At 38.3% G+C, this 57,671-nt stretch carries 58 protein-coding genes, 2 pseudogenes and 1 riboswitch (2 of these 61 only partly in view); of the genes and pseudogenes, 16 read left to right on the top strand and 44 right to left on the bottom strand.

Translation table 11 applies throughout. From position 1 onward, the window contains the following. The 16 genes and pseudogenes from ADM90_RS13830 to ADM90_RS13765 form a co-directional block, all read right to left on the bottom strand. Positions 1–35 carry the start of a hypothetical protein gene (locus ADM90_RS13830; RefSeq protein WP_053995545.1) on the bottom strand. The gene continues 778 nt to the left of window position 1, outside the view, so only the first 35 of its 813 coding nucleotides appear in the window; it begins with the start codon at positions 33–35; its stop codon lies off the left edge, out of view. Between the two features lie 11 nt (positions 36–46). After that, positions 47–1,147, bottom strand: a complete 1,101-nt coding sequence (locus tag ADM90_RS13825) for a cysteine protease StiP family protein (protein WP_053995544.1) — start codon at positions 1,145–1,147, stop codon at positions 47–49. Then, complete coding sequence (locus ADM90_RS13820; protein ID WP_053995543.1) at positions 1,144–2,505, bottom strand: phosphoribosyltransferase family protein; 1,362 nt, start codon at positions 2,503–2,505, stop codon at positions 1,144–1,146. Before ADM90_RS13820 ends, ADM90_RS13825 begins: the two co-directional genes overlap by 4 nt. After that, on the bottom strand, positions 2,486–3,679 hold the full coding sequence (locus tag ADM90_RS13815; protein ID WP_053995542.1) for an HpcH/HpaI aldolase/citrate lyase family protein: 1,194 nt from the start codon (positions 3,677–3,679) through the stop codon (positions 2,486–2,488). Before ADM90_RS13815 ends, ADM90_RS13820 begins: the two co-directional genes overlap by 20 nt. Positions 3,680–3,854: 175 nt before the next feature. After that, a pseudogene (locus tag ADM90_RS13810) lies at positions 3,855–4,328 on the bottom strand (TerD family protein); the annotation flags it as partial. Position 4,329: 1 nt separating this feature from the next. Further along, positions 4,330–4,506 (bottom strand): TerD family protein (locus ADM90_RS25670; protein ID WP_235473539.1); only part of this gene is annotated, 177 nt, incomplete at its 3' end. 34 nt (positions 4,507–4,540) lie between these two features. Next, positions 4,541–5,122 carry a TerD family protein gene (locus tag ADM90_RS13805; protein WP_053995541.1) on the bottom strand — a complete coding sequence of 194 codons (582 nt, stop codon included), beginning with the start codon at positions 5,120–5,122 and terminating at the stop codon, positions 4,541–4,543. 27 nt (positions 5,123–5,149) lie between these two features. Continuing rightward, the gene (locus tag ADM90_RS13800; protein ID WP_053995540.1) at positions 5,150–5,767 is read right to left on the bottom strand and encodes a TerD family protein; all 618 of its coding nucleotides are present in this window, start codon (positions 5,765–5,767) and stop codon (positions 5,150–5,152) included. A gap of 240 nt (positions 5,768–6,007) precedes the next feature. Next, positions 6,008–6,172 carry a hypothetical protein gene (locus ADM90_RS24520; RefSeq protein WP_161804076.1) on the bottom strand — a complete coding sequence of 55 codons (165 nt, stop codon included), beginning with the start codon at positions 6,170–6,172 and terminating at the stop codon, positions 6,008–6,010. A gap of 276 nt (positions 6,173–6,448) precedes the next feature. Then, the gene (gene nikC / locus ADM90_RS13795) at positions 6,449–7,345 is read right to left on the bottom strand and encodes a nickel transporter permease (protein WP_053995539.1); all 897 of its coding nucleotides are present in this window, start codon (positions 7,343–7,345) and stop codon (positions 6,449–6,451) included. Between the two features lie 12 nt (positions 7,346–7,357). Continuing rightward, on the bottom strand, positions 7,358–8,362 hold the full coding sequence (locus ADM90_RS13790; RefSeq protein WP_053995538.1) for an ABC transporter permease: 1,005 nt from the start codon (positions 8,360–8,362) through the stop codon (positions 7,358–7,360). Positions 8,363–8,585: 223 nt separating this feature from the next. Beyond that, complete coding sequence (locus ADM90_RS13785) at positions 8,586–10,202, bottom strand: ABC transporter substrate-binding protein (protein ID WP_053995537.1); 1,617 nt, start codon at positions 10,200–10,202, stop codon at positions 8,586–8,588. A 31-nt stretch (positions 10,203–10,233) separates the two neighbouring features. Next, positions 10,234–11,214, bottom strand: coding sequence for an ABC transporter ATP-binding protein (locus ADM90_RS13780; protein WP_053995536.1), 981 nt, complete (start codon positions 11,212–11,214; stop codon positions 10,234–10,236). Further along, entirely contained in the window at positions 11,189–12,202 is a 1,014-nt protein-coding gene (locus ADM90_RS13775; RefSeq protein WP_053995535.1) for an ABC transporter ATP-binding protein, read from the bottom strand. Before ADM90_RS13775 ends, ADM90_RS13780 begins: the two co-directional genes overlap by 26 nt. 306 nt (positions 12,203–12,508) lie before the next feature. Continuing rightward, positions 12,509–14,233, bottom strand: a complete 1,725-nt coding sequence (locus tag ADM90_RS13770) for an ABC transporter ATP-binding protein (protein WP_200908560.1) — start codon at positions 14,231–14,233, stop codon at positions 12,509–12,511. A 185-nt stretch (positions 14,234–14,418) separates the two neighbouring features. Next, a pseudogene (locus tag ADM90_RS13765) lies at positions 14,419–14,811 on the bottom strand (DUF402 domain-containing protein); the annotation flags it as partial. 94 nt (positions 14,812–14,905) lie between these two features. Here ADM90_RS13765 and ADM90_RS13755 point away from each other — a divergent pair. Continuing rightward, a protein-coding gene (locus tag ADM90_RS13755; protein WP_152927953.1) for an IS3 family transposase occupies positions 14,906–16,047 on the top strand; the annotation gives its coding sequence in 2 pieces (ribosomal slippage) (positions 14,906–15,179 and positions 15,179–16,047; 1,143 coding nt in all). A gap of 33 nt (positions 16,048–16,080) precedes the next feature. Here ADM90_RS13755 and ADM90_RS24630 read toward each other — a convergent pair. The 3 genes from ADM90_RS24630 to mutY all read right to left on the bottom strand — a co-directional run bounded on the left by ADM90_RS24630 (position 16,081) and on the right by mutY (position 17,817). Further along, positions 16,081–16,245 carry a hypothetical protein gene (locus ADM90_RS24630; RefSeq protein ID WP_162531772.1) on the bottom strand — a complete coding sequence of 55 codons (165 nt, stop codon included), beginning with the start codon at positions 16,243–16,245 and terminating at the stop codon, positions 16,081–16,083. A 289-nt stretch (positions 16,246–16,534) separates the two neighbouring features. After that, the gene (locus ADM90_RS13750) at positions 16,535–16,714 is read right to left on the bottom strand and encodes a gamma-type small acid-soluble spore protein (protein WP_053995533.1); all 180 of its coding nucleotides are present in this window, start codon (positions 16,712–16,714) and stop codon (positions 16,535–16,537) included. Between the two features lie 59 nt (positions 16,715–16,773). After that, the gene (gene mutY / locus ADM90_RS13745) at positions 16,774–17,817 is read right to left on the bottom strand and encodes an A/G-specific adenine glycosylase (protein WP_053995532.1); all 1,044 of its coding nucleotides are present in this window, start codon (positions 17,815–17,817) and stop codon (positions 16,774–16,776) included. Between the two features lie 198 nt (positions 17,818–18,015). Between mutY and ADM90_RS13740 the strand changes: the two genes are divergently transcribed. After that, the gene (locus tag ADM90_RS13740) at positions 18,016–19,002 is read left to right on the top strand and encodes a metal-dependent hydrolase (RefSeq protein ID WP_053995531.1); all 987 of its coding nucleotides are present in this window, start codon (positions 18,016–18,018) and stop codon (positions 19,000–19,002) included. Between the two features lie 52 nt (positions 19,003–19,054). Here ADM90_RS13740 and ADM90_RS13735 read toward each other — a convergent pair whose 3' ends face one another. From ADM90_RS13735 to recX, 3 genes are read right to left on the bottom strand one after another with little or no spacing between them, the layout of a single operon-like run. Next, a complete protein-coding gene (locus ADM90_RS13735; RefSeq protein ID WP_053995530.1) occupies positions 19,055–19,324 on the bottom strand; it encodes a YfhJ family protein in 270 nt (89 codons plus the stop codon). Then, positions 19,325–19,654, bottom strand: a complete 330-nt coding sequence (locus tag ADM90_RS13730; protein WP_053995529.1) for a YfhH family protein — start codon at positions 19,652–19,654, stop codon at positions 19,325–19,327. Then, positions 19,651–20,454: a recombination regulator RecX gene (gene recX, locus ADM90_RS13725; RefSeq protein WP_053995528.1), complete on the bottom strand. Its 804-nt coding sequence runs from the start codon at positions 20,452–20,454 to the stop codon at positions 19,651–19,653. Before recX ends, ADM90_RS13730 begins: the two co-directional genes overlap by 4 nt. 153 nt (positions 20,455–20,607) lie before the next feature. Here recX and ADM90_RS13720 point away from each other — a divergent pair, with 153 nt between their 5' ends. Genes ADM90_RS13720 through rlmD form a run of 3 tightly spaced genes read left to right on the top strand, consistent with a single transcriptional unit; the run spans position 20,608 to position 23,808 of the window. Continuing rightward, positions 20,608–21,513 carry a TIGR01777 family oxidoreductase gene (locus ADM90_RS13720; RefSeq protein WP_053995527.1) on the top strand — a complete coding sequence of 302 codons (906 nt, stop codon included), beginning with the start codon at positions 20,608–20,610 and terminating at the stop codon, positions 21,511–21,513. A 56-nt stretch (positions 21,514–21,569) separates the two neighbouring features. Continuing rightward, on the top strand, positions 21,570–22,394 hold the full coding sequence (locus ADM90_RS13715) for a polysaccharide deacetylase family protein (protein ID WP_053995526.1): 825 nt from the start codon (positions 21,570–21,572) through the stop codon (positions 22,392–22,394). Between the two features lie 37 nt (positions 22,395–22,431). Beyond that, positions 22,432–23,808 carry a 23S rRNA (uracil(1939)-C(5))-methyltransferase RlmD gene (rlmD, locus tag ADM90_RS13710; protein ID WP_083448555.1) on the top strand — a complete coding sequence of 459 codons (1,377 nt, stop codon included), beginning with the start codon at positions 22,432–22,434 and terminating at the stop codon, positions 23,806–23,808. 715 nt (positions 23,809–24,523) lie between these two features. On the opposite strand, the gene ADM90_RS13705 is transcribed toward rlmD, so the two are convergent. The 3 genes from ADM90_RS13705 to ADM90_RS13695 form a co-directional block, all read right to left on the bottom strand. Next, positions 24,524–24,715, bottom strand: a complete 192-nt coding sequence (locus ADM90_RS13705) for a hypothetical protein (protein ID WP_053995525.1) — start codon at positions 24,713–24,715, stop codon at positions 24,524–24,526. 114 nt (positions 24,716–24,829) lie between these two features. Next, entirely contained in the window at positions 24,830–25,090 is a 261-nt protein-coding gene (locus tag ADM90_RS13700) for a hypothetical protein (RefSeq protein ID WP_083448554.1), read from the bottom strand. A 303-nt stretch (positions 25,091–25,393) separates the two neighbouring features. Further along, complete coding sequence (locus ADM90_RS13695; protein WP_053995524.1) at positions 25,394–26,569, bottom strand: MFS transporter; 1,176 nt, start codon at positions 26,567–26,569, stop codon at positions 25,394–25,396. 370 nt (positions 26,570–26,939) lie between these two features. On the opposite strand from ADM90_RS13695, the gene ADM90_RS13690 reads away from it, so the two are divergent. Then, positions 26,940–27,125, top strand: coding sequence for an SE1561 family protein (locus ADM90_RS13690; RefSeq protein ID WP_036123069.1), 186 nt, complete (start codon positions 26,940–26,942; stop codon positions 27,123–27,125). 43 nt (positions 27,126–27,168) lie between these two features. Here the strand turns inward: ADM90_RS13690 and ADM90_RS13685 are convergent, their stop codons facing one another. Further along, positions 27,169–27,972 carry a YwqG family protein gene (locus tag ADM90_RS13685; protein WP_053995523.1) on the bottom strand — a complete coding sequence of 268 codons (804 nt, stop codon included), beginning with the start codon at positions 27,970–27,972 and terminating at the stop codon, positions 27,169–27,171. A gap of 228 nt (positions 27,973–28,200) precedes the next feature. Here ADM90_RS13685 and ADM90_RS13680 point away from each other — a divergent pair, with 228 nt between their 5' ends. Further along, positions 28,201–29,739: a fumarate hydratase gene (locus ADM90_RS13680; RefSeq protein ID WP_053995522.1), complete on the top strand. Its 1,539-nt coding sequence runs from the start codon at positions 28,201–28,203 to the stop codon at positions 29,737–29,739. 264 nt (positions 29,740–30,003) lie between these two features. After that, the gene (locus ADM90_RS13675) at positions 30,004–31,908 is read left to right on the top strand and encodes a heavy metal translocating P-type ATPase (protein WP_053995521.1); all 1,905 of its coding nucleotides are present in this window, start codon (positions 30,004–30,006) and stop codon (positions 31,906–31,908) included. 46 nt (positions 31,909–31,954) lie between these two features. Here the strand turns inward: ADM90_RS13675 and ADM90_RS13670 are convergent, their stop codons facing one another. Both ADM90_RS13670 and ADM90_RS13665 read right to left on the bottom strand, forming a co-directional pair. Next, positions 31,955–32,872: a YihY/virulence factor BrkB family protein gene (locus tag ADM90_RS13670; protein ID WP_053995520.1), complete on the bottom strand. Its 918-nt coding sequence runs from the start codon at positions 32,870–32,872 to the stop codon at positions 31,955–31,957. 24 nt (positions 32,873–32,896) lie between these two features. Continuing rightward, positions 32,897–33,223, bottom strand: a complete 327-nt coding sequence (locus tag ADM90_RS13665) for a hypothetical protein (protein ID WP_053995519.1) — start codon at positions 33,221–33,223, stop codon at positions 32,897–32,899. 177 nt (positions 33,224–33,400) lie between these two features. On the opposite strand from ADM90_RS13665, the gene ADM90_RS13660 reads away from it, so the two are divergent. Continuing rightward, positions 33,401–33,622, top strand: a complete 222-nt coding sequence (locus ADM90_RS13660) for a DUF1128 domain-containing protein (protein ID WP_053995518.1) — start codon at positions 33,401–33,403, stop codon at positions 33,620–33,622. A 53-nt stretch (positions 33,623–33,675) separates the two neighbouring features. Here the strand turns inward: ADM90_RS13660 and motB are convergent, their stop codons facing one another. Beyond that, positions 33,676–34,440 carry a flagellar motor protein MotB gene (gene motB / locus ADM90_RS13655; protein ID WP_053995517.1) on the bottom strand — a complete coding sequence of 255 codons (765 nt, stop codon included), beginning with the start codon at positions 34,438–34,440 and terminating at the stop codon, positions 33,676–33,678. Positions 34,441–34,442: 2 nt separating this feature from the next. Next, positions 34,443–35,228 (bottom strand): flagellar motor stator protein MotA, encoded by a 786-nt coding sequence (gene motA, locus ADM90_RS13650; RefSeq protein ID WP_053995516.1) that lies wholly within the window; start codon positions 35,226–35,228, stop codon positions 34,443–34,445. A gap of 190 nt (positions 35,229–35,418) precedes the next feature. On the opposite strand from motA, the gene ADM90_RS13645 reads away from it, so the two are divergent. The 3 genes from ADM90_RS13645 (at position 35,419) to ADM90_RS13640 (ending at position 37,856) form a co-directional block, all read left to right on the top strand. Then, complete coding sequence (locus tag ADM90_RS13645) at positions 35,419–36,660, top strand: aminopeptidase (RefSeq protein WP_053995515.1); 1,242 nt, start codon at positions 35,419–35,421, stop codon at positions 36,658–36,660. Between the two features lie 139 nt (positions 36,661–36,799). Beyond that, complete coding sequence (locus ADM90_RS25365) at positions 36,800–36,934, top strand: hypothetical protein (RefSeq protein WP_268766634.1); 135 nt, start codon at positions 36,800–36,802, stop codon at positions 36,932–36,934. 352 nt (positions 36,935–37,286) lie between these two features. Beyond that, a complete protein-coding gene (locus ADM90_RS13640) occupies positions 37,287–37,856 on the top strand; it encodes a beta-class carbonic anhydrase (RefSeq protein ID WP_053995514.1) in 570 nt (189 codons plus the stop codon). A gap of 50 nt (positions 37,857–37,906) precedes the next feature. Here ADM90_RS13640 and ADM90_RS13635 read toward each other — a convergent pair whose 3' ends face one another. Then, positions 37,907–38,494, bottom strand: coding sequence for a GNAT family N-acetyltransferase (locus ADM90_RS13635; RefSeq protein ID WP_053995513.1), 588 nt, complete (start codon positions 38,492–38,494; stop codon positions 37,907–37,909). A 148-nt stretch (positions 38,495–38,642) separates the two neighbouring features. After that, entirely contained in the window at positions 38,643–39,467 is an 825-nt protein-coding gene (locus ADM90_RS13630) for a polyphosphate kinase 2 family protein (protein ID WP_053995512.1), read from the bottom strand. 189 nt (positions 39,468–39,656) lie between these two features. Between ADM90_RS13630 and ADM90_RS13625 the strand changes: the two genes are divergently transcribed. Further along, positions 39,657–40,370 carry a hypothetical protein gene (locus ADM90_RS13625; RefSeq protein ID WP_053995511.1) on the top strand — a complete coding sequence of 238 codons (714 nt, stop codon included), beginning with the start codon at positions 39,657–39,659 and terminating at the stop codon, positions 40,368–40,370. Positions 40,371–40,398: 28 nt separating this feature from the next. Here ADM90_RS13625 and map read toward each other — a convergent pair whose 3' ends face one another. After that, positions 40,399–41,154 (bottom strand): type I methionyl aminopeptidase, encoded by a 756-nt coding sequence (gene map, locus ADM90_RS13620; RefSeq protein WP_053995510.1) that lies wholly within the window; start codon positions 41,152–41,154, stop codon positions 40,399–40,401. 399 nt (positions 41,155–41,553) lie between these two features. Further along, positions 41,554–42,108, bottom strand: a complete 555-nt coding sequence (gene thiT / locus ADM90_RS13615; RefSeq protein ID WP_053995509.1) for an energy-coupled thiamine transporter ThiT — start codon at positions 42,106–42,108, stop codon at positions 41,554–41,556. Positions 42,109–42,232: 124 nt separating this feature from the next. Continuing rightward, positions 42,233–42,340: riboswitch (TPP riboswitch) on the bottom strand. A 127-nt stretch (positions 42,341–42,467) separates the two neighbouring features. Between thiT and ADM90_RS13610 the strand changes: the two genes are divergently transcribed. After that, a complete protein-coding gene (locus ADM90_RS13610; protein ID WP_053995508.1) occupies positions 42,468–42,788 on the top strand; it encodes a DUF4870 domain-containing protein in 321 nt (106 codons plus the stop codon). A 55-nt stretch (positions 42,789–42,843) separates the two neighbouring features. After that, entirely contained in the window at positions 42,844–42,966 is a 123-nt protein-coding gene (locus ADM90_RS25360) for a hypothetical protein (RefSeq protein WP_268766633.1), read from the top strand. A 37-nt stretch (positions 42,967–43,003) separates the two neighbouring features. Here ADM90_RS25360 and ADM90_RS13605 read toward each other — a convergent pair whose 3' ends face one another. The 9 genes from ADM90_RS13605 to ADM90_RS13565 all read right to left on the bottom strand — a co-directional run bounded on the left by ADM90_RS13605 (position 43,004) and on the right by ADM90_RS13565 (position 55,529). Beyond that, complete coding sequence (locus ADM90_RS13605) at positions 43,004–46,084, bottom strand: AAA family ATPase (protein ID WP_053995507.1); 3,081 nt, start codon at positions 46,082–46,084, stop codon at positions 43,004–43,006. Beyond that, complete coding sequence (locus tag ADM90_RS13600) at positions 46,081–47,238, bottom strand: exonuclease SbcCD subunit D (RefSeq protein WP_053995506.1); 1,158 nt, start codon at positions 47,236–47,238, stop codon at positions 46,081–46,083. The genes ADM90_RS13605 and ADM90_RS13600 overlap by 4 nt, the downstream gene beginning before the upstream one ends. A 213-nt stretch (positions 47,239–47,451) precedes the next feature. Beyond that, entirely contained in the window at positions 47,452–48,357 is a 906-nt protein-coding gene (locus ADM90_RS13595) for an SGNH/GDSL hydrolase family protein (RefSeq protein WP_053995505.1), read from the bottom strand. Positions 48,358–48,369: 12 nt separating this feature from the next. Continuing rightward, a complete protein-coding gene (locus ADM90_RS13590; RefSeq protein ID WP_053995504.1) occupies positions 48,370–49,599 on the bottom strand; it encodes an aminopeptidase in 1,230 nt (409 codons plus the stop codon). Position 49,600: 1 nt separating this feature from the next. Next, a complete protein-coding gene (locus ADM90_RS13585; RefSeq protein WP_053995503.1) occupies positions 49,601–50,749 on the bottom strand; it encodes a DEAD/DEAH box helicase in 1,149 nt (382 codons plus the stop codon). A gap of 207 nt (positions 50,750–50,956) precedes the next feature. Next, on the bottom strand, positions 50,957–51,661 hold the full coding sequence (gene cuyB, locus ADM90_RS13580) for a cysteate racemase (protein ID WP_053995502.1): 705 nt from the start codon (positions 51,659–51,661) through the stop codon (positions 50,957–50,959). After that, positions 51,658–52,893 carry a carboxylate--amine ligase gene (locus ADM90_RS13575; protein WP_053995501.1) on the bottom strand — a complete coding sequence of 412 codons (1,236 nt, stop codon included), beginning with the start codon at positions 52,891–52,893 and terminating at the stop codon, positions 51,658–51,660. Before ADM90_RS13575 ends, cuyB begins: the two co-directional genes overlap by 4 nt. Positions 52,894–52,969: 76 nt before the next feature. Next, complete coding sequence (locus tag ADM90_RS13570; protein ID WP_053995500.1) at positions 52,970–53,959, bottom strand: C39 family peptidase; 990 nt, start codon at positions 53,957–53,959, stop codon at positions 52,970–52,972. A 73-nt stretch (positions 53,960–54,032) separates the two neighbouring features. Then, positions 54,033–55,529, bottom strand: coding sequence for a class I adenylate-forming enzyme family protein (locus ADM90_RS13565; protein WP_083448553.1), 1,497 nt, complete (start codon positions 55,527–55,529; stop codon positions 54,033–54,035). A 228-nt stretch (positions 55,530–55,757) separates the two neighbouring features. Here ADM90_RS13565 and ADM90_RS13560 point away from each other — a divergent pair, with 228 nt between their 5' ends. Beyond that, the gene (locus ADM90_RS13560; RefSeq protein ID WP_053995499.1) at positions 55,758–56,348 is read left to right on the top strand and encodes a metallophosphoesterase family protein; all 591 of its coding nucleotides are present in this window, start codon (positions 55,758–55,760) and stop codon (positions 56,346–56,348) included. Between the two features lie 53 nt (positions 56,349–56,401). Here the strand turns inward: ADM90_RS13560 and ADM90_RS13555 are convergent, their stop codons facing one another. Continuing rightward, positions 56,402–57,671, bottom strand: partial view of a methyl-accepting chemotaxis protein gene (locus ADM90_RS13555; protein ID WP_053995498.1) — the 3' portion only. 482 nt of this gene lie beyond the right edge of the window; the window shows 1,270 of its 1,752 coding nt (coding positions 483–1,752); its start codon lies beyond the right edge, outside the window; its stop codon occupies positions 56,402–56,404.

Raw genomic sequence — 57,671 nt, 5'->3', positions numbered from 1 at the left:
AGTGTTCGATCTAAATCTGATGTAAATAGTATCATTATTAACTCCTCTATAATTCTTTAATTAAGCCACAACACGCATAGGACATATTTGTATATTCTTCTATAGTGATATTTTTTTCTTGTGCTAATAACAAAATATGTTCCAGTTCAGCTGTATGCTGCGGATTAATTAAGATTTTCCAAGGTATTCGTCGCAGTAAAACTCTTGTCGTTTCCCCAACACCAGGCTTAATAAAGTGAATATGATCAATCCCAAAATCTTGTTGAATCCGTTCAACTGATTTCATGCCTTCCCATGTGATGGGCAAAGATGCTTGTATTTGAAGCTGCTCTATAATTTTTTGTTGTACTGTCTCAAAGCAGGCTACAATACGCTCTATATACAGATTGGAAACATCGACAGCCTTTAACTCTCGATAATATTTTGCACCATGAAAATCATCCTTATCCATAAACCGCAAATTCAGCACAGTTCTGCTGACCAAGCCAGATACAGTAGAATTTAAACAAGCAGATGGAATTAAAAAATCCTCACGTGTCCCGTAGATGGAGGCACAATGTCCAGGGTCTGCCAATACAGCTAAATCAGCATCTAGTTGTGTGTTATACTGTGCATTAAACTTTTGACATGATTGTCGTAATTCATTTGTAATAGCACCTTTACCTGTCCAGCCATCAATAAACTGAAGACAGCCTAAAGGGTGTTTTGTCACTATATAACGAATAGCTGTTTCATCAAAACCACGACCACGCAAAATCGAGATGGAATAATGAGGTATTTGCACCTGATAACGCTTTTCAATATAGCGTTTTATTAAAATGCCAATCGGTGTACCTGCTCTTGCTAAACTCACAAGAATTAAATTTTCTAATCCCCTCCTTTTCACAATTTGCTCTGCCACTACACCAACAGCTAGCGCTATTCTTTCTGCGGAAGCATCTAACGCTTTATAAAAAAGATTCATATAAGCTTCTGATGGTTGCCCTTCCACTGGTAGCATTTCAGAATAATGTGTACCTGCTTGGATCAGCTGCTCTCTTTTGTCATTCTCTAGCTCAAGTAACATATAACCAATATCACGCAATAAAAAGATAACATCCTCTGGTGCATAGCTGCCCATTTGATCTGGCTGTAAAGTCGATATCATTGCGCTACCTCCCATTCATGCATACAAATGACATAGATATTTGCATTACTAATAGATTGTAATGCCTCTACCGCTTGCGCCACCACTTTCTTATTTGCTATACGTTCCACCATCAAGAAAAGTTCCGAATAGGGCCGACTTTGAACATTGTATAAATAATTGGTAACGCCATTGTTCTCTAGGCTATCAAAGGCCAGTTTTTCTGTAATTGTATAACCCTTCTCATCTGTACAATAAATAGGACTGCGAGTCGTTGATTGAACATAAACGTCACTTCCTAAGTAAGAGGCAATTTGCATAGGCACATACATAAATTCACCTGTTCCCACAACAAGTGCTGGTCCATCCGTTCGCAAGCTTGTTAATTGCCTGCCAACTGCCTGTAAAGCTTCTTTCTGTTTAAAATGCTGTGCTGATGTCAGCATAAATCTTCCTGTCGCTGTTAGATAGGGTTGCTTATTCACAAGACCATTTTCAGCAATAGAACGATAAGGTTTCTGTTCCATGGATTGTTGAATCGGTAGTATTGTTATCTCTTGCGCATCCTGTACGGCTATTTCGGGTTGACTGCTTGTTAAAGATGGTGTGCCCTGGCAGTTAAAATGCCCACATATAATGGCTAGAAAATCAATCGTAATGCCCCAATCTTGCTCTAATTGCTGAAAAACAATTTGTTGCTGCTCAGATCGCCAGTCTAAAATAGCTAGCACAGCATAATGCTTCACCGAAGGAAATTTCTTGCGTAGTGTATCAATAATATTAATAACTGTATTGCCAGTCGTTAGCTCATCATCAATTAGCACAATACGCTGTGCCTGCATGAAAGCTTCAGACTGCTCCGTATAAATTCGATGACTTGTCGCATGTGAATGCTCTTCCTCGAAGGTCACAAAGGGCTCAAAGTCAGGCAGTACCTCACGTGTTGTATGAATATACATCGCATTTGATTGGAATGTATTAAATACAGCGTGTCCTAATGCAGTTGCTGTTTCAGCAAAGCCAATAAATAATGTAGTCTCATCAAGCTTTAAATAGCCATCCATCGCATTTTGTACATTTTCCAACTCTGTTCCTTCTTTGAGAGCCCTAACAATAGCTGGTGTAGCATCCACATCCTGACCAGTAAGATGCTGATGATACATAATGGCTAAAAGACTGCCAGTTAATAACGGTACTTGCGGGCGAACCGCTAAATGCTTACCCAGAACAGTGCTGACAAATAAAAATTGTCTCTTTTTATTGATGCGGGCTGCCATTTTAAATAAATCTACTAAGTCAAAATGATAAGGATTATGGGTAATATCAATATCAATTGTATAATTTGGCAAAATCCCAAGCTTACTCATTGGTTGTTGCATACATACTACCACCTATTTCAGAATTTAATAATAGTGAGGCAAAATCAACAGATTCGTTATAAACACCATAAATATGTGCCTGTTTTAAAATTCGCTTTGCCCATCTCATATGCGGTTTAAATTCATTCATTTTATTCGCATATTGACTCTTCATTACACCTTTTTGACCATTATTGTTTTCGACAATACTGAGGGCATCTAAATATTCCTCATATGAAATCGCATATAGTGCATGGACAACACGAATATGGCTAGGATGAATAATCGTCTTCCCCATAATGCCATTTTGTTTATCCATTAACACTTCCTTTATTAAGCCATCCAAGCAATCGTCTAATAATGCTTGTCGAGTATTGAGCGCCCCTTTTTCACTAAATGGTGTCACTCTTAATGCAGGCTTTAAAACACGCGGATGACTAAAATACTCCCACACAGGTCCAGAGATAATAAAGCCATCCTCTTCACGCCCTAAAATATTTACAATATCAGCAATGCAATCTCGAATCACACTAATATCATAAATGGTTGAATCCATTCTTCGTCGAATACCATAGATCCCACAAAAATCAGTTGCACCTATACGTACATTTAAAACACGCGTCTGGTACTGCTGCAAAATGGCTTTAATCGCTAATAATGCTTCCATACGAGATTCCTTATATAAGATCTCACGACTTTCTAAAATTGGCATACCGTACAAAGTAACATTATGTTCTAAAATCGTTTGCTCCAGCAACTCAAAATAACGAGCTCCCTCTGTTGCTGTAAATTTTGGAAAGACATAGCCTGTTAGGATTTCTTGTTTTTTTCCTAATATCGTTGTTAAATACCTTAATTGTTCAGCATGACGTACACGTATAAAAATTAATGGTAAATTTTGTGGTAGTAACTGCTTATTACTATACAGTGTATATAATTCACTGATATCGCCAATTAGCTTTGCCTCACAAGCTTGTAATTCTGCATCTCCTACAGCGTCCTCTAAATCAATGACAAGTGAAGTCAGCTCTCGATACTTTTGAGATTGGATTAAGCTCACAATATTCGGCATGGAAGCAGGCATATACAGGGTTGCTCCTAAGGCATATGCCAAAATATCAGCTGTTTCCCATTTCGTAAATGGTTGTGGCTTCTTATAAAAATTTGTTTCTTTATCTGCTGCAAAATGTTGCATTGAACCCTCTCCCCAGTAATTGTCTACCTTCTCTGAAAAAAGCACTGTATCAGTCTGTTTCTTACAGACCAATACAGTGCCTTGTTTACACTGCTGTTTTCTTATTTATTTTGTGTACAACAAATGTCAATAAGAATACAGCAATTAAAATCATAAAAACTATGTCATGTAATAGTTATTGCAGGCCATATGCACTAACTAACGCTGCTAAGCCACCTTGATAGCCTGAGCCTACTGCGGCAAATTTCCACTCGCCATTATGACGATACAGCTCACAAAATACAACAGCTGTTTCAATACTAAAATCCTCGCCTAAATCATAGCGCAATACCTCTGTCCCTGACTCTTCATTTGTCAAACGAACATAAGCATTTAGCACTTGTCCAAAGTTTTGATGACGTCCCTCTGCATCATAGATCGTAACCGTTACAACAATTTTTTCAATTTGAGGAGACACTTGCTTTAAGTTAACAAGAATTTTTTCATCGTCTCCATCCCCTTCTCCTGTACGGTTATCACCTGTGTGTACAACAGATTGGTCAACACTTGATAAATTATTGTAGAAAATAAAGTCTTGCTCGTTACGACATTTCCCTGTTGCATCTAGTAAGAATACAGAGGCATCAAGGTCAAAGTCTTGTCCACCATCNTTGCTCGTTACGACATTTCCCTGTTGCATCTAGTAAGAATACAGAGGCATCAAGGTCAAAGTCTTGTCCACCATCAAATTGCTTGACATCCCAGCCTAAGCCAATACCAACATTATTTAAGCCTGGGTCCTGCTTTGTTAGATCAATACGTTGCCCTTTACTTAATTGAATAGCCATTCAAAATCTCCCTTTCTTGTTCAAAGATGAAATTTTAGTTTACATTTAAGCCATAATCATTACAAAGAGCTGCTAGACCACCTTGGTAGCCAGCACCAATTGCATTAAATTTCCATTCCCCACTATGACGGTATAGCTCACCTACAACAATCGCTGTTTCAATACTAAAGTCCTCACCTAGGTCATAACGAATTAGTTCTTCGTTGGTAGTAGCATTCACAATACGAATATACGCGTTTGAAACCATACCAAAGTTTTGACTGCGTGTCTCAGCATCATGAATCGTTACAGTGAACGCTAGTCGTTGAACATGTGCAGGTACTTCTGGTAATGCGACTTTTACAACTTCATCATCGCCTTCACCTACACCTGTTAAGTTGTCACCTGAATGTTCTACTGAACCGTTGCCGCCTACTGTATTATTATAGAAAATAAAGTCATTTTGATCTGCTACTTTGCCTGTATCTGCAAGTAAAAATACAGAAGAGTCTAAATCGAAATCATGTCCGCCATCATATTTATTTGTGTCCCAACCTAAACCGACAATCACATTTGTTAATCCTGGATTTGTTTTTGTTAAATCTACCTTTTGACCTTTTTGTAATGAAATAGCCATTATCTTTATTCCTCCTAGTAATTTTATTTATTGATATCTTCGAACAACGTCGCCAAGCTTTACATCGTTTGTGCCTGTACCTACCGCCGCAAATTTCCATTCATTATTGTGACGGTAAAGCTCACCACAGATTAACGTCGTTAAGTTCGAATAATTATCCGTTAAATTATAGCGAATTAGCTCATTGCCAGTTCTGTCATCAAACACACGAATATATGCATTTTGAATCATACCGAAATGTTGATTACGACCCGCTGCATCATAAATATTTACAACAAACGCAAGCTTGTTATATTGCGCTGGCACAGACGATAGCTCAATTGTAATTACTTCATCATCACCATCGCCATCTCCTGTTAAATTATCTCCTGAATGTTGAACAGCGCCACAGTTACTTGTTAATTTTCCAAAATAGATCACATCATCGCCAGCTAAAACTTTATCATTCTGTAGCATTAATACAGAGGCATCACAATCAATATTTTTGCCGCTACCACTATTTCTATTAGAAAATAAACCACCCAAGAAGCCACCGCTTTTTTCTTGGCCTACAGGGTCCCAGCCTAGTCCAACCTTAATTCTATTTAATCCCGCATTCCCTTTTGTTAAATCGACACGCTGTCCTTTTTGTAAATTAATCCCCAATTTAAACCCTCCTAAATGATCTGTGATTAACTGAAAGATTATATGTACAGCAATAATCTACTATTGACACTCCCACAGCTAAAGCAATAGGATTCTTGAATGATTAAGCGTTCGCAGTCCATTTCTGTTTTGAACAACCTTCAAGATAGGGGTGTGCCATTCCCCCTCCCTATCCAGTGCATCTAATAGATAGGGCTATGCTACTATGACCATAGCATATAGTTTTCGTTTGAGGTGTTTTTACGTCCCCTGCTTGACGACACCTATCGTTTTACGCACAAAGCGATTCGTTTGTGCAACCATCCTCCGATAGCTTATTTCCAATGAACGAGACTGTTTTAGAAACTTTTCTTGTTTATGAGCTGAGGATAGCATAGATTGAAAACTTGCTATGGAAAAACCCATACCGTTTCCGCCCTCTTTTTCAGCTCATACCTAAAGGTGAGCTACACCCTTTCTCGTTAAAAAAATCTGTAATGTCGAATCTTTTTAATTTTCGAGCTGCTAAAAAGTTAATGGTTTTATCAACATTATATTAAGTCTAAAATAACATGACATAAAATTCAATAAATGGCTCCGAAAAGGTCTTTACTATTTTTTAAGAACGCTTCCGCCATAAAAACTGTTGCTTCTCAAGTCGTGAAAAAACCTTCTAACTGGTAGAAGGCTATTGTTGGTGTACTAACTTTTCATTTTTGGATCCAGTGCGTCACGTAGCCCATCACCCATTAGGTTAAAGCCTAGAACTGTCAGCATAATCGCCAGACCTGGAAAAATCATTGTCCACGGCGCATTTAATAAAAATTGTCGAGCATCCGCCAGCATTTTTCCCCACTCAGGTGCTGGTGCTTGAGCGCCTAATCCTAGAAAGCCAAGTGCTGCTGCTTCAATAATCGCTGTTGCAATAGCAAGTGTCCCCTGTACAATAATCGGTGTGATAGAATTCGGTAAAATATGTGAAAATAAAATCCTTGAATCACGCATACCAATAGCTTTAGCTGCTACAATGTATTCTTCTTCTTTCACGCTTAACACTTTAGAGCGAATTAGCCGCCCGAAGTTCGGTACGTTAATAATCGCTATCGCAATTAAGGCATTTTGCAATGATGGTCCTAGTACTGCCACTACTGCAATGGCTAATAAAATACTAGGAAAGGCCAGCATAATATCAAAGATACGTGAAATAATGGTATCAATCCATCTTCCATAATAACCTGCAATAATTCCAAGCAAACTACCTATAACAACAGATAAAATAACCGCAAAAAACCCTACCCACAGCGATATTCGCGCACCATGGATAACTCTGGAGAAAATATCTCGTCCAAAATCATCCGTACCAAACCAATGCTCCTTAGAGGGTGCCAATAAGCGTTTGGCTAAATCTTGCTCATTGATACCTTGGGGTGCAATTAGCGGGCCAAATATAGCAAGTAGGATAAAAAATATAACAATCCCTGCACCTAATAGAGAGATTTTGCTCTTTTTGAAGCTACGCCAGCCTTCTAGCCATGGGCCTGCCGCACGTTCACGACTTGGTGCAGTCTCTTTTTTTACATTCATCGCTCCAGTCATCATTGCAACTCCCTTCTATTTGTATTTAATACGCGGATCAATCACTGTATAGAGCAAGTCCACGATTAAGTTAATCATGATGAAAATAAATGCAACGACAAGAATACCTGACTGAATAACAGGATAATCCCTGAAGCCAATCGCGTCATAAATATAACGACCAATTCCTGGCCAACTAAAAATTGTCTCTGTTAAAATGGCTCCGCCTAGCAGCAGCCCTGTTTGTAAGCCAATAATTGTTAACACTGGGATGATTGCATTTTTCAGCGCGTGTTTATACACAACCACAAACATTTTTTGTCCCTTTGCGCGCGCTGTGCGAACATAATCAGAGCGCATCACTTCTAGCATAGACGACCTCGTAATCCTTGCGATAATCGCCATTGGAATCGTAGCAAGCGCTATTCCTGGCAAGACAAGTCTTTTTAATACTTCAAAAAATTGATCGAAGCGTCCCTGAATAAGGGTATCCAATAAATAAAAATGGGTGATCGAATTAATCGGATTTCGAACATCCTCTCGTCCAGAGGTTGGAAGCCAGCCAAGCTGATTACCAAATACCCACTGCTCCATTAAACCTAGCCAGAATACAGGTACTGATACACCAATTAAGGCAATAATCATCGCTGTATAGTCAAACCAAGAATTTTGGAACCATGCAGAAATAATACCCGCATTCACACCAACAATAATGGCAATAATCATCGCAAATAAGGCAAGTTCAGCCGTAGCAGCTAAATAAGGAAAAATTTCCTCTGCTACAGGCAATCTTGTTCGTAGGGATACGCCTAAATCTCCCTGAAAAACACCTGCTAAATAACTAAAATATTGTGTATACCAAGGCTTATCTAATCCTAAACTTGCGTTTAATGCCTCGACCGCCTCTTTTGTCGCCTGTTGTCCTAAAATTACTTGCGCTGGATTTCCAGGAATAGCACGTATCAACATAAAGACGATAAAAGTCATTCCAAGCAAAACTGGGATTAATTGTAGTAAACGTCTTCCCATATAGTGAAGCATAGTTGTCACCTCTCTATTATTTTCATAATATACTTTGAAGTCTTTACATACTGTTGAAAGGTTGAGCCTTCACCAAACGGTTTTTATGGTTAGATGATCGTTCTTTCATACAGAAAAATTGTATTTTCTTTACTCGAAAAGAATCTGCAAGCTTTCTACGGCTTACCCGCAGAAAAGCAAGCAGATTCTTTCCATTTCTCTCTAGTAAATTAGAAATTTAAAACTATTGTAAATCCACTTCTACTAAACGATCTGAGCCTTTAGGATGTGCACTGTAGTTAACTACTTTCGTGCTAGCACCTAAGATCGGTGTAGAGTGAGCGATTGGAACCCATGGTGCATCCTCAGAAATAATCTCTTGTGCTTGTTTATACAGCTCATTACGCTTGTCCTCGTCAATCTCAGTTTGAGCAGCTACTAAAATTTTGTGTAACTCTGGATTATCATAGAATGTATAGTTGTTTGAGCCAATATTATCTGCATCTAATAATGTGTATAGGAAGTTATCCGCATCTCCATTATCACCTGTCCAGCCAAGTAAGAATGCATCAGCCTCACCATTTTGTGCTTTTTCTAAATAAGTAGCCCATTCAAATGACACAATCTTAGACTTAATACCAACATCTTCTAAGTTCTTTTGAATTGCTTCTGCAATTTTTTGTCCATCTGGCATATATGGACGTGGTACAGGCATTGCCCATAGCTCGATTTCCTTACCATCATAGCCTGCCTCAGCAAGTAATGCTTTTGCTTTTTCTGGATCATACTCATAGCCTACAGTGTCTTCATTATAACCAGCAATTACTGGTGGCATTGGGTTTTTCGCAGGCTCTGCTAACCCTTCATAAAATGCATCTACAATTGTTTGTTTATCAATCGCATAGTTTACTGCTTGACGAACCTTTACATTATCGAATGGAGGGCGTGTTACTGTTAAACCAAGGTAACCAACGTTCATAGATGGACGTTCGATTAATTGTAAGTTTGCGTCTCCTTCAATTGTAGCTTTATCAGATGGATTGATACCATCCGCAACATCAATATTACCTGCTAATAATTCATTTAAACGTGCAGAGTTTTCTGGAATTGAACGGTAAATAACTTTATCTAATTTTGGTAAACCATCAATATGGTAATCTGGGTTTTTCTCAATTGTGATGGCATCATTACGAACCCAGCTCACAAACTTAAATGGACCTGTTCCTACAGGTTGTGTTGATAAACCTTCTTCATCTGCTTCAAATGCTGTTGGAGAAGCAATCGCAAATGGAGACATTGCAATATTTTTTAAGAATGGTGCTTGTGGTTGACTTAGCTTGAAGACAACTGTGTAATCTCCGTCAGCCGTTACCGATTCAATTACATGCTCACCGCTAACAGTAAATTGAGAGCTATAGTATGGGAATTTATCAGTGCTTGCTTTCCAGCGTTCAACATTTTTTACCACGGCTTCAGCATTGAAATCTGTGCCATCATGGAATTTTACACCTTCTTTTAATTTGAATGTATAAGTTAGTCCATCTTCTGATGGCTCCCATGATTCTGCTAAACCAGGATTAATTGTCATATCTTTTTGTCCAAAGCTTACTAATGTTTCATAGATATTACCTGTAATCGAGAAAGATTCGCCATCTGTTACAACCGCAGGGTCTAATGCTACAGAGTCTCCTCCACGCCCATAAACTAATGTCTTTTCTCCACCACTGCCAGCCGAATTGCCGCCAGATGCGTTATCTTTACTGCCTGAATCCTTATCATCTGAGCCACCACAAGCAGCTAAGATTGTAGAAAGAATAAGGAGTAGCATAACACCTAAAGTTAAAAACTTCTTTTTCTTCATTGAATTTCCCCCTATGATGTTTTTATATCATTTAATGTTGGGTTGCCTCATAAAGATGGCAAGCAACATAATGACCTGGTTTCACTTCTTGCATTTTTGGTACGACCTGTGAGCATTGTTCCTTTTTAAAAGGGCAACGCGGATGAAATGCACATCCACTTGGCGGATTTGATGCACTCGGAATGTCTCCAGAAATAATAATTTGCTCTCGCTCAAACGTAGGATCTGGAACAGGAACGGATGCTAAGAGTGCCTGTGTATATGGATGGAGCGGCTCAGCATACAAGTCCTCACTCGCTGTCAACTCTACTAATTTACCTAAATACATAACGCCCACACGATTACTAATATGGCGTACTACACCTAAATCATGGGAAATAAAAATATAGGTTAGCTTTAAATCTTTTTGGAGCTCTTGCAATAAATTCAATACTTGTGATTGGATAGATACATCTAGCGCAGATACTGGCTCGTCCGCAATAATTAAACGTGGATTAGTCATCAAAGCCCGGGCAATTCCAATACGCTGTCTTTGACCACCACTAAACTGATGCGGATAACGATTAATATGATATTCATTTAAGCCAACAATCTCCAGTAGCTCCAATACCTTTTGCTTACGCTCTTTTGCACTCCCCATTCCATGCACAATAAGAGGCTCCTCTAGTATTTTGCCAATGCTATGTCTTGGATTTAGAGAAGCGTAAGGGTCTTGGAAAATCATTTGAATATCTCTACGTGCCTTCCTCATCTCATCTTTAGATAATTCTGAAATTTGTTGCCCTGCAAATTCTACTTTACCTTCAGTTGGCTCTAGTAAGCGCATTAATAAACGACCTGTTGTTGATTTACCACACCCTGACTCACCAACAATTCCTAATGTTTCTCCTTCAAATACTTCAAAGGAAACATCATCTACTGCCTTTACATAGCCAACCTGCTTATTCAGAACACCTTTCCGAATCGGAAAATATTTTTTTAAGCCTTCAACTTTTAATAACACTTTCGACACGTTGCTCTACCCCCTGCTCCTCTAGTAAAAAACATCTTGATCTATGTTGCTCTGTTGCCTCAAATAAAGGAGGTGTTTCCTGTAAACAGCGTTCCATTGCATATTCACAGCGTGCCGCAAAACGACAACCGACTTTAATGCTCCCTGGCTTTGGGACAGTGCCAGGAATTGAATATAAACTGTCTTTTTTATGTCGCATATCAGGTACTGATTGGATAAGCCCCTGTGTATACGGATGCTTTGGATTAGAAAAAATCTCTTGTACAGGAGCCTCTTCTACAATTTGTCCAGCATACATCACAATCACCCGCTCACATGTTTCCGCTACAACACCTAGGTCATGTGTAATTAGCAGGACAGCTGTATTTAAACGTTTGTTCAAGTCCTTCATAAGCTGTAAAATTTGAGCTTGAATTGTGACATCCAGTGCAGTTGTAGGCTCGTCAGCAATTAACACTTGAGGATCACAAACAAGTGCCATCGCAATCATTACCCGTTGGCGCATCCCACCTGATAACTGGTGTGGGTAATCTTTTAATAATTCCTCAGCACGCGGTAGCCCTACTAGCTTCATAATTTCTACCGCTCTTGCAAGCGCTTCCTTTTTTGACCACTTTGGATTGTGAATTGAAATAGCTTCTTTCAACTGATCCCCAATTGTAAACAGTGGGTTTAGAGAAGTCATAGGTTCTTGGAAAATCATTGCGATATCTTTTCCACGTACTTTTTGCATTTGTTTATCCGTATATTTCGCTAAATTCTTTCCATCTAGTAAAATTTCCCCACCCGTTATTTTCCCTGGTGGCGATGGAATAAGTCCCATAATGGATAATGATGTAACACTTTTCCCACTTCCTGATTCCCCTACTATCCCTAATATTTCCCCTTCATGAACAGAAAATTCGATATTATCTACAGCAGGAATTTGGCCATTATCTGTGAAAAAGGTTGTTTCTAAACCTTTTATTTCTAGTAGCTTTTTCCTCATGTGCAATTTCCCACCCTACGTATATTTTGCTTAAATTATCTAATTTTATTAAAAGAATAACATAACTTTCGTTCAATTCCTTATTTTCAAATAATTCTAGCAAAAATATCTCACTCTTTCAATCACTAATATTCTGCAATTATCATAGATTTTCTCCATTTTTCGACTTTGATATTAATTACATCTTATAAAGCTATATTTTTTCTTAAATATCAAAAAAAAATGTCCTTCTATTTACAGATAAATGAAGGACATTTTTTCACACAATTTATATTTTTGATATTTTTTTTAGTTTTATGGTATTTTTCAATCTAAATGCTGCACCTGAAATAAATTATAATAGGTTCCTTGCTTGCCCATTAATTGTTCATGTGTACCGTTCTCGATCAATTGTCCATGGTCAATGACAAAAATTTTATCAGCATGTGTAATCGTTGATAGACGGTGTGCAATAATAATTGTTGTACGTTCATGGGCAAGAATATCCAATGATTCCTGAATCAATGCTTCACTTTCTAAGTCTAAAGCGGAAGTAGCCTCATCGAGAATTAAAATTGGTGGATTTTTCAAAAATACGCGAGCAATAGCAACGCGCTGCTTCTGACCTCCTGACAGCTTAACACCACGTTCTCCTACTTTCGTGTCATAGCCATTTGGCAGACTCATAATAAAGTCATGAGCATTTGCCGCTTTGGCAGCCGCTATGATCTCCTCATCTGTTGCATCTGGTTTGCCCATTAAAATATTTTCTTTTACTGAATCGCTAAAAAGAATGTTATCCTGTAGCACAATACCAATTTGTGCACGCAGTGAATGCAATGTTACATCGCATACATCATAGCCATCAATCGCTACTGTCCCACCTGTTGTATCGTAAAAGCGAGGAATTAGACTAATAATCGTGGACTTACCGCCACCGCTCATTCCAACAAAGGCAACCGTTTCCCCAGGGTTAATTGTGAAATCCATATTTTTTAAAATAGCCAAGCCATCTGCTTCATACTGGAAGGAAACATTTTGAAAGCGAACCTCTCCATTAACGCGAGGCAACTCCTGTGCATGCTCTTTATTTTTTACTTCATAGGGCTCATCTATTAAGTCAAACATTCGATCCATTGAGGCAATCGATTGCGTCAATGTAGTGGAGGAGCTAACAAGGCGGCGAAGTGGACCATATAAACGTTCAATATAAGCAATAAAAGCAACCATCGTACCAACTGAAAGCGGTCCATTAATCACCTGATAACCCGCATAGGCAATCACTAACAGAGGTGCAACATCTGTAATGGTATTGACAACTGCAAAGGATTTAGCATTCCATTTTGTTTGATCCAGTGCCTTCTCCAAAAATTCACCATTTGCTTCATCAAATAATTTTTGCTCACGCTTTTCCAATGTAAAGCTTTTAATAATGCTCATGCCTGCTACTCGTTCATGCAAATAGCTTTGTACTCCAGCAAGGGCCTGTGAGCGTTGACGTGTTAAAGACCTTAATTTACCAAAAAAGTATTTCACGCTTAATGCATAAAATGGAAACGCTATTAAAGCTACTAATGTAAGTTTCACATCCATAGTGAACATAATCGCAACGGCAATCACAATTGTTGCTAGGTCAAGCCAAACATTCATTAACCCTGTCATCACAAAGTTTTTTGTTTGCTCCACATCATTAATTACCCTTGAAATCACATCACCCGCACGCGTATTAGCATAATACCGTAGGCTAAGACGCTGTAAATGTGCATAAATTTCCTTACGAATATCAAACAGTACTTTATTACTGACATGCTGTGCAAAATATTGGCGATAATACTCAACTGGTGGACGAACAATAAAGAACACAATAATTGTGCCACCTAGCCAATAAAATAGCTCCTTTGTTTTTTCAGCATCTGTTAAACTATTCGCTGCAATAATATCGTCTAATACGATTTTAATCAGCAGCGGAATAAAGAGCGGAATCGCAAATTTTACGATCCCAATAATAATCGTTAAAACAATTTCCCATGTATATGGCTTAACAAAGCCCATATACCTTTTAATGCTTCCCAATATTTATCACTTCCTTAAAAAAGAAACGGGCATTCAATGATGAATACCCTAATAACGAATTATAGCAATATTTCGGTTAAATTACAGTTATGATGACTTTAGCGCGCACTATTTCCTAGCATCTTTAAAATAAAAACACCTATTAGTTGAACTAATAGGCGTTTTTAACAATCATCTGACTGCATATCGAGCTGGAACTTGTAGCGATTTGTCCAGACATCAATAAAGTCGGGTGCAAAGGGTCCTCTTTTTTGTTGAATCCAGCTGATTAACTTATCGACATTGCGCTTTAAAATTTTATCAATCACATCAGGATAGGACATTTCCTTGCGATGAAGTTCATACTCATCCTCATCTAACAGCGAATAGGACATATCAGGAAAAACTTTAATGTCTAAATCATAGTCGATATATTTAATGGCATTATTATCAAATACAAATGGTGAGCTTAGATTACAATAATAATACACACCGTCCTCACGCAGCATACAGATGATATTAAACCAATGTTCTGCATGGAAATAACAAATAGAAGGCTCTCTTGTTAGCCACGTACGACGGCACTGACCTAAAAAAATGAGACAAATAAAAACACCTTTCGTTGAAAAACGGGTATTGTACCTTATCAAATCAATGTGGAGGTGTTTTTCTATGGGGACAAGAGTGAGTTACCCAGTGGAAGTGAAAATGAAAGCAATTGAAATGAGATTAGCAGGCATTCCTGTAAAACAAGTACTAGAGGAGCTAAATATTCGTAACCATTCTCAGTTAAAAACATGGATGAAATGGTACAAGAACGGCGAATTACATCGTCTTGAACAGCCAGTAGGAAAACAATATACATTTGGCAAAGGGCCTGAATATGAAAGTGAAACCGCTAAGTTACAAGCAGAGAATCGTTATTTAAAGCAACAAATTGAAGTGTTAAAAAAGTACGCAGAGTTGGAGAGGAAGTGGTCCCAAAAGTTGTAGTAGAGCTAGTAGAGGAGTTAAAAGAAAGGATGCCGATTGGTGAAATCTGCCGTCATTTAGGTGTAGCTCGTTCGTCGTATTATCGCTGGAAGGTCAATGAAAATAAATTCACTCAAAAGGATCTTCGAGACCAACAAATTGGCGACTTGTGCAAGTTACACAAATTCAGATACGGCTATCGAAAAATCACAGAATTACTTACTGACATTAGTGAGAAAACGGTGCAACGTGTGATGCAAAAATACGGCTGGCAATGTCGTGTAAAGGTAAAGAAACGTAAACGTACGGGACAACCAGCTCACATTGTTCCTAACTTATTAGCACGTGATTTTACGGCATTAAAACCGCTAGAAAGGCTCGTAACAGATATTACTTACTTGCCTTTTGGACAATCTATGATGTACCTTTCAAGTATCTTAGACCTATTTAATGGCGAGGTTATTGCGTTTACAATTGGTTTTACACAAGATACCGACTTTGTCTTAGATACGCTAAATCAATTACCCGATCTACCAGAAGGCTGTATCCTGCATAGCGACCAGGGTTCTGTTTACACATCTTATGCATATCAGAAGGCAGTCAAAGAAAAAGGAATGACCATGAGCATGTCTCGTAAAGGCACGCCCGCTGATAATTCCCCAATTGAAACGTTTCACTCCTCGCTAAAGTCTGAAACGTTCTACCTCGATGATATTTATCGCACAACAAATGCGTGTGTCATAAATATTGTCGAAGAATACATTTACTATTATAACAATATTCGGATTAAAACGAAATTAAACAACCAGTCGCCGGTTCAATACCGTCAACTGGCTGTATAATAAGGTGTTTTCATACTGTCTCAAAAATAGTATTCAGTGCCGACCATCAGATTCTGTTACGAGTGTTCGCTCGTTCGCACCAATTATAATATTTTTTGTGCCTTTTAAAACCATTGTTTCTTGCCAAACACGGTGGATACGGCCATTGTGTTTATAACTATGTATTTGTATCGTTTCTCCTTCTACTGGTAATGCCATTTTGAAGCCCACCTTTTCGTCTATGCTACCTAAATCTAGCAGTCTCTAGTATATTATAGCAATGTGTACGCGAAAGGTGTAGTTAGAAAACCACAAATTTCACTACGCTATTAACAATTTATATAAATTTTCTCACATTACCAGCGAATTTCATAATAATATTCGCTCAATTGGTATTTACTGTTAACATAGTACAAACCTTCAGCAAATAGAAAGGAGCTGTCTTTGTCATCTTTTCGGATTTTAGACAGCTCCTTAGAGGTAAATGCGATTATGCAATTACAAAGTGTTATTCACCTAGGTCTTGGTTTGTTTTAGAGAAACGACCTGAAGCTGAAGCTTTCTTTTGCTCTGCTTTTGCATTTTGCTTTTGCACTTCATTTACGTCTGTTTCATAACCAAACTCTTCACTTTGACGTTGCATGTTTTTATTCGGCTGGAAATTTTGGTTGTTTTGCTTTTTCATCATTCATTCACCTCCACGCTAATTATTGTGTACAGAGGTGATGTCTTTTATGCTTATTATTTTTATTTAATTTGTTTTTTCATTTCTTCCCATACTTTTAGCATCGGAACAGGCATGGGCAGCAGCTCTATTTGCTCTTTTGTGAGCCAATCGCCCATTATAGTTGTATCGCATCTTATATAATAACTATTCAAATGCCATGTTAAATGCGAAAAAACATGCTTAAATGTAAGCAGCTCCTGCTGTGCTTTAATTTCTAATGCATAGTCCTTTGCAAAAGCCTCTACTGACTCTAGGCTAGTATCAATCATTGGGAACTGCCATAGATTTGCAAGTAGTCCTTCCTGCGGACGCTGTTGCATTAAAAATCGTCCTTGATCATCTTCACAGACAAGAACATTGTAGGTAAGATGCTTCATTTTCCCTTTCTTTGATTTAACAGGTAGATTTTCCGGCTCTCCTTCATTAAACGCTAAACAATATTCTCGTACTGGGCATAATAAGCATTTAGGAGAGGTCGGTGTACAAATAAGTGCTCCAAGTTCCATTAATCCTTGGTTAAAAGCCGAAGCATGGGCAGGATCAATTAGCTCTTCTACTGCCGCTTCAAAAATCTTCTTTGTTTTCGGTATGGCTATATCATCATAAATATGAAGCACCCTGCTTAACACCCGCATAACATTGCCATCCACCGCATGTTCAGGCTTATTATAGGCAATACTTAAAATAGCTCCTGCAGTATATGGACCTACACCTTTTAATTTTGATATTTCATGGCGATTATCAGGTACGATACCACCATAGTTTTCGATAACTTCACGAGCACCTGCTTGTAAATTACGAGCACGTGAATAATAGCCAAGACCTTCCCAGTGCTTCAATAAATACTCTTGAGGGGCCTCTGCAAGCAATTCGATTGTTGGAAAACTTTCCATAAAACGATTGTAATAAGGAATAACCGTGTCGACACGTGTCTGCTGTAGCATAACTTCAGATACCCAAATTTTATAAGGATCTGAGGTGTGTCTCCACGGTAAGTTGCGTTTCTCAGCGTTAAACCATTCGACTAAAGATTGTCGAAATTCTGTTACATATGGGTAATTCACAGTGACCTCCAATGTTTTTACGATTTAATTTATACGAAAAAGGGTATACAATTAAGAAAAGAACATTCATACTCTAGCTAATAAAACATGATCGAATGTCAAAGCATAAAATGAATACTGCTTTTTACGTATTACGTATAGAAATAAAGATGTATGCATATTGTACTTGATTTGAATGCATACTAGGAGTGGATATTTTTGGATTCAGGTACACATTTCGTTATGGGTATAGCCCTTGGCGGTCTTGCATTAGCCGACCCTGTTGTGGCCAACCATTCAATGACTTTTACAGCCGTTATGGCAGGTACAATTATTGGTTCACAAGCTCCTGATGTCGATACGGTGCTAAAATTGCGTAACAACGCCATTTATATTCGACATCATCGAGGCATTACACATTCCCTACCTGCAGTAGCCATTTGGCCTATTTTAATTACAGCCGTTTTATCACTTATTTTGCAAGATATAAATGTCTTGCATTTATGGCTTTGGACATTTTTAGCTGTTGCATTACATGTTTTTGTCGATATCTTTAATGCCTATGGTACGCAGGCCATTCGACCATTCTCCAAAAAATGGGTAGCATTAGGTGTTATTAACACATTTGATCCGATCATTTTTTCATTTCATTGTCTCGGTATCGTGTTATGGGCATTTGGCACAAATCCTGTTTGGACATTTAGTATCATGTATATTGTTATAGTGTTGTACTATATTTTACGCTTTGCTGTTCAAAAGGCTGTCAAAAAAGCTGTGCATCATACGCTTCAAGACGAGGAATACGTCATTGTCGCCCCAACAATGCGCTTTTTCCACTGGCGAATTGCAGCTAAGTCTAAAACACATTATTATGTTGGGCGAGCATATGGGCGAACTGTTAATATTTACGATAAGTTTGAAATTAAGCCTTTACCAAAAACGCCTCTTATTGATGCAGCAATGCAAGATCCAAATCTGGCTGCCTTTGTATCCTTCTCGCCGATGTACCGATGGGAAATCTCAGAGCTCGACAATGGCTTAACAGAAGTAAGGCTAATTGACTTACGCTACCGTAGTGATAATCGCTATCCTTTCGTGGCAGTAGCCCATTTAACCGATGATTATAAAATCGTTACATCTTACACAGGCTGGATTTTTACAGAAGATAAACTGCAAAAAAAATTACAAATTGGTGCCAGCAATTAAATAGCGTAGGGCTGTTGAGAATCGTAAAGTTTTTCTCAACAGCCCTTACTTGTTATTGTAACATATCGTCACTAGCATCTAATAAATGGGCGTATTTCGGATTGCGTCCTGAAAAGGCATGTAGTTGATCACCATAGCTTGTAATTAATTGACGCACAAGATTTTCTGTATAATCTGCTCCACGATAATCATACCCTGCTTTAGCGGCTGTTGCTTCAAAGTCACTCCATAATAGCTCTACCCATACCCGTGCACGCCCCACTGACATCTGTGGATTTTTAGCAAGTAACTCTGCTGTTAATTGTTCAATTTTTTTCTCCATTTAGCTGCCCGCCTTTACAGGAGATAGCATAGATACAGGTAATGCCTCCTGGTACTTATCTCCACCTAAGCGATGTCCCCAAGCAAAGCGCCCCTTTAAATAATCGACTTGGAAAAATTCATTGTCCGAGCCATCGATCCGATACATTTCTCCTGGAACGATCGTATCCAAATCCACTAAATAGGCTGCTGCCATTAAAGCTTTACGCTCATACACAGCAAATTCATTGATGATACCTAATTGCTCTGCCTTCCGTGCCTTTTCTTTTAGTCTAGCAATTTCCTCACGTAGCTCATGCTCAGACATAGCAGCATAATTTTTTTCGTTCATTCCTCATTCTCCTTCTCTTCGATAAAACGATCTATCACCTCTATCGGAAAACCCTTTTGATAGAGCACTTGCTTTATTTTCATTTTTAGCTCATAACCAGTATACTTCGATGCGTACTTTTTCCAAATCTTTTCGCCTTGTACATCGAGTAACTGCTGCCAATTATCCTCATCTTGTTCGATATCTACTTGACTAAGCACCTCTTCCACAATAGAAAATGCATAGCCTTTTCTTAGCAGAAAGTCTTGAATTTTTGCCTTTATTTGTGCTGGTGTTTTCTTTTTTTCTGCACGTACAATTTTTTCAGCAAGCTGTATTGCCAATATTACCTGTTCCTCAGAGCTATATGTAGCAAGTACTTCATCCTGTAAGCCTTTATCGATGCCCTTTTTGATAAGGTCTTGTCGAATAGCCCTTGGCCCTTTTTTCATGGTTGCCTTTTTTGTATCAAGCAAGGCTTTCGAATAATTTTCATCATTAATAAAGCCATAAGATTTTAATTTTTGAATTGCCTCTAGCACGACCGCTTCACCAAATTCTGATGCGAGAAGCTTTTTTTTCACCTCATGCTCACTACGCATTTGATATGATAAGAAATTCAATCCTTTATTAAAGGCCTTGCGAATCTCATCCTCATAGGCAATTTCCTGAATTTCAAACTCATCTAATACCTTTCCCTTTGTTAAGCCAAATTGAATAAGAATGGCCTCATCCACTGGAAATGCATACTCTTCATTTAAGTAAATATTATAACGCTCGGGATTGTTTTTTTGACGTGCAATTTTTGTAATCATACGCATAGTAAACACCTCATTGTATATTATAGCATTTCTTTATTTAATACGGTGTTCGCACTGCTTCGCAAGTAACACACTATAGATGTTTACATTTTCATTAAATGGTAAACTTAAATAATAAAGCGTTTTTATTTGATGGGAAATGAGGTGCTTCTTATGAAAATCGTTATTGCCGGTGGTACAGGCTTTGTTGGCAGTGCACTGATCAAGCTATTACAGGAAAATGGGCATGAGCTGTTTATTTTAACACGCCAGCCATCAAGCATTAAAGATGGTATTCACTATATCCAATGGCTGCACCCTGAATCGCAGCCAGCACAAGCATTAGAAGGTGCTGATGCTTTTGTCAATTTAGCCGGCATTTCATTAAACAGCGGACGTTGGACAAACAAGAAAAAGAAGGCGATTTATTGGAGTCGAATGAATGCAACACTTGAAATCGTTCGTATAATGGAAACACTTACAACAAAGCCTAAAGTGCTTATCAATGCTAGTGCAGTAGGAATTTACCCAGCGTCTACAGAGGCTATCTATCATGAAGAGTTTAATGATTATGCAACTGATTTTTTAGGCACAACTGTTTATGATTGGGAACGTCATGCAATGCGTGCACAATCATTAGGTGTTCGTGTGGCACTCGCACGCTTTGGTGTTATTTTAGGGCGCGATAATGGAGCACTTCCGCCTATGCTCCTCCCTTACAAAATGCGTATAGGTGGCACAGTCGGTTCAGGTCAGCAATGGCTATCATGGATACATATTGACGATGTCGCCCGTGCTATTGACTTTGCACTAACAACTGACAGTATGCATGGACCCTTTAATGTTACAGCTCCCCATGCAGTCAACATGAAAGAATTTGGACAAACAATTGCAGGGGTAATGAATAGACGTCATTGGCTACCTGTCCCAAGCATCGCCATGCGCTTAGCACTTGGTGAACAAAGCACACTTGTATTAGAAGGACAGCATGTGCAGCCAACTGTTTTAGAAAAGTATCATTTTCCATTTATGTTCCCTTATTTAAAGCAAGCTCTTGAAGACCTTATTATAAAAAATTAGCTGGATAATTTATAGAGATATGACGCATCCTACTGAAAAAGAAAGGATGCGTTTTTATGTGGAAACAACATATTATAGGTGCGGTAATTGCTACTTTTATTATTGCCGCGGGTATTAGCTTTAATCCGTATTTTGCTGCTGGCTCTGACGAACACCATTGGGGCTTTAAACGTGCTAAAAATGGGGAGCAGGCAGAAGCTGGCGCACAGCTTGACCAATTGCTTGACAAATATGGTGCTATTTATAAAGGGAAATCCGATAAAAAAATTGCCTATTTAACATTTGATAATGGCTATGAAAACGGCTTTACTGAAAGTATTTTGGATACGTTAAAAAAGGAAAATGTACCAGCCACGTTCTTTTTAACAGGTCATTATTTAGAAAGCGCTAGTGATTTAGTAAAGCGTATGGTAAGCGATGGTCATACCATTGGCAATCATTCATATGGTCACCCTAATATGGCTCGCCTTTCACCAGACGGTATGCGTGCAGAATGGCGCAAATTTGATGGGAAGTTACGTGAATTAACGGGTATTGATCGCACAACCTATGCACGCCCCCCTGAGGGAATTTTTAATGCCAAAGTATTAGAGGTTGGTAATGCAGAAGGCTACCGTCATATTTTTTGGTCTGTTGCCTTCAAGGATTGGATGAAGGATGAACGTCGTGGTGCAGATTATGCCTATAATGCACTGATGGAGCAATTGCATCCAGGTGCTGTTATTTTAATGCATACAGTAGCACAGGATAATGCAGAAGCATTACCAATGTTTATTGCAGAAGCTAAAAAGCAAGGTTATACTTTCTTATCGCTTGACGATTTAGTATTAGAATATGAAGATTTCCCTGTTGCTTTGCAATCGTCTGCTCCTTCGTTATAATGGGGAGATGACATTATAAAGCAGGGACGTGGAATGTTTGACACAACAAACAACAATGACCGTGGGACAAAAATTCCCACTAACAATAAAAAGGCTAGGTATTAATGGGGAAGGTGTAGGATTTTATAAACGCAATGTCGTATTTGTAAAAGGAGCTATTCCTGGAGAAGAGATCACAGCTCAAGTAACGAAAACACAGCGAAATTTTGCAGAAGCAGAAATTTTAACGATTCGTAAAGCCTCCAAGTATCGTCAGGAGGCCCCTTGTCCAGTATACAATGAATGTGGTGGCTGTCAGCTTCAGCATATGACCTATGGCAAACAGCTTATCGAAAAGCGTGATATTGTGATGCAAGCATTAGAGCGCTATGCCAAGCCTTTAGCCGAAACAGTTGAGGTGCGTAAAACCCTTGGCATGGAAAACCCTTGGTATTATCGTAATAAAAGCCAATTCCAAGTGCGCAAAGAAGGTAAACGTGTCTATGCTGGTTTATTTGCAGAAGGCAGCAATCAACTACTCAATATTAACGATTGCCTTGTCCAACATCCGATGACTTCGAAAATTACGGTGGCTACACGAAAAATTTTACAGAAGCTCAATATTACGATCTATGATGGTCGTACGCTAAATGGTTTAGTGCGTACGATTGTTGTTCGTACAGGTATTCGTACTGGTGAAACACAAGTTGTTCTTGTGACGACGCGCAAGGAAATCCCTCATGTAGCGGAGCTGATTGCGCGCATTAAAAAAATCGACCCAAGCATTGTGTCGATTGCGCAAAATATTAATCGTGAGAAAACGTCTTTAATTTTTGGTGATGAAACCATTGTGCTTGACGGGAAGGAAACGATTCATGAGGAGCTTGGCGAATTAGCCTTTGATTTATCAGCGCGTGCCTTCTTCCAGCTCAATCCAACACAAACTGTACATCTTTACAATGAAATTAAAAAGGCTGCTGCTTTAACAGGAAATGAAACCGTTGTTGACGCATATTGTGGTGTCGGTACAATTGGCTTATGGCTAGCAGACCAAGCAAAAGAGGTGCGCGGCATGGATGTGATTCCTGAAAGCATTCAAGATGCTCGCAAAAATGCTCGTAATCATGGCTTTAAGCATACAAAATACACAGTCGGGACAGCAGAAAATGTACTAGCGAAATGGCATAAGGAAGGTTTTACACCAGATGTTATAACGGTAGACCCACCACGTACAGGCTTAGCACCAGAGTTTATCCGCACTGTCTTGAAATTAAAGCCAAAACGCTTTGTTTATACATCTTGTAATCCTTCAACATTAGCAAAGGACTTAAATGAATTATCGAAGCTTTATGAGGTAGAATACATTCAGCCAGTGGATATGTTTGCACAAACGGCACAAGTGGAGTGCGTTTGCAACATGGTTCTAAAAAAATAATGCTTTCAACACCACCTGTCATAAGGTGGTTTTTTTATAGGATGATTAAAAAGTGAAGTGATCTTTAAATGCTAGACACTTTGAAAAAAAGTCCATTTTATAGGGGACACTTTTCACGTTTGTACACCTTTGTCCCATCATGTCTCGTAGATTCAAAAATTCAAATTGAACGAATGATAAGTATCTAAATACAAGGTCATTCCCCGCGATTTAGAGTTTTACTTATTGTGGTAATTTGATCCGAAAATTTATCGAATTTATAATTTTCCATTTTACCTTAATGCTATTTGCAGCATATAGGACTAATGTGTTTTTTAATTCACATAGGATTATTTGGTAAAATGATAAACTACCTATAATTTCTTAAAAGATATGTAGATCGATTTGAAAAACAATTTTCTAAACCCATAGAGTACAAAGCTATTTTTTTCAGAAATATTAATGTATTGCTACTCCATCCTCTTTCATACACCTTATTTACGCCGTTTAAAATAAAAATTCTCTACTCTTCAGCTATTTTTCCGATTTTCTTTTCACCACGTTAAAGTAACACACTGTGACCATGGCAATTAATAGGAGTTGCTAAGTGTCTTTTCGAGCTCATAAGCTACATAAGCTCTTGAAAAATCAACAAGGCGCTGCTCCAAATCATAATGGTTGAGCAGCGCCTTTAATCAAATGTGTCTTGATCTTCGTATGGTTCAATTTTTTCCAATTACTGTGCCTCCTGTAAGAATGTCTTATTATTCTCAAGAAGCTGAATCATCGACTGAAGAATCTTTTCCTCCAATCTTGGTGATGAATTAACCTCTTTCGCAATAATCCTTTTTAAATCTAAAATTGTTTGAACTTCGAGCATATGCTTTTCAGCTAATTTGAAAGCCTGCTCTAACTGACCGGTCACCATGGGCAACACTCCTTTTAAAATGTATTCCTTTCTATTATATCAAAAGTTCACGAGAAAATTCACTTTTTTAATCAAAATTTTCTTACAAATCATAAAAAGACAGTGTTTCCACTGTCAATTTTCTTCATGCTGCCAATACTCCGTTAATTGGCTGCTTATATATGCCAATTTTTTAATTTGTCCATGTGGAAAGCCGTCTCTTTTTGTTTTTTGGGTACACATCCAGCAGGAACAATGAATTTTGCCCTTTGCTAACTGTCCAGCATAACGGAACTGCCAATCATAGCTTTTTGCAATTTTTAATTTTCGTTGAATCACTCTTCTACGATGATGTCGATAGTAAGCACGATTTCGATTTTCGCGATGTGGTTTCATTTGCTATCACTCCTTGGGTTACGTGCTCAGCCTGCAATAATCCCCCAAGAGTCATTATGGATTATTACAGGCTAAGCCTTTTGATAGCAAATAACGCAAGCCATTGCATACTTCTTCCTCCTTTGCTCAATACTTCTTTTCTAAAATTATACCTATTTCAAAAACAACATGCTATAATAACGTTTAGGTGCCAAACCTATGTAACTTGGACGGAACATCCTTGTTACGCAAAAAACGCCATAACAGCACGGATTTGCTGGGCGTTTTTTTGTTTTATGAGCGGGAAGATGAGCCCCGCTCTTTTTATTTTGCTTGTAAGGGTTTAGTTCGCCCAAATATGAGTAATACCGTTGCAACTGCTAGTAAAAGCAGTGCCACTAATAAAAGAAAGCTATAGTTTTTAATAAATTCTAAGTAAACCCCGCCTAAAAATGGTCCTGTTAAACTACCAATGCTGAGTGCAATACCACACAGTAAATTTCCAGTAGGTAGCAGCTCCTTTGGTGTTAAATCTGCCATATAGGTAATGCCTAAAGAAAACATGGAACCGACCAATGTTCCTGCTAGGAAAAAGGCGATAGTCACAGCGATTAGGGAATGCTCTAAAAAGCTGGCAATACCAAAAATTATTGCTGCCCCACATGAGCCTACCATTAAAATAGTACGCCTGCCTACCTTATCCCCCAATGCACCGAGTGGCACTTGTGTCACAATCCCGCCAAATGTAAAAACCGATAGAATAATTGGAATCATCTCTACCTCAATACCCTTACGTAATGCATAAACAGGGAATAAAGCATTTAATGAGGATTCAAGAAAACCGTAAACAAACGGACCTAAAAAGGCAAGCCAGCCAAATAATATAGCCCTTTTATAGCGTTGCCAGCCTCTAGCATTTAAGTCACCTGTTAAACGCTCAGGCTTTTCATTTTTCAAGAAAAAGACAAAAGACCATGCACACAAACATAGTATAGATGATGCAATAAATGGTAATGCCTCAGCAATTTCGATCAGTCTTACCATTAGTGGTCCCACAGCAAAGCCTGTGCTAAATGACAAGCCATAGATTGCCATTCCTTTTCCTAGACTTTGATGGTCTGCTGTACTAGTAATCCATGTTTGTGTGGCATAATGCAGGGCATTGTCCCCTACGCCTATTAATAACCGCAAGATAAACCAAAAAGTCACGCTCTTCCATAAAGGAAAGGCAAATAATGAAACAAAAACAAGTGCCCCACCCATTAAAATAATTGGTTTATAACCCCATTTTCGCAAAGGTTGCTCAATAAATGGAGAAATTAATAATGTTCCTATGTATAAACCCGTTGCATGTAAGCCATTTAAAGTAGAGGATACACCATCATGTTCAAAAATAATGGATATAAGCGGTAGTAACATCCCCTGTGAAAAGCCTGATATGGATACAATCAACACTAAAATCATAAATCTTTTTTTGCTGTAATCTGAGAAGTATGTCATTCTTTCCTCCAACATCCTGTCATTCCTTCAAATAACAGCATACCAAAAAGCCTTAGCGCTCACCACATGTGACTTTACGCTAAGGCCTAACTAATACTTATATTCATTTAATTGTATAAACACGAATTTCGGCTTTTGGCTATTACCGATTACTTGTTTAAACTCCCTCCTTTTCCGATTAGTATGCCTATGATTTTTCCCAATCAGCTCCTTTACTTAATCTTAAAACAACTTTAACATACGGTTTTAATATTGTAAATATTCTGTCTATTTATTTTTAAAATTAATCTCTTAGACCTAGATGTTTACCTAATCATTGAAATTTAAGGCTAAATCAGCTACGATAAAAGGGATGAAATGAGGTGTACGAATGTCTAAGCCAATCACTGATAAAAAGCAGCAAGTAACCTATTTAAAAGAGCGTCTCGAAATATTTTTAGAGGTGCTAGATGCTCTTGATCCTGAAACAGCTGAATTAGAAGATATTGATCGCTTAATTCAAATGATGGATGATTTAGAGGATAAGATGGAGCAATTTAATGCTCGTGAACAATAATGGACAAAAAACAAACGAGCACATTGTATGCTCGTTTGTTTTTTTAATAGCAATCCCAATTATATAGTACATTGCTAAAATCTTTATTTTTTAGCTCCTCCACTCCAATAAAGAAGTTACCAACACCGCAATCACCCCAAAGGATATCATCCCCTACACTATCAATTTGTAGCAGTAAAATAGTGGAATCCTGATAATCTCCATATGCTCGTGGATCTTCCTGTGTGAAAAATGGATAGCCACCTATTTTATGACCAGTACTAGCCAAAGTCTCGTAAAAGGCATCCTCTAATTGACTGTCCTCCTCTAAAGTTTTTAAAATAGTTCCATAAGCCTCTTGTCCTCTAAAATCTCTAATTGATAAAGGCTCCATTCCTACGTTGAAGGCTAATGCCATTTCGCGCTCTACAGGAAAATATAATTCCCCATCCTTATTTTCTATAAACGAAAAGTCCTGTATAAGTTGTGCTTCATCCTGCACAATCGTATCATGGAAAATCACACGAAAACCTTCTTGGTTTTGTCCATTGTCAAAGTCCATTCCTAATACATCATCATAGCCATCAATATAAAACTGCAATATTCCCTCTTCTGGGAAGTTCGGGAGATGTTTAGGTAGCTGTGCAAAGTTAATTTGAGCCAGAAGCTTTAATGGCTGTCCATCACTACTGTTTTTAGGATATTCCATTGATAGTGGAAAATAGGGGTCACCTGCAAACTTACTTTCAAATAACGTTGTTTTTCGTACATCCGTATCAATCCAGACAACAGGCTTTAGCATTTCCTCTACTATTGATCTGTATCGCTCCAATTCTTCTGGTAATTCAACTAAATGTTTAGCAGTCATACAAATTCCTCCTACTCGTGGATTTCTTTTATTATAGAACATTTGTTCTTTACTTTCAACTTTCTATTATAAATTTAGCACATTATTTGTCACCATAATAATCAAGGCAAAATTATATTAAGATATGCTTTAATTTAGTGGATACAGAGAAGGACTCTTTTTTTCATTAGTTTAAAAGAGTATAATGTAACGTGGAAATAATCAAATTTTCTATGGGGGGCAATACAAATGAATCTACAAAACTTGGAGAAAAGTCTTTACGATTTAATTACTGAAACATCTACGAATTTACCTAAAGATGTACGTCGTGCTATTAAAAAAGCAAAAGAGGCTGAAAATGCTGGAACACGTGCAGCAATGAGCTTAGACACAATTTCAAACAATATTATTATGGCAGAAGATAATGTGTCACCAATTTGTCAAGACACAGGTTTACCAACATTTAAGGTCTATACGCCTGTTGGGGTTAACCAACTAGAAATTAAAGCTGCTATTAAAAAAGCGATTGCAGCTACAACAGCAGATGCTAAATTACGTCCAAACTCTGTAGACTCTTTAACAGGACAAAATAGCGGAGATAACTTAGGCGACGGTGTACCTGTTATGAAATTTGAGCAATGGGAAAAGGACTATATTACAATTAAGTTAATTTTAAAAGGTGGCGGCTGTGAAAATAAAAACATCCAATACAGTCTACCATGTGAATTAGATGGACTTGGTCGTGCTGGCCGTGACTTAGATGGTATCCGCAAATGTATTTTACACTCTGTATACCAAGCACAAGGACAAGGCTGTTCAGCTGGCTTCATCGGTGTAGGTATTGGTGGAGACCGTTCTTCTGGCTATGATTTAGCAAAAGAACAATTATTCCGTCATGTTGAAGATACAAATCCAAATCCGGATCTTGCAAAATTAGAGGAATATGTTGTGAAAACTGCCAACACATTTGGTATTGGTACAATGGGCTTCGGTGGTGAAGCAACATTACTAGGCTGTAAAATTGGCGTGATGCATCGTATTCCTGCCTCCTTCTATGTATCTGTCGCTTATAACTGCTGGGCTTACCGTCGTATGGCAGTAGATATTAATCCACAAACAGGTGAAGTGATCAACTGGCATTATCAAGAAGGCGAAAAAATTACGTTTAAAGAGGATGAAGTAGCTGCAACTACAGAAGACACTACTACAGATGTAGTGGAGCTTACTGCGCCAATTACAGAAGAACAAATTCGCTCACTAAAAGTTGGAGACGTTGTGGCTATTACTGGTCGTATGTATACTGGTCGTGACGCCATCCACCACCATTTAATGAGCCATGATGCACCAGTTGATTTAAATGGACAAGTTATTTATCATTGTGGACCTGTAATGGCTAAGGATGAAGAAGGCAATTGGACAGTAAAAGCTGCTGGTCCAACTACTTCAATTCGTGAAGAACCTTATCAAGGCGATATCATGAAAAAATTCGGTATCCGTGCTGTTATTGGTAAAGGTGGAATGGGACCAAAAACATTAAAAGCGCTTAATGAACATGGTGGCGTTTACTTGAATGCAATCGGTGGAGCAGCACAATACTATGCAGACTGTATTAAAGGTGTAGATGGTGTGGATTTAATGGAATTTGGTATTCCTGAAGCTATGTGGCACTTAAATGTTGAAAACTTTACAGCAGTTGTCACAATGGACTCACATGGTAACTCCCTCCATGCAGATGTTGATAAATCATCATTAGAAAAACTTGCTTTACATGCAGAAAGAGTTTTCTAATCTGACTTTATAAATAGCGGGATTGATCCGCACAATTTTTATAGGCACAGAATATTCTACATGAATAGACTGTGCCTTTTTGCTGTTGTCATTTTCTCTAAATAATTTCATTCAAACTTGATACTTTATTTTTATAAATTCCTTTGTTATAATAATTCTAAATAAAGGAGATGGTAATTGAAATCCATTTTCAATTAAACATCACATCTAAATACTAATTTATAGATATTTTGATATTGATTTTCATTATCAGGAGGGAAATGAATGGAATATTCTAATCGAGAAAATATTAATTTAATTGAGAAAATAAAAGAACATGCAGAATTAATTGCAGCTCTTATAGCTGGGGTATTTATTTTACTAGCTTGGCGTTTAGATATAAACGAGCAAACAACTGCTTCTGTTCTTCTATACATCACTGCATTTTGTGTAGGTGGCTTTGCAAAAGCAAAAGAAGGCATTGAAGAAACAATAGAAGAGCGAAAGTTAAACGTTGAGCTACTGATGGTATTAGCGGCAATCGGCTCAGCAGCAATTGGCTATTGGACAGAGGGTGCGATTCTTATTTTTATTTTTGCAGTAAGTGGCGCTCTCGAAACATATGCGATGAATAAAAGTCAGCGGGAAATCTCAGCACTTATGAAATTACAGCCCGAAGAAGCATGGCTAGTTCGCGGTGGCTTTGAGCCTATGAAGGTAGCTGTTTCTACATTACAAATTGGAGATCATTTACTGATTAAACCAGGAGAACGTATTCCAGCAGATGGTGTTATTTTCAAAGGGCAATCCTCTATTGATGAATCAGCGATTAGTGGGGAAGCATTACCCATTTCAAAATATCAAGGTGATGAAGTATTTGCAGGAACAGTGAACCTAAATGGTGCTATTACAATTGAAATGACAAAGCCAAATTCAGAAACATTGTTTCAAAAAATTATCCAGCTTGTGCAAAGCGCACAAAGTGAAAAATCACCTTCACAACAGTTTATTGAAAAGTTTGAAGGCACTTATGTAAAATTTGTTTTACTTGGTGTTGCTATTATGATGTTTCTTCCCCACTTCTTGCTCGGCTGGGATTGGACAACAACCTTTTATCGAGCAATGGTGCTATTAGTTGTAGCATCTCCTTGCGCCCTTGTAGCATCCATTATGCCTGCTACACTCGCAGCTATTTCAAACGGTGCAAAAAATGGCTTACTATTTAAAGGTGGCTTGCATTTAGAACATCTTAGTGTTTTACGTGCCTTAGCCGTTGATAAAACAGGGACATTAACACAGGGAAAGCCTGTTGTAACAGATTTTATTATTCGTGATGGATTAGAGCGTCAGGCAACATTAGCCATTATTGCAGGAATTGAAGCACAATCAAATCATCCATTAGCACAAGCTATTACTGCCTATGCCAAAGCACAGGGAATTACAGCTTTTCCACAGGCAGCCATTGAGGATATTCCTGGCTGGGGTATTAAAGGAATAATTGATAAGAAAGAATATCAAATTGGTAAACCTAACTTTGTTGGTACACAGCTTGCCCATGAGTTTGCAGATGGTGCTGCAACCTCCCTAACAGAGGAAGGAAAAACCGTTATTTTTATTCGTGACGCCAATGGCATTGTTGCATTAATTGCCTTAAAGGATATTGTGCGCAATGAAGCTAAAAAAGCGGTGTCTTTATTAAAAGAGCTTGGTATTCAAGTTGTTATGTTAACAGGCGACAATGAAAAAACAGCAAAAGCAATTGCCAAAGAAGCTGGCGTGACGGAATATGTTGCTGAATGTCTCCCTGAAACAAAGGTAACAGAGATGAAGCGTCTGCTTACACAGCATCAATTTGTAGGAATGGTGGGCGATGGCATTAATGATGCTCCTGCCTTAGCTACTGCAACAACTGGTATTGCAATGGGCGAAGGGACTGATGTTGCCCTAGAAACAGCCGATGTTGTCTTAATGAAAAATGATCTATCGAAAATTGCCTATGCTGTACGGCTATCTCGCAAAATGCAGCGTATAGTTAAGCAAAACATTTTCTTTTCCATAGGTGTGATTGTTTTACTAATAGCGTCTAACTTCTTACAGATTGTTGATCTACCTTTAGGTGTAATCGGACATGAAGGTAGCACCATTCTTGTAATTTTAAATGGCTTACGTATGCTCAATAAAAATATCTAAACACCAAACAGCCTCGCTTCGTTATAGAAAAGCGAGGCTGTTGAAGTTAGTCTATTTTTTCCTTTTGTAACGCTCGTTTCTGCATGGTAGCATTTAATACTCCACCAAATATTAAAATAATACCTGTGAAGTACAGCCATAGCATTAAAATAATAACGCCACCTATACTACCATATGTAGCAGAGTAATTTCCAAAATTATTAATATAGAATGAGAAGCCATATGTGACTGCTAGCCATGCAAGTGTAGCAAACATAGCTCCAGGCCAGACACCCATTATTTTTAAGCGCGGACTTGTATTTGGGACAAACCAGTACATGCCCATTAAAACAATAAAGATTAGTAATGGTGGCATCGACCATCGCAAATTATGCCAAATGGAGGCAAATTGCTCCTCTATTCCAACAATTGAAAATAAAAAATGCCCAATTTGTTGTCCAAAGACAGGTAATAAGAGAGCCACTGCAATAACGATAACAAGCGCTATTGTAAAAACTAGAGACAAGCCTCTATCAAATATACCTGCTCGACTTTCTGTATCATAGGCTTTATTTAAGGCTCTAATCAATGCATTAATCCCTTTCGAGGCAGACCAGATTGTACCTAGAACCCCAATCGATAATAAACTACTATTACGATTTGTTAAAATTTCATTTAACGTATTCTCAATAAGACGATACACTTCATCTGGCAAGATGTTTACTAAAAATGCATATACCTGTGTTGTTTCTAAGTTCAAATAGGGCAATAACGTAACCAAGAAAATAAGTAAAGGAAAGAATGATAGCAAAAAGAAATAAGCCAATTGTGCAGCAAGTGCAGATATATCTACTCGCTTTAGCCTACTAATTAAATCTTGGACAAAACCTTTGGAAGTCATAATATCAATCGTTTCCTCATCAGGTGAGACAAACGATTTAACAAGCCCAAGCGTATGATGCATTTTCGCTTTTTTCTTCTCCATAAGACTTTCCTCCTAAAGCTGCCATTACTCCTTATCAGGTAGAGTAAAGGCTGATTTCGTGTCATCAATCATCCCTTGTATGGTAGAGGGCACATCTTTAAATTCTTCTACTTTTTCAGTGATCATATTAACATTATCTGATACAGTTTCATAAAGACCCTTCGCAGCTAATACCTTTTCCTCAACAAGGACCTGCAGTTCTTCACGATTTGCTGCATAATATGAGATGGCTTCCTTCATTTTTTTGGTTGAGGCAATTGTTTTTTCACGAGTAGTACGATCAAACATACTTAATGCAGCACCAACCGCTGCACCAGCTACAATTGAAACCAATAATTTACTTTGACCCATAGTAAAACCTCCTGCTTGTATAATTGCATATTCCCTACTATTTCATAAATAAACAGCTTACTGCATTTATTCTACCCAATAACAGATTATTTTTAAAGCGATGCCCAAATACGCAATTGACATTTTTTATATTCAGTGAAATGATATGTACGATGAGTACGAAAGGTAGGGTAAAAAATGAATTTATCAATTCCATCTAAAGAAAATGTTATCTATATGGTTGAACAAATGAAGGATAAGCTTCGTATGGTGAATGTGGATGCCATGAAATCGGAAAATTTTGATGAAGCAAATTATGAAGATTTAGTGTACTTATATGAAATGGTGATGAAAAGAGAAACATTTAGCCCAAGTGAAATGCAAGCAATTGTTGCTGAATTAGGCTCTTTACGCAAATAAGGCATGAAAAGCTATTAGCGAAAGACTGATGTCTCATGCTAATAGCTTTTATATTATTGAGTATTCGTTGCTTCCGAACCATCCTCTGTCACTAATGGTTGAATTAACACCTCTACACGGCGATTCTTCGCACGCCCCTCTGCTGTATCATTCGGTGCAATCGCACGGTCCTCACCATATCCCCTCGCACTAATATTGCCAGACTTTAACTGAGGGTTACCGTCCAATAAAACCATATAAAACTTTGATGCACGCATTAATGATAGCTCTAAGTTCGATGAAAAATTAGGACCCACAGGAACATTATCTGTATGCCCCGTAATAATAATATTACGTGGTGGGTTGGATACTAAAACATCCGCAAGCTCTTTCGCAATAGGAATATATTCTGGCTTAATACTTGCTTGTCCTGAATCAAATAAAATACTATCACGAATAGTCACAAGTAAGCCCTCAGCTGTCATTTCTGTCGCAAATTGATCCTCCATTTCATTAACAGCAATAAAGTTATCTACGCTATCTTTAATGGCTGCTAACTCTTGCTGATCCTTTAAATAGGCTGAATTTTGACTTTGTACCTCGGTACTCGTAGCATTAGGATCTGATATAGGAGCTGGCTGGTCTAAAAAACCTGTTCCACCATCAAATACCTGATTAAATACCTCTGACATTTTCGCTAACTTTTCCTGATCAACAGAACTAGATGCGAAAAGTACGATAAACAACGCAAGTAAAAGTGTTAAAATATCTGCATAAGGAACAAGCCAGGACTCATCCACATGATCCTCATGCTTATGCTTTTTACGTCTCTTTGCCACCGTTATTCACCCTCATTTCCGCCTGTCACTTTACGACGCTCCTCCATCGTTAAGTAAGATGATAATTTTTGTTCAATAACACGTGGAGCTTCTCCCTCTAAAACCGATAGAATACCCTCAATCATCAATCTTTTTTGCTTTACTTCTATCACTGATTTACGCTTTAGTTTATTTGCGAATGGATGCCATAAGACATATCCTGTAAAAATCCCTAGGAGTGTTGCCATAAAGGCAGCAGAAATCGCATGACCTAACTTTTCAATATCATTCATATCCGATAATGCGGCAATTAACCCTACAACTGCACCAAGTACCCCTAAAGTTGGGGCATATGCACCAGCCTGAGTGAAAATGGCAGCACCACCTGAATGACGCTCTTCCATTGCCTCCACTTCCTCTGTTAAGACGTCACGAATATAATCGGCATTTTGTCCATCAATGGCTAATGTCAGTCCATTTTTTAAAAATGGGTCTTCAATCTCTGAGGATTTACTTTCTAATGCTAGTAAGCCTTCACGTCTAGCTAAATCCGCCCATTGTGAAAACATCTTAATCAGCTCAACATCATCTGCTAATTTTGTTTCTTGCATTAAAATTTTAAAAAGCTTCGGTACACGCTTCAACTCTTTCATAGGAACCGCGATTGTTACTGCTGCAATTGTACCAACAATAATGATTAGAATGGCCGCTGGGTTATAAAAGGCACCTAAACTTACTCCCTTCATGACCATCCCGGTTAATAATGCTACAAACGCTAATATTAACCCTACAACTGTTGATATATCCATTTTAGAACCTCCAAATCTACTACTATTCTTAATTTCGTCTGTATTTCCATATTTTAAAATCTCTAGTTCTAGTATAAATGTATTTGATTAATTTTTCGATGCTATATATGCTTTTTATTCACATTCCAACCATATTTGATTATATTGAATTAAGAATACTACATTAAATTTTCTTAATTTGAAGGGAGATATGATTTTGTTATTATCATTTGATACAAAATTATCAAAATATGCTGAATTAGCACTAAAAATAGGAGTAAATATTCAAAAAGGCCAGTACCTCTATATAAGCTGTTCGACTGATAACTTAAAACTGGCGCAAATAATTACTAAAATGGCCTATAAAAATGGTGCAAAACAAGTATTTATGGACCTAACCGATGATGAATGTGTGCGTGCGCGTTATGAAGATGCTCCAAAAGATTCATTTGATTTTTTCCCTCCATGGAAAGTACAAGAACGTGAATGGTTAGCTGAGCATGGAGCTGCTTTCTTAAGTATTAGCTCACAAAATCCAGATTTATTAAAAGGGATAGAGCCCAATAAGATTATGGCATTTCAAAAAGCATCTGGTAAAGCATTAGCGAATTATTATCAATGGCTACAGGCAGATAAATTTAGCTGGTCGGTCATTGCGGCGCCATCCAAAGCTTGGGCAGAAAAGGTTTTCCCTCATTTGCCTGAAGCGCAACAAGTTGACGCATTATGGGAAGCCATCTTTGCAGCAACGCGTATCAATGTTGAACATTCTGTTGAAGCTTGGCAAGCACATGACAAAGAATTACAAGATAGAGCCAATTACCTAAATAATAAGCAATATAAAGCACTACACTACACAGCTCCAGGCACAGATCTCATCATTGACTTACCGATACAGCATATCTGGGCAGGTGGCAGCAGTGTGAACAAGCAAGGTCAAACATTTATGGCAAATATGCCAACAGAGGAGATTTTTACAGCACCGTTAAAAACAGGTGTGAATGGTTATGTATCCAGCACTAAGCCTTTAAGCTATGGCGGCACGATTATAGACAATTTCACAATAACATTTAAAGAGGGCCGTATTATCGCTGTTAAAGCGGAACAAGGACAAGAAATTTTAACAGCGCTTATTGAAACAGATGAGGGGGCCCGTTATCTTGGTGAAGTTGCATTAGTACCACACCACTCGCCTATCTCACAAGCTAATTTATTATTTTACAATACATTATTTGACGAAAATGCCTCAAATCATTTAGCCATTGGCAGAGCCTATGCATTTTGTATTGAAGGTGGTAAAGAGATGACTCCTGAAGAATTAATGATGAATGGTCTTAACCAAAGCTTAACACATGTCGACTTTATGATTGGATCAAATACCATGAATATAGATGGTATCACTCACGATCAGCAAAAAGAACCGATATTCCGCAATGGGAATTGGGCATTCTAAATCATCCATTTCTACTAATCATATTCTAGGTCAGGTATGTTATGGTTGTCATAAATTATCCTTAGATTTTCCTAGAAACCTATTGTATAATTAAATCAGGGTATTTAGTAGATTATTTAAGTAGAGAGGGGCTCTAATCATGTTCATTACAACAGTACTTGGTTTTTCAGCAGTTCTATTGATTGGTACTGGATTCTTCATCCATTACCTACAAGTAGGTTTAGATGGTAAGTCTTCAGTAACTGTAGACCCAAAACCAGATAATAAATACTAATCTAAAAAAGTAGCTGTTAAGCTGTAGACAAAGTCGATTTTTTCGATTTTGTCTATTTTTTTATTTTTCAAGGATGAAGAAGAGAAAGACTAGCTTGTCGCGTTGATGAGAGAGCTCCTGTCCACCTTACTTGCGTTGTAGAGCAATTTTACAACCATGCCCGAGTCTGTGGAAAGCGCTTCTATATATTAGCAGAATGGGCATATTGTTTCGAATTTTGCTCATTGTAAATAGATGTGAAAGTGCAGCGAACTGCTGTTTTTATTATAAAATTTATGTAAATAACGTCTTTATTGTTTGCATCTCGAACATTTTCCTCTACAATATTTTTGTAAGGAAGGGAGCAATCTTCATGACAATGTTACAAGATATTTTAGCGTTTAACAAAGAGTTTGTACAAGAAAAAAAATATGAACCATTTATTACAACGAAATATCCTGATAAACATATTGTTGTTTTATCTTGCATGGATACTCGTCTTGTAGAGCTTTTACCAAAAGCCATGAATTTACGTAATGGCGATGTTAAAATCGTGAAAAGTGCTGGCGCCTTAGTGAGTCATCCTTTTGGTGCAGTTATGCGTAGTTTACTGGTTGCTGTCTATGGCCTACAAGCAGATGAAGTATATGTGGTAGGGCATTATGACTGTGGTATGAGTGCAGTTGATCCTGAAGCAATGCTTAGTGAAATGGTTGCTAGAGGTGTGGATCCAGAAACAATTAAAATGTTAGAATACTCTGGTTTCGACTTAAAAGATTTTTTACGCGGTTTTGGTGATGTAGCAACAAGTGTTAAGAAAAGCGTGGACACTATTCGCAATCATCCATTAATGGTTAAAAATGTACCTGTGCATGGCTTAATCATTGACCCTAATACAGGTCGACTTGATGTCATTGAAGATGGTACGAAAGAATTGAAATAATGAATAAAACAGTGCCTATCCTTCGCTCTGAAAGATAGGCACTTCCTCTGCTATGCGTCCTCTAAACGTGCATACATATAATGGTCTACCCATTGACCATTAATATATAAAAGCTTTCTTAAAAGGCCTTCCTGTTGGAACCCTGACTTCTCTAAAACACGTATAGAAGCCATATTTTGTGTGGACACATAGGCTTCTACTCGATGCAGACCAATTTGATCGAATGCAAATTGGACTACCATATTCACCGCCTCTGTAACAATTCCCTTTCCTATATACAGTTCATCCATAGCATATCCAACAAATGCACTTGAGTACGGTAAACGTTTTACGGCATAAAGGGCAATATGTCCTATCAAGTTATTTGTGCCATACTCAAAGATACCGAATGTAAATTCTCGCTTTGACTCCATTAAATATAAGCTTTCTTGAATTTTTTTATACTGTGCGTCAACTGTATAGTATTCAGGTCTTTGTAGTGGCTCATATATCGACCAAAAGTATTTATTGCGACTGACGAGCCCCATTAAACTTCGTGCATCTTTTTCTTGGAATGTGCGGATATAGCATTTTTCCCCCTGAATTGTGACCACATTCCCACCCTTTTTTCTTAATAAATTCCAAATTTTAAGCACCATTTCTCCACACTAGCCTTCCAATCAATCTATCTTATGCGTTTATCGGTAATATAAACCCTCACTCTGCTTCTTGCATTATTGTATGTAAAAAAAGATGCCGCTACAACTAAAACAGCTTATGTTTTATTGTTACAGCAGCACCAATGCCCTATTTTACTTTTTGTTTCTCTTTCTTCTCTTGGACAGCCTCTTGACTGGAGGATTCAATATGCTGTGCTTGCCCATTGTCTAATACATTTGTTAAATGCAGACCACGCTTTTGTGCCTCTCGTTCAATATGGGCAATTGTTTCTTGCAGCACATGGATGCGTGCATATTTTTTATCATCTCCAGCAACTAAAATCCACGGAGCATTTTGCTTATCTGTTTTTTCAAGCATTTCATTTGCTGCTTCAATATACTGTGGTGTTTTTTCTCGATTTCTCCAATCCTCATCTGTTAATTTCCAAGCCTTATAAGGATTCGCTTCACGTTCTGTAAAACGCTTCAATTGCTCTTCATCTGAAACATGCAGCCAAAACTTAATAATTATGTAATCTCCTGCAGTCAGCGTTTCCTCGAAATTATTAATCTCTTCATACGCACGAGACCACTCATCCTTTGTTGCAAATCCTTCAATCCGTTCTACTAACACGCGTCCATACCAAGAGCGGTCAAAAATTGCCACTTGTCCATGCTGTGGTAATTTTCTCCAGAATCGATGTAAATAATTGTAGCGTAATTCATGGGGCTGTGGAGCTGAAATAGGGTGTACAACATAACCTCGTGGATCAATGCGTTCAACCAGGCGTTTAATAGCGCCCCCTTTACCAGCCGCATCCAAGCCCTCAAATACTAAAATTAAACCAATTTTATTTTTTAATAAAAATTGCTGTGCATTCAGCATTTCATATTGCAGTACCTTCAATTTCTTTTTATACATCTTTTTATCTAGTTCAATGGAGAGATCAAGATTTTTCAAGTTTTGTGCCATATAAGCTTCACTCCTTTTATTTGGATAATTTTATTGTACTAAAGAAATATATGGATGCCTACTAACATGTGAAATATAAAGAAAACAACACGATACATTGTTGGAAATTTCCGCTATAATAGAAAAAGTGACAGCAGCTATACATATTTGTCTTTCCCTATACAATCTAACTCGAAGGGAGAGGAAAACATGCCTCAGTTTATATTGATGACAATATCCTATATTGTCTCACTTATCCTAACCTTTGCATCCTTTTTTATGCATATAAACGGTCAAACTTCGCTCGAAATTGCTAATCGTTTTTCAGTTATATTTGCACCTATGAATATAAGCTATGTAATTTGGATTGTTATTTACCTATTCCTTGGTTATTGGTTAGCCATGAACATGAAAAAGACATCTATGAAGCAAACTGCACTCTTTAGCTGCATAAATATATTGCAAGCATTAACGATCTATGTATGGCATCATGAGCTATTTATTGTTTCTCTTGGTATCACATTATTATTAGTATTGTATGTATTTATGTTGTATAACTCGTACCCTCTTAATGATCAATCAGCGTCTGGTAGGTTTCCCTTTGCTATTTATTTTGCATGGGCAACAATTACCTTTATCACAAATACTAGCTTTACGTTAACGGCTTATGGCTGGAATGGCTTTGGTTTGAGCACCCCTCTTTGGGCAGTGATATTACTGACATTAGGTGGAGCAATTGCACTACATATTCGCTTCCATCACTTTGATAGGATCTATCCGAGTGTTTTTATTTGGGCTTACATAGGTATCGCCTTACATAATGGTTTTGATGAGTTACTTGTTACTACAGCTGCCTTATTTTTATGTGGTGTCCTCTTTGTTGGCATTTTATTTATGAAAAAAAATCCTGCTCACCAAAAATAATTGGTAGGTAGGATTTTTTGCAGCTCTATTATTCCTCATCTAATGATGTTAAAATAATTGGTTTATCTTTTGTTACAATGATGGAATGTTCAATTTGAGCAACAAGTGATTTATCAGGCGTCACAAATGTCCAGCCATCGCCAGCTTCTACAATATGCTCTGCTTTTGCTGAAATAAACGGCTCCACCGCAAGCACCATACCTTCCTTCATAATTGTAGAATCCCACGCATCATAATAGTTTAAAATATGATTTGGCTCATCGTGTAAAGATTGCCCTAGGCCATGTCCTGTTAAATTCATAATAACCGTTAAGCCATTAGCATTCGCCTCACGCTCAACGGCTTTCCCAATTTGATTTAGTTTAGAGCCAGCTTTTACCTTTGTCATTGCACGCTCAAAAGCACTTTTGGCAACACGGCATAGTTTTTCTTTGTCCTCATAGCCATCACCTACTACAAATGAAATACCCGTATCCGCAAAGTAGCCATTTAAAGAGCCAGACACATCAATATTCACGATATCCCCTTCTTTAATGACACGTTTTCCTGGAATACCATGTGCCACTTCCTCATTGACGCTTATACAAGTATAGCCCGGGAAATCATACTCTCCCTTTGGTCCAGAAATAGCGCCTGCCTCTGCAAACATACGTCCTGCCATTTCATCCAGCTCAAGCGTTGTCACACCTGGTTTTGTAGCTGCCTTCATGGCTTCACGAATTTCAGCACAAATGCGTCCAATTTTTTTAAAAGCTTCAAGCTCCTCTTGCGTTTTTACAATCATCTTTAACGATCCTTTCCTGTTAAATGTCTACCCTTAACTATAACATAACTTGCTAAGCATAGAACTCAAAACGCTTGAAATATTGTATGCTGGATGGAATGACACAGGAGGGACATTTGGCTTTTAGTCATAGTCATTACATTCAACTTTGGTTGCCGTTAATTTTCCCAGCAATACAAGGTTTTCTTATTGTCAAACAATCTATAGCCTTATTATTTTCACGATTATAGTCTATTGTTTTATTAGATAATGTGATCGTAGTATTGTAAAGGCTAGTTGCTCCTCTTATGCGTTACATACGAAGGAAAAATATTTTTGCATACAATTATCTAGTAAAAATCCCACAAAAAGTACTACATCAACTTTTTTGTGGGATTTTATATTGATAAATAAAATTAATTAACGGCGTAATAATTGTGGTGCGGCTGTAAAGACTAATACACTAATAATTACCGTTAAAATTGTGGCAGGCAGCATGTATGTACCATTATAGATAATGGAATAGAGCCATGCGTTTTGATCACCTGCATATTCTGCAAAAAACACTGCGCCTGCACAAGTATGCGCTGCATAACGTAAAAAGCCCGCAAACACAGTACCTATTATAATATAACGTGCCATTTTTGCTTTATTACTATGTTTAGCAGCCTCGAGTAATGGTCGCCGTGCGAATGCCGCTAGCCCCACAACGGTAAAAGCAACACCATAATCCAATAGCCCCTGAAGCCAGTGTACAATAAAAGCGCCAAACATTGTCTGCATCACACCTACGAGTAACCCTGTTGTAAGTCCAGCTACTATGCCCCAGCGAAATGCAATGAGGACAATAGGCACCATAACAAGACTAACAGAGCCACCTTGTGCCCATACTTTAAAGGAGATTTGATCCAGCACAAGGCCAATCGCAGCAAATATTGCAATCTCCACAAGCATCATTAATCTTTCTTTGTCCATAAATATTCTCTCCTTTGTTCCGATGTAGGATACAAGAGCAGGAATAGAAATACATACATGTGCCTCTTACTGACATCTTAGAATAAAAAAATGATGTCAGGACAGAGCCTCACATCATACAAGTGTCGGTTTCTATCCACATCCCTACGCAAGTGTTAACTTACAGGTTCAAAGAGTCAAGGCATTACGTGCCCAGTCTCAGCTGACATCATCAGCTCCCCTTGTGGTCATTACATCTGAATTTTTTTTGAACATCTTTATTGTACGCAAACGTCGTTAAGATGACAACCTCTTCCACACATGATTTTTTGAAACTTTACTATTTTTCATGCGTAAATATTAAAAAAGGAGGAACAACTATGGAGAACCCTAAAATTTTATCTGCCTTTAGCTATCTCAGTATTTTCTTTGCCCCTTTTATTGTGCCATTAATTGTTTACCTTGTTGCTAAAGATCGTGATGTAAAAAGCCATGCTATTCGCGCACTTATTTCGCATTTAATTCCTGTTGTTTTTGGAATACTATTCTTTATTGTCTTTATTTTTTCTACATTTCGTTTGGATCCAGCATCAGGAAATACGTTTCTTATTATTTGGCTTACATCGTTTGCTATTTATACCATCGTATCAATTGGCATTGTGATTTGGAATATTGTACAGGCCGTTCGCGTGATTCGTTAATGTTTTAATCGGAGAATAAACAGGTAGTAATAAAAATAAAAGGAGCTGTTTTTAAATGAAAGTATCGAACGTTGTGAAAACCGCAGTAAAATTAGCACCTATTGTGATACCTATTGTAAAAAAAGTCATGGCCTCAAAGAAAGGAACAATGCCTAAAACGCCGCCTCGTACAAAATAAAAGGTGGGCTCAGGAATTTTGAGCCACCCTTTTTTCATTACTTTACTTCAAAATATGTTTGGCTATGCCCATTTAATGTTTTCTCAACATGTAAGACTGCTGGCATAGCAGATTTTAACTCAGGAACGTGCGAAATAACGCCAATCATACGGCCTGAATCTTGTAAATCAATTAATGTATCAATCGCTTTATTTAATGACTCCTCATCAAGTGAGCCAAAGCCCTCATCAATAAACATTGTTTCAATATGAACATTGCCTTGGAAGCTTTGGATCACATCAGCCATCCCCAAAGCGAGACTTAAGGAAGCATTAAACTTCTCTCCACCTGATAATGTTTTAACATCTCGTAACTGATCTGTATAAGCATCATAGACATCTAAGCCAAGCCCGCTTTGCTTCGCATGCTTCTCAAGCCTATCCGAGCGTCTTAGCTCAAATTGACCATTCGATAAATGAGAAAGGCGCATATTTGCCGCTTCTGTAATTTTATCTAAATAATTAATTTGAATATAACGTTCAAAGGATAACTTTTTCGAATTTTGTCCATTTAACAGTCCATAGAGCTCCTTTACTCGTCCTGCCTCTTGCTCAAGTGAACGAAGCTCTTTTGTTGCTTCCTCTACCTTTTCCATAAAGGCTTGGCACAATTTTGCAAAGTCCCTTAGCTGTTGCAGACGTGTAAAGGCTTCTTCATAGGCAATACGGTAGCTTTCCACCTTTGCCTCCATAGACGCTAAATCCTGCTTCTCTTTTCCTTGAAGATGCTTAGCACCCTCCTTAATTTGGATGTTCAAAGTGTGTACTTGTAAAAAATAATCGCTACATGCCTGACGTAGGGCCTCTAGCTCCATACTGCTTCGTTTAGCCGCCTTGTAATCCACATAACTAGCAAAGCCTACTTCCCGAATGCTTTCTGAAAATTGCTCTTGCTTAGCAGTTATTTTTCGCTGTGCTTCCTCAACAGCTTGCTGCGCCATTTCTACCGCGATATTTGTATTACTTGCAGCTTCCTTGGCTGTCTGTAAATATTGCTGACTCTCCTGCCAGCGTTGTTGAAGCTGCATTTTTTCTTGACGGGTATCCGTAAGTGCTTGCTTTAGTTGCTGGAATGTTGGTAGATTTGCTGGAATTTGCTTGTGTTGCTCCTCTACAACCGCTTGTAGTTTTGTCCATTCCTTCATATGCTCTGCTAAATATTGCTCTAGCTCTACTTGCTTATGCTGTAGCTGCTCTAGTTTATGACGCTGATTTTTTAGTTCCAGTCGCTTATCTGCTAGCTGCTGATTAATAATTTTTAAGTTTGTAATCTCCTGCTCAATATGCTGTAAGGATGCAACAATTTCTACTTGCTCCTCCTGCTTTATTGAATTAGCTATTAGCTGCTGCTGCGCCTCCTGAAGAAGCTGTTGTGTGGAAGTAAAAAATGCTTCTTTCTCTAAATACATACGCTCATCTGAAGAAGCCTTTGCTCGTAATGCTTCTACCTGCGTTAATTCAATCACCACCAATTGCTGATGATTTGTTTGAGCATGGGTTGTACTGCCACAAACAGGACAAGGCTCTCCATCCTTTAGCTGTTCAGCCAATATACTAGCCTGACTTGTCAGCCATTGCTGCTCCATCTGTTGAAGAGCTTGTTTACTTTGCTGATAGCGGGTGTTGAAAATGTCCATGTCCTGCTGGGCTAGCTCAACTGTCTTTGTATATTTCTCAACTTGCTTTACTAAAGCGACCTGCTCACGTAGCCTTGGTAATTGCTCTAAATAGCCTTCATAGGGCTCAATCTGCTGTTCAAGATGCTCGATGGTTTGTGAAAGCTGCTGTAATTGCACTCGCTCCTTCTCTAATAGCGCATGATTATCTGCTACTGCTTGCTTTGCTGTTTCAACATATTGTGCTGCAATTTGTAGCTGCTGTACATTGTCTTCATAAGCTTCGAATTTTGGTAATAATGCTTGTAGCTGTAATTCCTGCTGCAAAATTTGCTGGCGCTCAGTTTCCTTTGCCTCCTCCACTGCATATTTTTCCTGTGCTTGTTGCAGTAGTTTAATCGCTTGCTGCTGTTTATCCTGCGCTTGTTGATACGTTTGCTCTTTTACACGGTGTTCAGCCTGTAAGTCCATACATTGTTGTTCCAGCAGTACAAGTCGCTCTGCCTGTTCAGCTAAAGTAATTTCTTGCTCCTTTGCACGATAGAGGTCCTGCTCCTTCAGCAATATTTCTAGCTGTTGCTGACGATGAGCCTGTTCATTAAATTGTTCATTTAACGTTTTAGCTAAGCGATAAGCTTCCTGTTCTTGTTGATGACGTTTATAGGCTTCCTGATAATGCTGTTGTTCAATTTCTATACATTGTGTATAGTACACTAGCTCCTCCTGAAGTGCTTGCTTGAGCTGGTGCATATTTTCCGTATTGTTAGCTAGCTGTGCAAATAAAGAGGAGTTACGGTGTGGAAGAGCGCCAGCAATTTGACCAAGCAGATGTTCTTTTAATTGTTTAGCACGCTCAAGATCACCTTCTACCTCTTTGCGTTTAGCATCAAGCTTTTTAGTCATCATACCGAAGCGATCTGTTTTAAAGATTTTGCGTAAAATAATTTCTTTATTAGTAGAATCAGATGTTAGTAGCTTGCGAAATTCTCCTTGTGGCAGCATCACAATTTGGCTAAATTGATCCTTTGTTAAACCGATAATTTCTTGCAGCTTTTTATCAACCTCGAGCGTTTGCTGCTTCTCAACGATACTATAATCCAGCTTGCCATCTTTTATTTGTGCTAGCTCTATTTTCTTGCCTGTCACTGTTTTATTTTTTTGCTTTATATGCCCTGGCTGACGCAATATTTGATAGACTTTTCCATGCATTTCAAATAGCAGTTCTACAGCTGTATAAATATCATCATCGGCAAAGCCGCTTCGTAGCAAAGCTGTATCTTGACGGTCTTCCCCACTACCTGCCCCATATAGTGCATAACAAATTGCATCAAAAATAGTTGTTTTCCCAGCACCTGTTTTGCCAGAAATTGCAAATAATCTGTACTCTCCCAACTGCTGAAAATCAATTACTTCTGTATTTTTATATGGACCGAATGCAGTAATTGTTAACTTTAATGGCTTCATTTTACTGTTTCTCGCTCCTCATCTAGTAATTCCTGTAGCATTTCTGTAAATAGACGCTCCGTATCCTCATCAGGCTGTATCCCTATAATATCTGTAAAAAATGAACGGAATAAATCAATATCCTGGCGTTCTTCGCTTTCAATCGCCTGTATTGCATGGGGGATTTCCTGCCGTATTATTTTGCGCTCAATATGCATGGCATAAGGAAAAACCGTACGAATACGTTCCATTGGAGATGAAACAGGCGCTGTATCTGTTAATCTTACAAATATATAGTCATCACTTGGTGGTAGCTTTAATAAATCTTCTAATTGTCCTTCCACTACACGTAAATCTCTTCGTGGCACAAGCTTTCTTTTCATTACTGAGCAATTCCCCTGCTCATCTAAATCAATGACTAAAAAGCCTTTTTCATGCAAATGCTCGGATAATGAATATTTTAATGGTGAGCCTGCATAGCGGATCGTTTCATTTAATACAAAATGCGCCTTATGTAAATGTCCAAGAGCTGTATAGTGAAAGGGCTTAAATAAAGCAGCATCTATGCAGTCTGAGCCTCCTATTGATAGTGGGCGCTCTGAATCACTTGTATTCGCTTCTTCTGCGCCATACTTTGTGACAAAGGCATGTCCAATAAAAACATGACGTTTACTTGTATCCATTTCTTTAGTAATATGCTCAATGATTTTTTGCATCGCCTCTTGATGGGAGCGGATTGTTTCATCCCCTAAAATACTACGAATCGCTGCTGGCTCTGCATATGGTACAAGATGAAAATGTACCTCCCCATAGTCATCATTGATCAGAATAGGTGTATGCTCCTTTGTAAATTGCCCCTTGATATATAAACCACTATTACGCATTAAACGACTACCAAAATTTAAACGCCCTGCACTATCATGGTTCCCTGCAACAGCTAACACAGGAATCCCTTTCTCTAATATAATTTCTGCTAAAACATCATTCAGTAAATTGACCGCCTCAATGGGAGGCATTGAACGATCATATAAATCACCTGCAATTATAATCACATCTGGTTGTTCCTCATCGATCGCTTGTATAAATTGCTGTAAAATATACTGTTGATCCTCTGTCATATAGACACCTTGAACAAGCTTTCCTAAATGCCAATCAGCCGTATGAAATATTTTCATTGTTTTGTACCTCCTGTTCTTTTATTATGACATATCTAGTGCTATCCGTTATTTCGGGCGTTCTATTTGTTACTTTGCTCATTTTATCCGTCACTTCTGGAGCTCTACCTGCTACTTCTTACAATTCTATCGCCGCTTCAAATTTATCCTCCACTTTTTGACCTCTATCCACCATAAAAAGCATCCTATAACATAAGATGCTTTTTATCGTGCCTATTTAATATTTTCTATAAAAGCTATGTAGCCAGGGAAACCCTGAATACGATATGCTGTGCGTGCAGGTTGTGGCGGGGGTGCTTGTTGTTCCTCCGCTTCTACAGACGCTTGTTGCCTTAAAATTTCCTCAAAGGATAAAGGGTTCGGCTTAGGTAATTCGGCTGGAGCAATAGTCAAAGCGTGACTACCACTATATGCTTGTAAAAAGGCATTTGCCATTTGCCGATAGCCTTCCATATTTGGATGCACATCCGTATGATTTGGTAAATAATTTATAGCATTTAATCCAAAGGCATCATAAACATCTACATACACGGCTCCAGCATGCTCCGCTTGCTGTTGCAAAATTGTATTTAGCTTTACCAACTGTGCATTTGTACCCTCTTTTTGTGTAGCATGAACGGCTGGATAAGCAAAATAATAGCCCATCACATAAATTTTTGCCCTTGGTGCACGCACTGCTAGCTCCTCTAAAATCGCCATCCAATTTTTTCTCGCCATATTTAAAGCATAATCTGTTTGAAGCTGGGAAAAGGCTAATGTTCCAGCGTTTGGATTCACTTGTACCAAACGCAATAAATCATTTGCACCGGCTGACACGGTAATTAATGTGGCATCCGCTAATAGCTCCTTTGCTACCTCCGATTGAATACGTTCCAACACATCTGCAGTTGTAAAACCTGGAAAAGCAAGCTCCTTAGTGTAAGCTGTTAATTGCCCTGAGCGCTTTAATTTCATCGCAATTAAATCACTATAGCCCGCATCAATTTGTTGGTAGGGTGTTTGTCCAGCAGCTAAGGAATCGCCAAGCGCTACATAACTTTCTGTTTGGGCAGAAACAGATGGAGCCCAATACATGATGGACAATAGCATAATCCCTATTAAGCTCCCTAATCGCTTCATCTGCTTCTCCTCCTAAAAAGCCCAGCTACCTTTACGGAAAATTGGCTCTACCGTACCATCTGGTAAAACACCATCAATGTCCATTGCGCCACTACCAATCATAAAGTCTTCATGTGTGACAGAAATATTTGCGCCTAATGCTTCCAATTGACCATTTTCTAAGTCTCTACCACCCTCTAAGCAAGTAGGATATGCCTCACCAATAGCTAAATGGTTTGACGCATTTTCATCGAATAATGTATTAAAATATAAAATTTCTGATGCTGAAATTGGTGATTCATGCGGAACAAGTGCTACTTCACCTAAATAGCTTGAACCTTCATCCACTTGGATAAGCTCCTGTAATAAATCATGTCCTACTTCAGCCTCTGCCTTAATAATTTTGCCCTCTTCAAATGTTAATTTGAAACCATCAATGATATTGCCCTGATAGACTAATGGCTTTGTATTCGTAACATAACCGTTTACACCTTGCTTCATTGGCAGTGTATATACCTCTTCTGTGGGCATGTTGGCAATAAAAACATTACCCTCAGGCGTTTTACTGCCGCCAGTAAGCCATTTATGCTGTGGTGCTAAGGCAATGGTTAAATCTGTGCCTGGTGCTGTATAGTGCAGCTTTGCATATTTTTTACTATTTAGCAATTGGGCACGCGCTTCTAAATTGGCTACATGCTCACGCCAGTTCTCTACGGCATTTCCCTCTCCAATATGAACCGTTTTAAAAATGGCCTCCCATAACGCAGGTACTTGTTCTTCTGCTGTTAAATTTGGAAATACCTTTGCTGCCCACTTCGGCGAAGGTACTGCCACAATCGACCAAGCAATTAAATCCTTCATAACCGCATTGCGATAGTTTTTCAATGCCGCTCCTGATACTTTTTGATGTGTCGCTAATCGATCAGCAGGAATACCCGTTAATTTATCAGGGTCTGCAGCATCAATCCATAATAAAGCCCCTTTTCGCTCAATCAGCTCGTCACGCATTTTCACAACCCATTCAGGGAAGCGATTAAATTCCTCATCAGAAGCATGTTCAAAATAGGCACGATCCATCTCATCATCAGAAAAATTGACATGAACACGCCCTGCCCCTGCCTTATACGCTTCTTTCACTACTAAGCGAGCAAAATCCAATGCCTCCACGGATGTGTTCACTAATAAATATTGACCTGGCTGAATATTCACACCAACTTTTACGGCAAGCTCTGCATATGCCTGTAATTTTTCTTCAAATGTCATACTAGTTCCCTCGCTTCTGTCCAATTGTTTTCGAATTACCTTCCATCAGCTTACCATCATGCCATATTTTTTGCACCGGCTTGCCTGGGATTTCCCTCGTCCATTTTTTATACGTTTTTTCATCACGATACGATAAAAGCGTTAGTACCTCACCATCTGCTCCCGCACGGCCTGTACGACCTGAACGATGTAAATATTGCTCTATCGTGCGTGGAACGTCAACATGAATAACATGTGTTAATCCTGCAATATCTAAACCACGAGCAGCAATATCTGTTGCAATTAAAATACGTGCATCTCCTTTACGGAATGCATCTAAAGCCTTTTTGCGCTCTTCTTTCTTCATATCAGAATGGAGTGTCACAATCGGTGCTGAGCGGTATTGCAGCTTCGTTTCCTTCATTAATAATTGATCGATATTATTGACGAAAGCCAGCGCTCTTAAACCCTCTGTATGGGAAAGTCGGCGCAGGAAATCTGTTTTATCACGTTCTTCCACTTTTACGAAGGAATGGACAACTTTACCGACCTTTAGCATATCCTCTGGCTTAATTTTAAAACGAAGTGGCTCAAACATCATACGGCTTGCCACTAATTCAATTTCCTCTGTAATTGTCGCTGACACAACAACCACCTGTCGCCCATAGGCAGAGCCTTCGATAAAGGATTTAATGACAACACGATATTCACGGCTTAGTAATTGATCACATTCATCTAAAATAACCGTTTCAATTTCCTTAAGCTTTAACTTCCCTGCACGTGCCAATTCATTTAAACGACCAGGTGTCCCAACAACAATTGTTGGCTTTTTCTTTAGTTTTTCAATTTGGCGTGCAGCATTTGCACCACCAATCAGCTGTTGAACTGTAATATCTGTACCTGCCGTCCACTCACGGATGACTTCTACGATTTGCATAGCGAGCTCTTGTGAAGGGGCAACAATTAGTCCCTGTGTTTGCTTTTTTGTTCCATTCACCTTATTTAGCAATGGTAAAACATACGCCAATGTTTTACCTGAGCCTGTTGGTGACTCAGCTACAATATCCTTGCCCTCAAGCATGGCTGGTATCATTTCCTCTTGAATTTTCATCGTTGTTTCAAATTGCCATTTTACTTGTAATTCTTCTTTTAATAAACTGATTACTGACATGTTTGTTCCCACCTTCTATCTGCTTGACATTAGTTTAACATACTAAGCACATTCCTACTTTATCTATACGTAAACCACTGCTCGGCGTTTCAAGAAATCATTGAAAAAATCTGCTCAACTCCTACACGGCAAAAGTAAGCTTGTCCACAACTCTATAAAGACTTGTAGCTTACCCGTGAAAAGCAAGCAGATTCATTATTCATTCAATTACGATTCAGCAAGCTCATAGCCGCAAGCTAAAATCGCACATTCCGCTAAAACAATTAAGGAATCAATATATATATCGCTTAGCTTTAAATCTCGATTAACAATTGAAAGCTCTGTACAGCCTAAAACAATACGATCACACTGTAATGCTAGCATCGCTTCTTCAATGGGCTGCCAGTCCTCTACTGTAACATCCTTCCCAGCCTTCACATAATCGTAAATAATGGACATCACATAGGCTTTTATCTCATTGTCTGGCACAACTGGGGTAATGCCATATGTCTCTAAAGCTTCTTGATACATACGTGATGTTAATGTACCTGTAGTTGCTAAAATACCAACACGCTTTGCTCCTAAGTCAGCTGCACGCTTCGCCGTTTCACAAATCATATGCAGCACTGGAACGGGCGAGCCCTTTTCAATTTCGTTATAAAAAGTATGGGCTGTATTACAAGGAATAGCAATCATATCAGCTCCTATTGAAGCCAATTTGTTGGCATCCTCAATGATTACCGGCACTGGATTATCCTTTGTATTATCTAAAATAAAGGCTGTACGATCAGGGATATTTGTATCATTATCGATAATGGTATGTAAATGCTCCTGATCTCTCTGCGCCTTTGTACGTCTTACAATCATTTCACCAATAAACATTGTTGCAAGTGGGCCAACGCCACCAATTATACCTAAAGTTCGTTTTTTCATGAGTTAGACAGACCTTTGTTGTTAAAATATTTCTTATATTTGCGGTAAAAATTTAAATTATCAAGCGTTATGTTCAACCAACGCTTTGCATTCATATCTTTATAATTAAAAATAGAATCTGTAGCCATTCCTTGGCGAATTAAGCTTTTTGCTTCAATTACAAGCTGTTCATTTTGTACATATTTAAACAGCACACCATTTGGTACAATTGTCCAAAGATGCTTATTTTGCACATATGTTAAGGATTGTTTACTGCCACGAATAAAATCATCCGCAACATACTGCAGTAAATTATAGCCACTCGCTGTCACATAATAATTGGAGAGCTCATTATGTAATTCAATACTTAATAATTTATATTGACCGTCACGATCATCATATTTCATATCGAATGTAGCAAAGCCTTGGAATTGTATTGTCTCTAAAAATGACTTCACTGTATCCATTAGCTCTCGATGATAGGTTGTTATAATAGCTACATAACGCCCAATGCCTTCTGGCGAATGCTCCTCTAAAATCGGATTGCCAATAGCTAGTAGCTTTACCTGACCATCCTGACCAACATAGGCATTGACAACCCGCATATTGGCATCCTCACCAGGTATATATTGCTGAATCATCATGTCATCTCGATAGGCTGATTCCTTATAAATCGCATGGAATATACGATCCTTTTCCTCCTTATTATATGCAATATATACTTTTTTCTTACCAGGAAAAATACATGTGGCATACTTTGTCATATTCAAGGGCTTGATAACAACAGGATAGTCAAATGGCATATCTTCATATTCTTCATAGTTATTTACAGTGCACACATGCGTAGCAGGATACTGAAAGCCAAACTGCTCACACAGCTCATACATGCTTTCACGTGTTAATAGCTGATGTGCAAGCGCCTCATCCACATAAGGAATCATAAAATCCTCGGATAGCTCCTCTTTCCGTGCAACTATTCTTTTTACATAAAATTCATCACAGGCTAATAGCAATAATTTCTTAGCAGCAAATTCCTGTGCAATCGCTTTTAATGTAGCAACAAATTGCTCTTCTCTATGAAGCTTGGGTACTTCATAGAAGGTCATTAAATCACTTTGTTGAATTTTTTCCATATTTGTATGGTTTAGTGCAAGTGGCTTTACTCCATAGGCTTCGTAAAATGCTCGAGCCATGCCATATGCATTCATTTCATTCCCTAGTAGAACTGGTAAAAAACTGTGCTCAATGGCCATGCTACTCAACTCACTTTTGCTTTTCTTATAGTGTAACATACTTCCGATTAAAGGATTTGCTTAAAAAATAGCTGGTTTATTTATGAACAGCTACGGCTTGCTTGCCTAATTCCCGATAGCTTTTAAAAAACTGATCGACATTGTACGTTACATAGCCTTTTAAGGGGTCCATCACAACTACTTTATCACCTAAATGACCTGTTAAAACAACGGCATGGAGATTCATATAGGCATCTCGTACTGTTGTTGTTCCTTTGTATATCCAGCCTCTCGATGTGCTTGTTTTTGGTTCTGATAAATCAAGCGTTACCCATACTACAACAGGAACACCCTCTCGCACAAGCTGTAAAAGCTCCTCCTGTGTGGAATTACTTCTATTGGTCACACGTAAATCTATCTGCTTCTCTGCAATCACTGCCTCGGCTGCCTGAACAATCGGTGCAGCAAAAACATACATACCGTTCGCTTTATCGCGCGGATTACCTGCAAAAGCCTTATGTGGGTTAGGACCAAAGCGTTGATCGCCTTCAGCATGTATCTGTTGCTTTGGTAAATAATTATCAGCCATTTCAAGCTTTGATACCTGTAAGCCATAATAATTTAACACGGCTGTGAGTGATGTAATTTCACAGCCATGTGGAAGCTCAGGTTTTTGCATCACAACAGGAATGCCTAGTTCTTGCTCATCTCTCGAAAAATGTGTCTGCAATCTATAGTAAGGCTTTGCTGTATCATACGTAAAATGCTCAATTGTTGTATAACCATTATTCGCTGTGCTATTTTCAAGTGTCGTAGCAGCTATTGCATATTCGCGCCCTGCCTTTAACTGCGAAAATGTAGCCTCCCCTTCTTCTGAGCCAATCGCATCCGCTACTACATTCCCTGTTTTCACATCTGTCACTGTAAGATAGAGATTTGGAATCGGTGCACCACTACTAAATTCCACTGTTAAAACCGTTAATTGATTTTTACTTTTTTCTTGTTGCTGTGAAAATGGCTGACAGCTTGCTAATAGCATCATCGTCAAAATCCCTATCAATATATAGCGCTTACTTCTTGTCCACAAGACAAATTCCGCTCCTATTCCCTCTGTCGTAGACTCTATTATACGATAATTTTCTGGATGTTCCTATGCTATGCTACTTAGATCTCACTTTCGGCCGTAATGTATGCTTCAAAACTTTACCAGAGGCATTGCGTGGCAGCTCTGCTAAAAATTCAATTTCATATGGTACCTTATATTTTGCAAGCTGTGTTTGACAATACGATAAGATCGTTGTTTCCTCAATAGACTTGCCTTCTTTTAGCACAACATATGCTTTTGGCACCTCACCGTATACTTCATGTGGTAGGCCAACGACTGCCGCTTCTAAAACCTCAGGTATTTGATACAACACTTCCTCCACCTCTATAGGGTAAATATTTTCACCCCCACGGATAATCAAATCCTTTTTGCGATCAACAATATATAAATAGCCTTCTTTATCAAAACGTCCTAAATCTCCTGAATAGAGCCAGCCATTTTTAACTGTCCTCGCTGTCTCCTCTGGATTGCGTAAATAGCCCTTCATCACCTGTGGTCCCTTTACACAAATTTCGCCTACCTCGCCCGCTGGCACTGGATTGCCTTCACTATCAACCACCCATACCTCTGTCTGTGCTAATGGCTTACCAACCGACCCAATTTTCGTTAAGGCATCACTATCCAATAAAGAGGTAGCTGCTGGTGAATTCTCTGTTTGACCATATAAGTTTTGCACTTTTACATTAGGAAATGCCTCTTTTATCTGCTTGACAAGCTCATAAGGCATTGGCGCAGCTCCATAGCATAGTAAACGCAAATGATGAAGGCTATGTTCCTTGAATCCTGGTGTATTTAAAATAATGGTATACATGGATGGCACACCAAAGAAAATTGTTGCCGCTGTTGTAGCTATTTGTGCTAATGTTTTAGTCGGTGTAAAGGCCTCTTCAATAATTACTGTGCCTCCTTGATAAAACATCGGCATAGCAAAAACATGAAGACCTGCACAATGAAATAACGGTGTACAAATAAACATTCTATCTTTGTTAGACATCTGCATGGACTCTGACCAAATACATGCTGTTGCGGCGATATTTTGATGTGTTAGCATTACACCCTTTGGTTTTCCCGTTGTACCAGACGTGTACATAACAACTGCTGTATCATGTGGTGCCAATTGTACAGCCTTCCTTACACCCTGATCTTGCTCAATAATAGCTGTCATTTCCTGCAAACTAATGGCATGCTGAAATTCATAAGAAATATCCTTGAATGTTTCCTCTATTCTTTCATCATAAATAAGTCCCTTTGCTTCCGAATGATTGACAATAAATTCGACCTCTGGAGCAGCCAGCTTGGTGTTAATTGGCATAACAACAAAGCCTGCTAACTGTACACCGAGATAGGCGATTAAAAATAAATCTGAATTGAGCGTATACAATGCAATTACATCATCTTTTTGATAGTCCTGCTGTTGCAAGTATGCTGCAAATCTCTCTACACGTTCATAAAACTCATGATAGCTTAGCTTGTTTCCGTTATAGATTGTTGCCATTGCCTTAGGTTGTTGCACCGCATAGTTTTCGAGAATATCTGTCATATACATCGTCATAATAACCCCTCCAACAATTTATTTTTTCAAATGCTCATCACCCTATCCAAAATACTAAACAACGAAACTAATGAAAATTCAGAAAATTACGATTATATTTTAACAAGCAATCCATTCCTTAGCAATTTTTCTACACATTCAAAATATTCTTAGACATTTTGCTTTTCTCCCAATTTCTATTAGGTGTATGATACGTATATGATTATTTTTAGGAAGGGTCGGGTTTACATGCTTTATGCACTTTTAGGAGATTTACATTCTAATATAGAAGATACAAAGACTGTTTTAGCACATATCCAACAAACAGCGGCGGAAGCGATAATCATTGGGCTAGGTGATTTATATGAATGTACGGTTAGTAAGAAAAAGGCTCAAAAACTATCTGGTTTACCTTTGCAAAAAGCTGCCATCGTAGAACATGAATTTGAAAAATTGCTAACCTTCCCTTCCATACGAGGCAACCAAGAAGAACGCATTACACAAGTAACGGGCATTCATCGTTTTCAAGCATTACCTGAAACAATGGAGATTGATGGTGCGATGTTAATGCATGGCCATCAGTTTAAATGGAGCGTCAGCTGGCAACCAACATTTCCAGCCTTTCAAAAATCATTATTATTCTTTGGGCATAGCCATGAATCTGGTCTCTATTACCAACAAAAAAAGCTGCCAATTCGTATTCGTTATGGACAGCCAATCGCATTACAAAATAAACAATACGGCGTGAACGTAGGCTCTGTGGTCGATCACCAGGAATGGTGTCTTTATGATAGTAAAGCACGAACAATTACATTTATGCGCGCTCTGCCTGTAAAATAAATGAATAAAAAGAGCTGCCAGCGATGAGCATGCTCTTTTACCTTTTCAGTCCGTTAATGAATATATTGCTTTTTCTCGTTCAATAAAATACCCTTTAACGTTTTTAGTTTATCAATAACCGCATATGATTCTTCTGTAATTGCCTCGAGATACTTTTCCGCCTCAACTTTATGCCCGACATTGTATTCGCGTACAGCCTTTTTAGCAATATCATGAACATGAATAAAGGGCTGCTCTAGCTCTAAATAGGCACGTTCTTGACCTAATAGCTTTTTACCTGTGCCGTAATACCATTCACCAAGCCGTGATTCCTGTGGTGTACCTACATCCTGCTCAGTCATCGTTTCAAAGCCTAGTAGTAAATTATAAATTTTCCAGCGCCATAGTAAATGATCCGTAATGGCTAATTCAATAATATCCTCTTGACTAATAATAAAGTTTTTTGAAATTGTAGTAGAACGGTAGTCATCAATCATTTTACTTAACTTGTAAATGGCAGAGCCCATATCAAATACAATTACCTTACTTTTTTGTACACTCTCTGTAATGGCATGATTGCGCTCTGAAATATTTGTAGCAGACTGTGCTTGTACCTTTGTCGTTGTTGCAATTTCCTCAAAGCGAGCCCCTTGCTGCTGTAGGTTTTTATTTAATTCACTAAGCGTCTGTGAAATATGAAGGGTATCAGTCACACCTTGATGCAAATCTTGAGAAAATTGATTGGTCATTGCACTAATATTATTGGTAATATGCAGTAGTTCCTGTATATCAGTATGAATAGATTTCACAGATGTACTTGTATCATCTGCAAGTTTACGAACTTCCTCTGCCACAACAGCAAAGCCTTTTCCTGCTTCGCCTGCACGAGCCGCCTCAATCGATGCGTTTAACGCCAATAAATTTGTTTGGTCTGCAATTCGCTTAATCAATTCCATCAGCTGGGCTACGCTATTAACACGTTCTACTAACCGCTGAATATCCTCCTGCATGGATTTATGGCCCTCATCTGTTGTTTGCAAGATTGTCGATACTTGTTGAAGAGATTCTAAATCCTGATCTAATTTGCTTAAAACATGCTTTGTTTGCTGAGAAATATCTCCAACAGATGATGCAATATCCTCAATACTTTCATCTAATTCATGCATCAATTGGTCTGCCGCCACAACCTCCTCTTGTTGGATTTCTTGAAATGCAATAAGCTCCTTAATCGTGTCTAGCTGTGTATTATAGGTGATAATTTCACCTAATCCGTTCACAACAGAGCCTGCTTGAATTTCAATATATGTCTCTAAAATAATTTGTTGATCAATGGTTACTAAGCTA

The organism is Lysinibacillus macroides, from assembly GCF_001281525.1.
GTDB classification, from domain to species: domain Bacteria; phylum Bacillota; class Bacilli; order Bacillales_A; family Planococcaceae; genus Lysinibacillus; species Lysinibacillus macroides.
The sequence above is the reverse complement of the archived record's forward strand: the minus strand, read 5'-3'. Positions and strand labels throughout refer to the sequence as shown.

Bases quoted from the DNA above. Each gene is read 5' to 3' on its own strand.
- ADM90_RS13825 (WP_053995544.1), bottom strand. From the start codon at position 1,147: ATGATATCGACTTTACAGCCAGATCAAATGGGCAGCTATGCACCAGAG.
- ADM90_RS13820 (WP_053995543.1), bottom strand. From the start codon at position 2,505: ATGCAACAACCAATGAGTAAGCTTGGGATTTTGCCAAATTATACAATT.
- ADM90_RS13815 (WP_053995542.1), bottom strand. From the start codon at position 3,679: ATGCAACATTTTGCAGCAGATAAAGAAACAAATTTTTATAAGAAGCCA.
- ADM90_RS13805 (WP_053995541.1), bottom strand. From the start codon at position 5,122: ATGGCTATTTCATTACAAAAAGGTCAAAAGGTAGATTTAACAAAAACA.
- ADM90_RS24520 (WP_161804076.1), bottom strand. From the start codon at position 6,172: ATGGGTTTTTCCATAGCAAGTTTTCAATCTATGCTATCCTCAGCTCAT.
- nikC (WP_053995539.1), bottom strand. From the start codon at position 7,345: ATGATGACTGGAGCGATGAATGTAAAAAAAGAGACTGCACCAAGTCGT.
- ADM90_RS13790 (WP_053995538.1), bottom strand. From the start codon at position 8,362: ATGCTTCACTATATGGGAAGACGTTTACTACAATTAATCCCAGTTTTG.
- ADM90_RS13785 (WP_053995537.1), bottom strand. From the start codon at position 10,202: ATGAAGAAAAAGAAGTTTTTAACTTTAGGTGTTATGCTACTCCTTATT.
- ADM90_RS13775 (WP_053995535.1), bottom strand. From the start codon at position 12,202: ATGAGGAAAAAGCTACTAGAAATAAAAGGTTTAGAAACAACCTTTTTC.
- ADM90_RS13770 (WP_200908560.1), bottom strand. From the start codon at position 14,233: ATGGGCTTTGTTAAGCCATATACATGGGAAATTGTTTTAACGATTATT.
- ADM90_RS24630 (WP_162531772.1), bottom strand. From the start codon at position 16,245: ATGGCATTACCAGTAGAAGGAGAAACGATACAAATACATAGTTATAAA.
- ADM90_RS13750 (WP_053995533.1), bottom strand. From the start codon at position 16,714: ATGATGAAAAAGCAAAACAACCAAAATTTCCAGCCGAATAAAAACATG.
- ADM90_RS13735 (WP_053995530.1), bottom strand. From the start codon at position 19,324: ATGGAGAAAAAAATTGAACAATTAACAGCAGAGTTACTTGCTAAAAAT.
- ADM90_RS13730 (WP_053995529.1), bottom strand. From the start codon at position 19,654: ATGAACGAAAAAAATTATGCTGCTATGTCTGAGCATGAGCTACGTGAG.
- recX (WP_053995528.1), bottom strand. From the start codon at position 20,454: ATGCGTATGATTACAAAAATTGCACGTCAAAAAAACAATCCCGAGCGT.
- ADM90_RS13720 (WP_053995527.1), top strand. From the start codon at position 20,608: ATGAAAATCGTTATTGCCGGTGGTACAGGCTTTGTTGGCAGTGCACTG.
- ADM90_RS13715 (WP_053995526.1), top strand. From the start codon at position 21,570: ATGTGGAAACAACATATTATAGGTGCGGTAATTGCTACTTTTATTATT.
- ADM90_RS13705 (WP_053995525.1), bottom strand. From the start codon at position 24,715: ATGGTGACCGGTCAGTTAGAGCAGGCTTTCAAATTAGCTGAAAAGCAT.
- ADM90_RS13700 (WP_083448554.1), bottom strand. From the start codon at position 25,090: ATGAAACCACATCGCGAAAATCGAAATCGTGCTTACTATCGACATCAT.
- ADM90_RS13695 (WP_053995524.1), bottom strand. From the start codon at position 26,569: ATGACATACTTCTCAGATTACAGCAAAAAAAGATTTATGATTTTAGTG.
- ADM90_RS13690 (WP_036123069.1), top strand. From the start codon at position 26,940: ATGTCTAAGCCAATCACTGATAAAAAGCAGCAAGTAACCTATTTAAAA.
- ADM90_RS13685 (WP_053995523.1), bottom strand. From the start codon at position 27,972: ATGACTGCTAAACATTTAGTTGAATTACCAGAAGAATTGGAGCGATAC.
- ADM90_RS13680 (WP_053995522.1), top strand. From the start codon at position 28,201: ATGAATCTACAAAACTTGGAGAAAAGTCTTTACGATTTAATTACTGAA.
- ADM90_RS13675 (WP_053995521.1), top strand. From the start codon at position 30,004: ATGGAATATTCTAATCGAGAAAATATTAATTTAATTGAGAAAATAAAA.
- ADM90_RS13670 (WP_053995520.1), bottom strand. From the start codon at position 32,872: ATGGAGAAGAAAAAAGCGAAAATGCATCATACGCTTGGGCTTGTTAAA.
- ADM90_RS13665 (WP_053995519.1), bottom strand. From the start codon at position 33,223: ATGGGTCAAAGTAAATTATTGGTTTCAATTGTAGCTGGTGCAGCGGTT.
- ADM90_RS13660 (WP_053995518.1), top strand. From the start codon at position 33,401: ATGAATTTATCAATTCCATCTAAAGAAAATGTTATCTATATGGTTGAA.
- motA (WP_053995516.1), bottom strand. From the start codon at position 35,228: ATGGATATATCAACAGTTGTAGGGTTAATATTAGCGTTTGTAGCATTA.
- ADM90_RS13645 (WP_053995515.1), top strand. From the start codon at position 35,419: ATGATTTTGTTATTATCATTTGATACAAAATTATCAAAATATGCTGAA.
- ADM90_RS25365 (WP_268766634.1), top strand. From the start codon at position 36,800: ATGTTCATTACAACAGTACTTGGTTTTTCAGCAGTTCTATTGATTGGT.
- ADM90_RS13640 (WP_053995514.1), top strand. From the start codon at position 37,287: ATGACAATGTTACAAGATATTTTAGCGTTTAACAAAGAGTTTGTACAA.
- ADM90_RS13635 (WP_053995513.1), bottom strand. From the start codon at position 38,494: ATGGTGCTTAAAATTTGGAATTTATTAAGAAAAAAGGGTGGGAATGTG.
- ADM90_RS13630 (WP_053995512.1), bottom strand. From the start codon at position 39,467: ATGGCACAAAACTTGAAAAATCTTGATCTCTCCATTGAACTAGATAAA.
- ADM90_RS13625 (WP_053995511.1), top strand. From the start codon at position 39,657: ATGCCTCAGTTTATATTGATGACAATATCCTATATTGTCTCACTTATC.
- map (WP_053995510.1), bottom strand. From the start codon at position 41,154: ATGATTGTAAAAACGCAAGAGGAGCTTGAAGCTTTTAAAAAAATTGGA.
- thiT (WP_053995509.1), bottom strand. From the start codon at position 42,108: ATGGACAAAGAAAGATTAATGATGCTTGTGGAGATTGCAATATTTGCT.
- ADM90_RS13610 (WP_053995508.1), top strand. From the start codon at position 42,468: ATGGAGAACCCTAAAATTTTATCTGCCTTTAGCTATCTCAGTATTTTC.
- ADM90_RS25360 (WP_268766633.1), top strand. From the start codon at position 42,844: ATGAAAGTATCGAACGTTGTGAAAACCGCAGTAAAATTAGCACCTATT.
- ADM90_RS13605 (WP_053995507.1), bottom strand. From the start codon at position 46,084: ATGAAGCCATTAAAGTTAACAATTACTGCATTCGGTCCATATAAAAAT.
- ADM90_RS13600 (WP_053995506.1), bottom strand. From the start codon at position 47,238: ATGAAAATATTTCATACGGCTGATTGGCATTTAGGAAAGCTTGTTCAA.
- ADM90_RS13595 (WP_053995505.1), bottom strand. From the start codon at position 48,357: ATGAAGCGATTAGGGAGCTTAATAGGGATTATGCTATTGTCCATCATG.
- ADM90_RS13590 (WP_053995504.1), bottom strand. From the start codon at position 49,599: ATGACATTTGAAGAAAAATTACAGGCATATGCAGAGCTTGCCGTAAAA.
- ADM90_RS13585 (WP_053995503.1), bottom strand. From the start codon at position 50,749: ATGTCAGTAATCAGTTTATTAAAAGAAGAATTACAAGTAAAATGGCAA.
- cuyB (WP_053995502.1), bottom strand. From the start codon at position 51,661: ATGAAAAAACGAACTTTAGGTATAATTGGTGGCGTTGGCCCACTTGCA.
- ADM90_RS13575 (WP_053995501.1), bottom strand. From the start codon at position 52,893: ATGGCCATTGAGCACAGTTTTTTACCAGTTCTACTAGGGAATGAAATG.
- ADM90_RS13565 (WP_083448553.1), bottom strand. From the start codon at position 55,529: ATGACGATGTATATGACAGATATTCTCGAAAACTATGCGGTGCAACAA.
- ADM90_RS13560 (WP_053995499.1), top strand. From the start codon at position 55,758: ATGCTTTATGCACTTTTAGGAGATTTACATTCTAATATAGAAGATACA.